General features: G+C 66.3%; 46 protein-coding genes. 16 read left to right on the plus strand and 30 right to left on the minus strand.

Annotated elements, in window-relative coordinates:
- The 5 genes from scpB to surE form a co-directional block, all read right to left on the minus strand.
- On the minus strand, positions 1 to 724 hold a 724-nt coding region (scpB, locus tag B3349_RS08695; RefSeq protein ID WP_291588264.1), incomplete at its 3' end, for an SMC-Scp complex subunit ScpB.
- A gap of 81 nt (positions 725 to 805) precedes the next feature.
- The gene (locus B3349_RS08700) at positions 806 to 1,804 is read right to left on the minus strand and encodes an RluA family pseudouridine synthase (RefSeq protein WP_414646868.1); all 999 of its coding nucleotides are present in this window, start codon (positions 1,802 to 1,804) and stop codon (positions 806 to 808) included.
- Positions 1,805 to 1,897: 93 nt separating this feature from the next.
- Positions 1,898 to 2,743 (minus strand): peptidoglycan DD-metalloendopeptidase family protein, encoded by an 846-nt coding sequence (locus B3349_RS08705; protein ID WP_291588265.1) that lies wholly within the window; start codon positions 2,741 to 2,743, stop codon positions 1,898 to 1,900.
- A 13-nt stretch (positions 2,744 to 2,756) separates the two neighbouring features.
- Positions 2,757 to 3,545 (minus strand): protein-L-isoaspartate(D-aspartate) O-methyltransferase, encoded by a 789-nt coding sequence (locus B3349_RS08710; protein ID WP_291588266.1) that lies wholly within the window; start codon positions 3,543 to 3,545, stop codon positions 2,757 to 2,759.
- A complete protein-coding gene (surE, locus tag B3349_RS08715) occupies positions 3,542 to 4,324 on the minus strand; it encodes a 5'/3'-nucleotidase SurE (protein WP_291588267.1) in 783 nt (260 codons plus the stop codon). The genes B3349_RS08710 and surE overlap by 4 nt, the downstream gene beginning before the upstream one ends.
- 168 nt (positions 4,325 to 4,492) lie before the next feature.
- Between surE and B3349_RS08720 the strand changes: the two genes are divergently transcribed.
- From B3349_RS08720 to B3349_RS08730, 3 genes are all read left to right on the plus strand, one after another.
- On the plus strand, positions 4,493 to 6,040 hold the full coding sequence (locus tag B3349_RS08720) for a sensor domain-containing diguanylate cyclase (RefSeq protein ID WP_291588268.1): 1,548 nt from the start codon (positions 4,493 to 4,495) through the stop codon (positions 6,038 to 6,040).
- An 83-nt stretch (positions 6,041 to 6,123) separates the two neighbouring features.
- Complete coding sequence (locus B3349_RS08725) at positions 6,124 to 7,965, plus strand: gamma-glutamyltransferase family protein (protein WP_414646869.1); 1,842 nt, start codon at positions 6,124 to 6,126, stop codon at positions 7,963 to 7,965.
- A 143-nt stretch (positions 7,966 to 8,108) separates the two neighbouring features.
- Entirely contained in the window at positions 8,109 to 9,668 is a 1,560-nt protein-coding gene (locus tag B3349_RS08730) for a phospholipase D family protein (protein WP_291588269.1), read from the plus strand.
- Positions 9,669 to 9,724: 56 nt separating this feature from the next.
- Here B3349_RS08730 and B3349_RS08735 read toward each other — a convergent pair whose 3' ends face one another.
- Positions 9,725 to 10,285 carry a carboxymuconolactone decarboxylase family protein gene (locus B3349_RS08735; protein WP_291588270.1) on the minus strand — a complete coding sequence of 187 codons (561 nt, stop codon included), beginning with the start codon at positions 10,283 to 10,285 and terminating at the stop codon, positions 9,725 to 9,727.
- Between the two features lie 264 nt (positions 10,286 to 10,549).
- Between B3349_RS08735 and B3349_RS08740 the strand changes: the two genes are divergently transcribed.
- Together B3349_RS08740 and relB are read left to right on the plus strand one after the other, a co-directional pair.
- Positions 10,550 to 11,830, plus strand: coding sequence for a DEAD/DEAH box helicase (locus B3349_RS08740; protein ID WP_291588271.1), 1,281 nt, complete (start codon positions 10,550 to 10,552; stop codon positions 11,828 to 11,830).
- A 152-nt stretch (positions 11,831 to 11,982) separates the two neighbouring features.
- The gene (gene relB, locus B3349_RS08745; protein WP_291588272.1) at positions 11,983 to 12,357 is read left to right on the plus strand and encodes a type II toxin-antitoxin system RelB family anti-toxin; all 375 of its coding nucleotides are present in this window, start codon (positions 11,983 to 11,985) and stop codon (positions 12,355 to 12,357) included.
- Between the two features lie 73 nt (positions 12,358 to 12,430).
- On the opposite strand, the gene B3349_RS08750 is transcribed toward relB, so the two are convergent.
- The 5 genes from B3349_RS08750 to B3349_RS08770 form a co-directional block, all read right to left on the minus strand.
- Complete coding sequence (locus B3349_RS08750; RefSeq protein WP_066534079.1) at positions 12,431 to 12,934, minus strand: hypothetical protein; 504 nt, start codon at positions 12,932 to 12,934, stop codon at positions 12,431 to 12,433.
- 100 nt (positions 12,935 to 13,034) lie between these two features.
- Positions 13,035 to 14,186, minus strand: coding sequence for a glycerate kinase (locus B3349_RS08755; RefSeq protein ID WP_291588273.1), 1,152 nt, complete (start codon positions 14,184 to 14,186; stop codon positions 13,035 to 13,037).
- A 147-nt stretch (positions 14,187 to 14,333) separates the two neighbouring features.
- The gene (locus B3349_RS08760; RefSeq protein ID WP_291588274.1) at positions 14,334 to 15,671 is read right to left on the minus strand and encodes a GntP family permease; all 1,338 of its coding nucleotides are present in this window, start codon (positions 15,669 to 15,671) and stop codon (positions 14,334 to 14,336) included.
- 374 nt (positions 15,672 to 16,045) lie between these two features.
- Entirely contained in the window at positions 16,046 to 17,044 is a 999-nt protein-coding gene (locus B3349_RS08765; protein ID WP_291588275.1) for a GlxA family transcriptional regulator, read from the minus strand.
- Between the two features lie 203 nt (positions 17,045 to 17,247).
- Complete coding sequence (locus tag B3349_RS08770) at positions 17,248 to 17,823, minus strand: hypothetical protein (protein WP_291588276.1); 576 nt, start codon at positions 17,821 to 17,823, stop codon at positions 17,248 to 17,250.
- Between the two features lie 297 nt (positions 17,824 to 18,120).
- Between B3349_RS08770 and B3349_RS08775 the strand changes: the two genes are divergently transcribed.
- From B3349_RS08775 to B3349_RS08805, 7 genes are all read left to right on the plus strand, one after another.
- Complete coding sequence (locus B3349_RS08775; protein WP_291588277.1) at positions 18,121 to 19,137, plus strand: taurine ABC transporter substrate-binding protein; 1,017 nt, start codon at positions 18,121 to 18,123, stop codon at positions 19,135 to 19,137.
- 12 nt (positions 19,138 to 19,149) lie between these two features.
- Positions 19,150 to 20,043 (plus strand): ABC transporter permease, encoded by an 894-nt coding sequence (locus B3349_RS08780; protein ID WP_291588278.1) that lies wholly within the window; start codon positions 19,150 to 19,152, stop codon positions 20,041 to 20,043.
- The gene (locus tag B3349_RS08785) at positions 20,040 to 20,915 is read left to right on the plus strand and encodes an ABC transporter ATP-binding protein (protein WP_291588279.1); all 876 of its coding nucleotides are present in this window, start codon (positions 20,040 to 20,042) and stop codon (positions 20,913 to 20,915) included. Before B3349_RS08780 ends, B3349_RS08785 begins: the two co-directional genes overlap by 4 nt.
- Entirely contained in the window at positions 20,912 to 21,622 is a 711-nt protein-coding gene (gene cuyB, locus B3349_RS08790; protein WP_291588280.1) for a cysteate racemase, read from the plus strand. Before B3349_RS08785 ends, cuyB begins: the two co-directional genes overlap by 4 nt.
- A 305-nt stretch (positions 21,623 to 21,927) precedes the next feature.
- Positions 21,928 to 23,043, plus strand: a complete 1,116-nt coding sequence (locus B3349_RS08795) for an S-(hydroxymethyl)glutathione dehydrogenase/class III alcohol dehydrogenase (RefSeq protein ID WP_066534098.1) — start codon at positions 21,928 to 21,930, stop codon at positions 23,041 to 23,043.
- Positions 23,044 to 23,366: 323 nt separating this feature from the next.
- Positions 23,367 to 24,218, plus strand: a complete 852-nt coding sequence (fghA, locus tag B3349_RS08800; RefSeq protein ID WP_291588281.1) for an S-formylglutathione hydrolase — start codon at positions 23,367 to 23,369, stop codon at positions 24,216 to 24,218.
- A gap of 231 nt (positions 24,219 to 24,449) precedes the next feature.
- Entirely contained in the window at positions 24,450 to 25,226 is a 777-nt protein-coding gene (locus B3349_RS08805) for an SDR family oxidoreductase (protein WP_066534102.1), read from the plus strand.
- A 159-nt stretch (positions 25,227 to 25,385) separates the two neighbouring features.
- Here the strand turns inward: B3349_RS08805 and B3349_RS08810 are convergent, their stop codons facing one another.
- From B3349_RS08810 to B3349_RS08820, 3 genes are all read right to left on the minus strand, one after another.
- Complete coding sequence (locus B3349_RS08810) at positions 25,386 to 27,116, minus strand: UvrD-helicase domain-containing protein (protein ID WP_291588282.1); 1,731 nt, start codon at positions 27,114 to 27,116, stop codon at positions 25,386 to 25,388.
- Positions 27,113 to 28,951: an ATP-dependent nuclease gene (locus tag B3349_RS08815; RefSeq protein ID WP_291588283.1), complete on the minus strand. Its 1,839-nt coding sequence runs from the start codon at positions 28,949 to 28,951 to the stop codon at positions 27,113 to 27,115. The genes B3349_RS08810 and B3349_RS08815 overlap by 4 nt, the downstream gene beginning before the upstream one ends.
- 221 nt (positions 28,952 to 29,172) lie before the next feature.
- The gene (locus B3349_RS08820) at positions 29,173 to 29,472 is read right to left on the minus strand and encodes a putative quinol monooxygenase (RefSeq protein WP_291588284.1); all 300 of its coding nucleotides are present in this window, start codon (positions 29,470 to 29,472) and stop codon (positions 29,173 to 29,175) included.
- 571 nt (positions 29,473 to 30,043) lie between these two features.
- Here B3349_RS08820 and B3349_RS08825 point away from each other — a divergent pair.
- Positions 30,044 to 31,078: a tripartite tricarboxylate transporter substrate binding protein gene (locus B3349_RS08825; RefSeq protein ID WP_291588285.1), complete on the plus strand. Its 1,035-nt coding sequence runs from the start codon at positions 30,044 to 30,046 to the stop codon at positions 31,076 to 31,078.
- A 215-nt stretch (positions 31,079 to 31,293) separates the two neighbouring features.
- Here B3349_RS08825 and phnX read toward each other — a convergent pair whose 3' ends face one another.
- From phnX to phnD, 5 genes are all read right to left on the minus strand, one after another.
- Positions 31,294 to 32,181, minus strand: a complete 888-nt coding sequence (gene phnX / locus B3349_RS08830) for a phosphonoacetaldehyde hydrolase (protein ID WP_291588286.1) — start codon at positions 32,179 to 32,181, stop codon at positions 31,294 to 31,296.
- Positions 32,182 to 32,348: 167 nt separating this feature from the next.
- Positions 32,349 to 33,440 carry an iron-containing alcohol dehydrogenase PsrA gene (gene psrA, locus B3349_RS08835; protein ID WP_291588287.1) on the minus strand — a complete coding sequence of 364 codons (1,092 nt, stop codon included), beginning with the start codon at positions 33,438 to 33,440 and terminating at the stop codon, positions 32,349 to 32,351.
- A gap of 189 nt (positions 33,441 to 33,629) precedes the next feature.
- Positions 33,630 to 34,469 carry a phosphonate ABC transporter, permease protein PhnE gene (gene phnE, locus B3349_RS08840; RefSeq protein ID WP_291588288.1) on the minus strand — a complete coding sequence of 280 codons (840 nt, stop codon included), beginning with the start codon at positions 34,467 to 34,469 and terminating at the stop codon, positions 33,630 to 33,632.
- Positions 34,469 to 35,302, minus strand: a complete 834-nt coding sequence (gene phnC, locus B3349_RS08845; protein WP_291588289.1) for a phosphonate ABC transporter ATP-binding protein — start codon at positions 35,300 to 35,302, stop codon at positions 34,469 to 34,471. Before phnC ends, phnE begins: the two co-directional genes overlap by 1 nt.
- Positions 35,299 to 36,180, minus strand: coding sequence for a phosphonate ABC transporter substrate-binding protein (gene phnD, locus B3349_RS08850; RefSeq protein WP_291588290.1), 882 nt, complete (start codon positions 36,178 to 36,180; stop codon positions 35,299 to 35,301). The genes phnC and phnD overlap by 4 nt, the downstream gene beginning before the upstream one ends.
- Positions 36,181 to 36,352: 172 nt before the next feature.
- Between phnD and B3349_RS08855 the strand changes: the two genes are divergently transcribed.
- Positions 36,353 to 37,204, plus strand: a complete 852-nt coding sequence (locus B3349_RS08855; protein ID WP_291588291.1) for a LysR substrate-binding domain-containing protein — start codon at positions 36,353 to 36,355, stop codon at positions 37,202 to 37,204.
- Between the two features lie 140 nt (positions 37,205 to 37,344).
- Here B3349_RS08855 and B3349_RS08860 read toward each other — a convergent pair whose 3' ends face one another.
- A complete protein-coding gene (locus tag B3349_RS08860) occupies positions 37,345 to 39,051 on the minus strand; it encodes a phosphoethanolamine transferase (protein ID WP_291588292.1) in 1,707 nt (568 codons plus the stop codon).
- 306 nt (positions 39,052 to 39,357) lie between these two features.
- Positions 39,358 to 40,515, minus strand: a complete 1,158-nt coding sequence (locus B3349_RS08865) for a PA0069 family radical SAM protein (protein ID WP_291588293.1) — start codon at positions 40,513 to 40,515, stop codon at positions 39,358 to 39,360.
- A gap of 378 nt (positions 40,516 to 40,893) precedes the next feature.
- On the opposite strand from B3349_RS08865, the gene rnk reads away from it, so the two are divergent.
- Together rnk and B3349_RS08875 are read left to right on the plus strand one after the other, a co-directional pair.
- Positions 40,894 to 41,304 (plus strand): nucleoside diphosphate kinase regulator, encoded by a 411-nt coding sequence (gene rnk, locus B3349_RS08870; protein ID WP_291588294.1) that lies wholly within the window; start codon positions 40,894 to 40,896, stop codon positions 41,302 to 41,304.
- 129 nt (positions 41,305 to 41,433) lie between these two features.
- Positions 41,434 to 42,030: a GbsR/MarR family transcriptional regulator gene (locus tag B3349_RS08875; protein WP_291588295.1), complete on the plus strand. Its 597-nt coding sequence runs from the start codon at positions 41,434 to 41,436 to the stop codon at positions 42,028 to 42,030.
- Between the two features lie 142 nt (positions 42,031 to 42,172).
- Here the strand turns inward: B3349_RS08875 and B3349_RS08880 are convergent, their stop codons facing one another.
- The 9 genes from B3349_RS08880 to B3349_RS08920 all read right to left on the minus strand — a co-directional run bounded on the left by B3349_RS08880 (position 42,173) and on the right by B3349_RS08920 (position 53,881).
- Complete coding sequence (locus B3349_RS08880; RefSeq protein WP_291588296.1) at positions 42,173 to 43,078, minus strand: DUF3014 domain-containing protein; 906 nt, start codon at positions 43,076 to 43,078, stop codon at positions 42,173 to 42,175.
- Positions 43,079 to 43,364: 286 nt separating this feature from the next.
- On the minus strand, positions 43,365 to 43,502 hold the full coding sequence (gene cydX / locus B3349_RS08885; RefSeq protein WP_066534155.1) for a cytochrome bd-I oxidase subunit CydX: 138 nt from the start codon (positions 43,500 to 43,502) through the stop codon (positions 43,365 to 43,367).
- Positions 43,503 to 43,522: 20 nt separating this feature from the next.
- Positions 43,523 to 44,674 (minus strand): cytochrome d ubiquinol oxidase subunit II, encoded by a 1,152-nt coding sequence (gene cydB, locus B3349_RS08890; protein ID WP_291588297.1) that lies wholly within the window; start codon positions 44,672 to 44,674, stop codon positions 43,523 to 43,525.
- Positions 44,675 to 44,697: 23 nt separating this feature from the next.
- Complete coding sequence (locus B3349_RS08895; RefSeq protein ID WP_291588298.1) at positions 44,698 to 46,284, minus strand: cytochrome ubiquinol oxidase subunit I; 1,587 nt, start codon at positions 46,282 to 46,284, stop codon at positions 44,698 to 44,700.
- 18 nt (positions 46,285 to 46,302) lie between these two features.
- On the minus strand, positions 46,303 to 48,042 hold the full coding sequence (gene cydC, locus B3349_RS08900; RefSeq protein ID WP_291588299.1) for a thiol reductant ABC exporter subunit CydC: 1,740 nt from the start codon (positions 48,040 to 48,042) through the stop codon (positions 46,303 to 46,305).
- Positions 48,039 to 49,784, minus strand: coding sequence for a thiol reductant ABC exporter subunit CydD (gene cydD, locus B3349_RS08905; protein ID WP_291588300.1), 1,746 nt, complete (start codon positions 49,782 to 49,784; stop codon positions 48,039 to 48,041). The genes cydC and cydD overlap by 4 nt, the downstream gene beginning before the upstream one ends.
- A 348-nt stretch (positions 49,785 to 50,132) precedes the next feature.
- Positions 50,133 to 50,807 (minus strand): hypothetical protein, encoded by a 675-nt coding sequence (locus B3349_RS08910; protein WP_291588301.1) that lies wholly within the window; start codon positions 50,805 to 50,807, stop codon positions 50,133 to 50,135.
- A 226-nt stretch (positions 50,808 to 51,033) separates the two neighbouring features.
- Positions 51,034 to 51,996 (minus strand): NAD(P)H-dependent flavin oxidoreductase, encoded by a 963-nt coding sequence (locus B3349_RS08915; protein ID WP_291588302.1) that lies wholly within the window; start codon positions 51,994 to 51,996, stop codon positions 51,034 to 51,036.
- Positions 51,997 to 52,090: 94 nt separating this feature from the next.
- Positions 52,091 to 53,881 carry an acyl-CoA dehydrogenase gene (locus tag B3349_RS08920; RefSeq protein ID WP_291588303.1) on the minus strand — a complete coding sequence of 597 codons (1,791 nt, stop codon included), beginning with the start codon at positions 53,879 to 53,881 and terminating at the stop codon, positions 52,091 to 52,093.
- Between the last annotated feature and the right edge of the window lie 258 nt (positions 53,882 to 54,139).

The raw sequence follows: 54,139 nt of genomic DNA on the forward strand, positions 1-54,139 counted from the left end.
CCCCACTCTTCCGATCTTCCGGCTGCTCCGGCTGCTCCGGCTGCTCCGGCTGCTCCGGCTGCTCCGGCTGCTCCGGCTGCTCCGGCTGCTCCGGCTGCTCCGCCTGCTCCGGCTGCTCCGGCTGCTCTACGGCAGCATCCTGCGTTTCGGGCGCTGCCGGCAGGTTTTCGCCATCGGCGCCGTCGAGCTGGGCAAACAGATTGGCCTGCACCTCGGACGACTCCAGCATCGGCAACTGGTCCAGCGCCTGCAGCCCCAGATCGTCCAGGAACTGGCGCGTGGTGGCAAACAGTGCCGGACGGCCCACGGTTTCCCGGTGGCCGATCTCTTCGATCCAGCCACGGTCTTCCAGCTGCTTGATGATCAGGCTGTTGACCGTCACGCCGCGGATGTCCTCGATATCACCGCGCGTCACCGGCTGGCGGTAGGCGATGATGGCCAGGGTTTCCAATGTGGCGCGGGAGTATCGGGGAGGCTTTTCCGGGTGCAGACGGTCCAGGTAGACGCGCATTTCCGGCTTGCTTTGAAAGCGCCAGCCCGAAGCCACCTGCACCAGCTCCACGCCGCGCTGTGTCCAGTCGCGTTGCAAAGCCAGGAGCAAATCCTTCAGCGTGTCGGTACCCAAAGTGCCATCGAACAGAGCGCGCAGCTCTTTGAGCGTCACCGGCTGGTGCGCACAGATCAAGGCAGTTTCGAGGACCCGTTTCGCATCTACCGTATTCATGAGCGGAGATTCCGGGGGAAGTCAGAGTGCGCCTTCACAGGCGTGCCATACAGCGTACGCAGGCAGGGCACCCGCGCAGTGTCAATGGGGGGGATTGTAGCGCAGCCCCAAAAAGTCGATGGCCGCCATGAAATCGGCCGGCGGCGTGCTGCGCACCAGCACCTCCTGCCCCGTGATCGGATGCACAAAGCCCAGGCGGTAGGCATGCAGCGCCTGGCGCTCCATCCCCGCCAGGGCCGTGCCGCCGTACAGGGCATCCGCCAGCAGGGGGTGGCCCAGCCAGGCCATGTGCACGCGGATCTGGTGGGTGCGCCCGGTGTGGAGCTTGCAATGCACCAGGCAGGCCTGCTCGGCGGAGTCCACCCCGGTGATGTCGGTCTGCGCCGGCTTGCCGGCCTGGCTGCCCAGGTCGACCACGGCCATGCGCAGACGGTTGCGCGGGTCCCGGCCGATGGCCTGCCGGACTTCGCGCATGCCGCCGCGCCATGCGCCGTGCGCCAGCGCCACGTACTGGCGCGAGACATCGCGGCGCGCGATCATGGCCACCAGCGCATCCATCACCTGGCGGCTCTTGGCCACCACCATCAGGCCGCTGGTGTCCTTGTCCAGGCGGTGCACGATGCCGGCGCGCGGCACCTGGGCCGCGCCCGCATGCCAGGCCAGCAGGCCGTTGAGCAAGGTGCCGCTCCAGTTGCCTGGCGCCGGGTGCACCACCAGGCCCGACGGTTTGTTGACGATCAGCAGGTGCTCATCCTCATAGGCCACATCCAGCGCCATGGTTTCCGCACGGAAGGACTGGCTTTGCGCCGTCGGCCGCATTTCCACCTGCAGCCGGTCGCCCCAGCGCACCTTGGCGGAAGCCTTGGTGACCACCGCGCCCTGGACCTGCACGGCCCCCTGGCTCAGCAGCTGCTGCAGGTAGCTGCGCGAGAATTCGGGCACCAGCTCTGCCAGCACCTTGTCCAGCCGCAGGCCATGCAAGGCGGTGGGCACCTCCACGGCGCGCAGCTCCGCCTGCTCCTGGACCTGCGCCCAGTCGTCCGCTTCCACGCTGTCGATGGCCTCCGTTGACTCCGTCACACCCGCATCCTTGTCTGTGTTGTCTGTTGTTGCATAAAAAAAGCCAGCGCCGGCAGACACGCTGGCACTGGCTGCGGCGGATCGCCCGGGCGATCAGCGTGCGGGCAGATAGCGCGAAGGATCGACCGGCTTGCCCTGGCGGCGCACTTCAAAGTGCAGCTTCACGCGGTCGGCGTCGGTGCTGCCCATTTCGGCGATCTTCTGACCTTTCTTCACATTCTGGTCTTCCTTGACCAGCAGCTTCTGGTTGTGGGCGTAGGCCGTCAGATAGGTGTCGTTGTGCTTGAGGATGATCAGGTTACCGTAGCCACGCAGGCCGGCGCCGGCATAGACCACGCGGCCGTCCGCAGCAGCAGCGACCGGATCGCCGGCCTTGCCAGCGATGTCCAGCCCCTTGTTGCGGGACTCGTCAAAGCCTGCCAGCACCGTGCCGGAAGCCGGCCAGATGAAGCCCTGGCTGGTATCAGCCGCAGGTGCCGGCGTCTTGGCCGGCGCAGGTTCCACCGGTGCGGGCGTGCTGGTGGCTGGTGCAGAGCCGGCATCGCTGCCGCCCACCACCACCGGCGCCACGGCGCGGCCACCCGAGCTGCTGGAAGCCACCGACACATTGGGCGGCACCACGCGCACCACCTGACCGACTTCGATCAGGTTGGCGTTTTCCAGATTGCTCCAGCGGGCAATGTCCTTCCAGCTCTGGCCGTGTTCCAGGCCGATGCGGATCAAGGTGTCACCGGGCTTGACGGTGTAGTAGCCGGGCTTGCCGGCGTTCTCCGCACCCGGCAGGGTGGACGGATCGACCGCAGGCGCCGAAGACGAAGAAGCGGGGCGCGAGGCGCCGCGGTCTTCCACGGGAGCCTTGTTCACTTGTGCGCAACCCGCCAGGATCCCCCCGGCCACCACCAACGCACTCCAAGTGCCAAGACTTCGCGTAAACAACATATGCAATTCCCTTTCAGGCAATCCCCGATTTTAGAGGGACAAAATTCACTGCTTCCAGAACTGTTTCATTGAAACCGTAAGGAGTTTTGTCAATCACCAGCAGGATCTGCTGGCCATTGCTCTGGACCATGGGGGCCACCAGGCGCCCTCCCACGGCCAATTGATCGCACCAGGCGGCCGGCACCGCGTCGCCGCCAGCGGCCGCAATGATGCCCGCATACGGGGCTCCTTGCGCGTAGCCCACCATGCCGTCCCCAAAAATCAGGTGCACATTGGTGAGTCGCAAAGGACGCAAATTGTTCCGCGCCTTTTCGTGCAGGCCACGCAGGCGCTCGATGGAGTAGACCTCCCGGGCCACACGCCCCAGCACCGCGGCCTGGTAGCCGCAGCCGGTGCCGATCTCCAGCACCCGGCCCAGGCCGCCGCGCGCGCCTTCCGCGCCCAGCAGCAGCTCGATCATGCGGGCCACCACGCTGGGCTTGGAGATGGTCTGCGCCAGGCCGATGGGCAGGCTGGTGTCTTCGTAGGCCTGGTTGACCAGGGCGGTATCGACAAACAGATGCCGCTCCACGCTGCCCATGGCCTGCAGCACCGCTGCCGAGCTGATGCCGGAAGCCGCCAGACGCTGCACCATGCGGCCGCGCACGGCCGCCGAATCCAGGCCCACGCCCCGGGGCGCCGGCATGGGCGTGGTGGAGCGCGGCGCGGCATTGCCGGCCGGACGGACCACCGGGCGCACGGCGTTCTGCGCGCTGGGCGGGCCCAGGCGGGCAGGAAAGCTGGGCCGCTTGGGCTGGTTCATGCATCCTCCTTGCGGGCCACCACGGCCTCCAAACGTGCGGCAGTCTGTGCCCAATACACCAGGTGATCGTGGTCCGTCAGGTCCACTTTCAGCGGCGTCATCGCCACATGCCCATGGGCTGTGGCATGGAAATCAGTGCCCTCGGATTCGTCCAGCGCCGCACCGGCGCTGCCGATCCAGTACATGGTCTCGCCGCGCGGGCTGACCTGGGTGATGACCGGCTCGGCCGAATGCCTGCGTCCCAGCCGGCAGACCTTGACGGCGCCCAGCTGCTGCGCCGGCAGGTTGGGAATGTTCACATTCAGCAGCCAGGGCTTGGTGCCCAGCAGCTTCTGCTGTGCCAGCTGCGCCACCATGTCGCGGGCCTTGCCGGCAGCGGCATCCAGCTCCACCCAGTCGCGCTCCACCTGGGAGAAGGCGATGGACGGCACGCCGAACAGATAGCCTTCCATGGCCGCGCCCACGGTGCCTGAATACACGGTGTCGTCGCCCATATTGGCGCCGTTGTTGATGCCGGACACCACCAGATCGGGCCGGTAGCCTAGCAGACCGGTCAGCGCGATGTGCACGCAATCGGCCGGGGTGCCATTCACATAGCGAAAGCCGTTCGGCGCTTCGCGCACGTACAGCGGGGAATGCAGGGTCAGCGCATTGGATTTGGCGCTGTTGTTGTGCTCTGGCGCCACCACCTCCACATCGGCGATGGTCTTGAGTGCGTTGTACAAGGCGACGATGCCCGGCGCTTGATAGCCGTCATCGTTGGAAATAAGAATCTTCATGCTGTGCAAACGGGTTGCCCGGATTGTAGGGTGCTCACTCTTGCCCCCAAATACTTGCGGCGTTGTGCGGACATGCGACACCGTTTGCGCACGATGTCCCGGCCTGGTGCTGTGTTCTGTCACACTTTTGCCCGTCCCCCTCCTCTTTCCTCCCAAAGGTCTCCCCCCGTGGCTGAACGCTCTGTTCCAGATATCGCCCGTGAAGCTTTCCGGCTGCTGGCCACCCGCAAGCTCCCGCCTACACCCGAAAACTACCAGACCGTCTACGAAGAGGTGGCCGGCCACCTGCCCCGCCCGCCCTTTCCCAGCAAGGCGCTGCGCCAGATATTCAGCGTGCTGCCGGCACAAAGCGCGGTGCAGCAGCGCATCGCCCTGCATTTCAACCAGGCCATCAACGACCAGAACTGGCACGGCATCCAGCAGGCCATTCTGGCCTATGCGCACATGGACGACGTGCTGGCCGCCCACCAGTCCATGGGCACCGTACCGACGGCGCCGGCGCAGCAGATGCTGGAAGTGCTGCCGCCGGAGCTGGCCGAGCAGCTGGCCCGGGTGCTGGAGCACATTCTGCCCATGCTGTCCGAAGACGAAGACCGGCGCATGCACGAGCTGACCGACCAGCTGGTGCATTTCCTGCGCATCTCGCCGCCTGCGCTGCAGGATCTGCTGCACATGCTGCAGAACTATGCCTACCGCCTGTCCTTTGCCACCGAAGACCAGGCCCAGCGCCGCCGCGCCATCCAGGGCCTGCTGCGTACCATGGTCACGCACACGGCCGAGCTGAACCAGCAGGACAGCACCTTGCAGACCCTCAGCACCACCTTGCTGCAGGCGCTGGACCAGCCCTGGACGCTGCCCCACCTGGACCAGCTGCAGCAGCAGCTCCAGACCCTGCTGCTGCGCCAGCTGGACCTGCACAGCCGGGCCGGCGAGGCCCAGGCCCACATCAAGGACCTGCTGGGCGAATCCCTGCAGCGCCTGGCCGCGCTGTCGCACAGCAACACCGTGCAGACGCGCCAGATCGAGGAATGCGCCGGCCAGCTGGAGCAGGCCCAGGGCCTGGCCGACATGGCGCCGGTGCTGGAGCAGTTGGTGGCCGCCACGCGCTCGATTGCCACCGAGAACAAGATCGCCCACGCCGCCCTGCAGGATCTGCAGGAGCGCAGCACCCAGGAGCAGCAGTCCATCGAGGCCCTGCAAAAAGCGCTGGACACGGCCGAGGAACTGGCCCGCCACGACCCGCTGACCCGCGCACTGAACGCCAAGGGCCTGGAAGAAGGGCTGGACCGCGAAATGGCCCGCGCCACCCGCTACCGCACGCCCCTGAGCCTGGCATCGATGACGCTGGAAGGCATGCACGCCCTGGGGCTGGAACATGGCCCGGCCCTGGTGGAGCAGGCCCAGTGCCACCTGGCCATGGTGGCGCGCTCGGTGCTGCGGCCCCAGGATCTGCTGGCCCGCGACCAGGCCAACCACTTCTTTGTGGTGCTTTCCGGCGCCCATGCCGACGATGCCCTGCAGGCCCTGATCCGCCTGCAGCAGGAGCTGGAACGCCGCCCGTTGCTGAGCGAGGATGAAAAAATCAGCTTGCGCATCAGCGCCGGTGTGGTGCAGGCTTGGCCTTCGGAACCGCGCCTGGACCTGATGAACCGCGCCGATCAGAGCCTGCAGCATGCCCAGATGACGGGATCGGGCGGGCGCCTGGCACGCGGCTGATCCGGTCCTGTCCTGCACTGCGGGGTGGGCCCGCGCGGTCACACTCACACCTGTTGCACAGCCACATCAACAAGGAGAACCGCATGCCCATGCCCCGACGCGCCGTCCCCTGGGTGCTGACAGCCGCCACCGCCGCTGCAGCCGCCCTGCTGTCCGCCTGCTCCAGTCCTTCCCTGCACTACACCGCGCCCGCGCTGGAGCCCGAAGGCAGCTCCGGCTGGACCGACAAGCCCGGCTGGGCCACCGAAAAGTTTGCCGTGGCCGCCGCTAACCCGCTGGCTACCGATGCCGGCTACCAGGTGCTCAAGGCCGGCGGCAGTGCCGTCGACGCAGCAATTGCGGTGCAGCTGGTACTGGGTCTGGTCGAGCCGCAGTCCAGCGGCATCGGTGGCGGCGCCTTCCTGCTGCACGCCGCCGGCACCAAGGTCGAGGCCTATGACGGCCGCGAAACCGCCCCCGCCGCGGCCACCGAAACCCTGTTCCTCAAGCCCGACGGCACGCCCATGGCCTTTCACGACGCCGTGGTGGGCGGGCGCTCGGTGGGCACACCCGGCGCCATCCGCATGCTGGAGCTGGCCCACCAGGAGCACGGCAAGCTGCCCTGGGCCAGCCTGTTCACGCCGGCCATCCAGCTGGCGGACCAGGGGTTCAAGGTGAGCCCCCGCCTGCACACCATGCTGTCGAACGAGAAGTTCCTGAGCGCCGACCCCGAAGCCCGCGCCTATTTCTTCGGCGCCGACGGCAAGCCCCTGCCCGTGGGCCATGTGCTGCGCAACCCGGCCTACGCCCAGGTACTGCGCGCCCTGGCCCGCGATGGCAGCAAGGCCCTGCACGAAGGCGAAGTGGCCCAGGCCATTGTGCAGAAGGTGCGCAGCCACGCCACCAACCCCGGCCTGCTGAGCACGCAGGACCTGGCCGGCTACCGCCCCCGCAAGCGGGAGGCCCTGTGCCACGACTGGGACCTGCCGGCCACCCCCGCCAGCGCCGCCGCGCGCAGCTACCGGATCTGCGGCTTTCCGCCCCCGGGCTCCGGCGGCATTGCCGTGGGGCAGATCCTGGGCATCCTGGCGCAAACGCCCGCCGCCGCCATGCCGCTGGACGCACAAGGGCTGCCCACCGCCAACTGGCTGCACTTCTACACCGAGGCCGCGCGCCTGGCCTTTGCCGACCGGGGCCTGTACGTGGCCGACCCGGACTTTGTGCAGGCTCCCGGCGGCAACTGGCAGAACCTGCTGGACAGCCAGTACCTGGCCGAACGCGCCAAGCTGATCGGGGCGCAGAGCATGAAGGTGGCCCAGCCCGGCAACCCGGTCTCGGTACGCAGCAGCTACGCGCCCATGGCACACCAGATCGAATACGGCACCAGCCACATCAGCATCGTCGACGCCCAGGGCAATGCCCTGGCCATGACCACCACCATCGAAGACCAGTTCGGCAGCCGCCAGATGGTCAAGGGATTTTTGCTGAACAACGAGCTGACCGACTTCAGCATGGCCCCCCGCACGGCCGACGGCCAGCCGATTGCCAACCGGGTGCAGCCCGGCAAGCGCCCGCGCTCGTCCATGGCGCCCACGCTGGTGTTCGACAAGGCCACCGGCCAGCTGCTGATGAGCGCCGGCAGCCCCGGCGGGGCACAGATCATCCACTACACGGCCAAGACGCTGTGGGGGGTGTTCGGCTGGGGGCTGACGCCGCAGCAGGCCATCAACCTGCCCAATTTCAGCAGCCTCAACGGCCCCAGCCTGCTGGAGGAAAAACGCTTCCCCGAGGCCACGGTCAACGCCCTGCGCCAGCGCGGCGCCGAAGTGAAGGAGCAGCAGCTGACCAGCGGCCTGCAGGCCATCACCCGGGGCGAAGCCCATGGCAAGACCTTCTGGTTCGGCGGGGCCGATCCGCGCCGCGAAGGCGTGGTGATGGGCGACTGAGCCTGCCCTTCACCGGCCTTGCCCCCGCCCTGCGAGGCGCCCAAACCGGGTGCACCACAGGGCTGGCTGCCAAATCCCGGGGCATCTGCTAGTGTTGTAGTGTTGCGTCCATCCACCTTCACTGACTGCCGCTTGACCGTGCCATGCGCCTTGCACCGATATTCGCCCTCCTGAGCCTGGTGCTGAGCCTGGCAGGCTGCAGCCTGCCTTCGCTGGAAGGCCGTACCGACAGCCAGGCCGTGGCGGCCGATACCACCGGCCAGTCCCGCCTGGGCCTGGCCGTGCAGCAGCTGCGCAGCAGCGGCCACGATGCGGCACTCACCGGCATCTATGCGCTGGCCGATCCGCGCGAAGCCTTTGCCGCGCGCGCCCTGCTGGCCCGGGCCGCAGACAAGACCCTGGATGTGCAGTACTACATCTGGCGCGGCGACAAGACCGGCCAGCTACTGCTGCGCGAGCTGCTCACCGCCGCCGACCGGGGCGTGCGCGTGCGCCTGCTGCTGGACGACGGCGGCACGGCCGGGCTGGACGCCGAGCTGGCCGCGCTGGACAGCCACCCGCTGATCGAGGTGCGCCTGTTCAACCCCTTTGTGCTGCGCACCGGCAAGTACCTGGGCTATGTGACCCATTTCCCGCACACCAACCGGCGCATGCACAACAAGTCCTTCACCGCCGACAACCAGGCCACCATCATCGGCGGCCGCAATGTGGGCAACGAGTACTTCGGCGCCACCGACGGCGTGCTGTTCTCCGACCTGGATGTGCTGGCCATCGGCCCGGCCGTGCCCGAGGTGTCGAACGACTTCGACCGCTACTGGAACAGTGCCTCGGCCTACCCCATCGCCTTGCTGGTGCGCCCGGATGCCGACACCACCCCGGATGCGCTGCGCCACCAGTACCAGCAACTGGCCGCCTCCCCTGCGTCGGAGGACTTTGCCCGCGCAGTGGAGATGACGCCCTTCATCCAGCAGCTGCTGCAGGCCCAGTTGCCGCTGGAATGGGCGCCGGTGCACCTGGTCAGCGACGACCCGGCCAAGGTGCTGGGCACTGCCGCGCAGGAGGGCCTGATGCTGCCCCAGTTGCTGCAGCGCACCGGCATGCCCACCCAGCGGCTGGATCTGGTTTCGCCCTATTTCGTGCCCACCCGGGCCGGCACCGAGGCCCTGGCCCAGCTCCAGCGCAGCGGCGTGCAGGTGCGGGTGCTGACCAATGCGCTGGAAGCCACGGACGTGGCCGTGGTCCATTCCGGCTATGCCAAATACCGCAAGCCGCTGCTGCAGGCCGGGATCGAGCTGTTCGAGATGCGCAGCAACAACCCCCAGCCGGTGGGGCTGGAAGACCAGTTCAAGCTGGGCTCGCTGGGCAGCTCGGGCACCAGCCTGCATGCCAAGACCTTTGCCATCGATGGAAAGAAAGCCTTTGTCGGCTCCTTCAACTTCGACCCGCGTTCGGCCATGCTGAACACCGAGCTGGGCTTTGTCATCGACAGCCCGGCGCTGGCGCACCAGATCAGCGACGCTTTCGACACCCAGGTGCCGCTGCGCGCCTACCGGGTCAGCCTGGATGGGCAGGGCCAGTTGCAGTGGCAGGCCCAGAACAACGACGGCGGGGTGGACACCTACACCCAGGAGCCCTACTCCAGTTGGTGGCTGCGCCTGCTGCTGCGGGTGCTGGGCTGGCTGCCGATCGAGTGGCTGCTGTAATCAGCGCCCCTGCAGAGCGCCCTGCAAGACCTCCCTTCCTGCCGGAGCACCCGGCTTCACGCCGCCGGGCGCTGCCAGGCATAGGGTTCCAGTTCGGGATTCAGCGGCGTGTGGGCCAGATTGTTGGCAAAGTTGGACAGCGTGGCCAGGCTGATGCCCAGCACCACCTCCAGCGCCTGCTGGTCGCTGAAGCCGGCGGCACGCAGGGCCTGCAGCTCGGCATCGGGCACGTCGCCGCGCGTGGCGATCACGCTGCGGGCAAAGCGCGCCAGGGCCTCCAGCCGGGCGTCGGGCAGGGTCTGGCCGGCGCGCAGCGCCTCCACCACGGCCGGGTCCAGCTTGCCTTTGCCCAGCGCAGCCGGGGTGTGCGCCGCCACACAGAAATGGCAGCCATGGGTGGTGCCGGCCACCAACTGCACCACCTCGCGCTCACCGGGGCTCAGGCTGGTGCGCATGTTCAGGCCGGAGACCGTCATATAGGTTTCCAGTGCCGCCGGCGCCTGGGCCAGCATGCCGACAAAGTGCGGCAGAAAACCCATGGCCTTCTGCGATTTCTCCAGCAGCGGGCGGACGGATTCGGGGGCGGTATCGACAGTCAGAATGGGCAGACGCGCCATGGCAGATCTCCGGGAGGGGGTGGCAAAAGCACCAGCCTAGCGCCAAACCGCGCAGGCCGCAGCCACCCACGCCACTGCGCCAGATTTATCCATAGATATGGGGTGGCGGTGCCGTGCAGCACCCCGAGTGGCCCTGGGTCCAGCCCCTGCCCGACCCCGCCGCTGTCCCACGCCGGCACAGGGCTGAGCCGGGCGCCGCAAGCGCTGAACGGCCCGCCCGGCGACAATCCCCCTTCTTTCGTTTGCGGATTGCCTGCCTCCACCATGTCTTTTGCCTCCCTGGGCCTTGCCCCGTCCCTGGTCCACGCGGCCCAACGCCACGGCCTGCTGGCGCCCACCGCCATCCAGACCCAGGCCCTGCCTGCCATCCTGGACGGCCAGGACCTGCGCGCCTGTGCGCCCACCGGGTCAGGCAAGACGGCGGCCTATGTGCTGCCGCTGCTGCAGCGCTGGATGCTGGCCGACGCGCCCGCCGGCCCGCGCAGCACGCAGACCCTGGTGCTGGTGCCCACGCGCGAGCTGGCCAGCCAGGTGGCCGAGCTGGTCTACCACCTGGGCGAGGCCATGGGCCAGCGCCCCAAGGTGGCCGTGCTGACCGGCGGCGTGTCGATCAACCCGCAGCTGATGGCGCTGCGCGGCGGCGTGGACTGGGTGATTGCCACACCCGGCCGCCTGCTGGATGTGGTGGAAAACAGCCGCCTGCAACTGAACCATATTCACACCCTGGTGCTGGACGAGGCCGACCGCCTGATGGACCTGGGCTTTGCCGAGGAACTGGACCGCGTGCTGGCCCTGCTGCCGGCCACCGGCCAGCGCCAGACCTTGTTGCTGTCCGCCACCTTCCCGCCCGCCGTGGAGGCCATCGCGGCCCGCCTGCTGCAGGACGCGGCCACGCGCGTGGAGATTGCCTCCACCCACCAGCAGGACGCCACCATCGTGCAGCGCGCGCTGCATGTGGACGCGGCCCGCCGCACGCCGCTGCTGCGCGATCTGCTGCAGGAATTCCAGTGGCCGCGCGCGCTGGTGTTTGTGGCCAGCCGCTACAGCGCCGAGCATGTGGCGTTCAAGCTCAAGGCCCATGGGATTGCGGCCCGCGCCTTCCACGGCGAACTCAGCCAGGGCGCGCGCCAGGCGGCACTGGCCGATTTCAAGTCCGGCCTGCTGCAGGTGCTGGTCACCACCGACCTGGCCGCGCGCGGCATCCATGTGGATGCGCTGCCCGTGGTCATCAACTACGACCTGCCGCGTTCGCCCACCGACTACACCCACCGCATCGGCCGCACCGGCCGTGCAGGCCTGAGCGGTCTGGCCATCAGCCTGGTCAGCCCCGCCACCGCCGCCCACTGGCAGCTGATTGCCAAGCGCAACGCACTGGAAGTGGCGCTGGAAGACCTGCCCGCCTACCCGGTGACCGAACTGCCCCCGGCCCGCGCCCCGCACGAAGACGGCGACAACGGCGGCGTCAAAGGCAAGCGCATGAGCAAGAAGGACAAGCTGCGCGCAGCAGCGGCGGCTGCAGGCAACGGCGGCACCACGCCGCGCTGATGGCGCTGCATCGGCAGCGGCCGCTGCGGGCGCGGGCGGCATGCCCGCATGGCCCAGTGCGCTGCAAGGCCATGCCTGCGCTTTGATAATTTCGGTGTTGATAGCACGCCGCGCTTGTGCAGCGTGCGCTGCCACCGCTTTTGATCCACGGCATGCCCCGCCAGAACACCCGTCCCACCGATTTTCCGCCCGCCGTGCTGCAGCAGATTGCGCTGCTGTCCGAACGCATCGTGGCCGCCCGCAAGGCCCTGGGCGAGACCCAGGCGCAGTGGGCCGCGCGGCTGGGTATTTCCCAGCCCACCATGGCACGGCTGGAACGCGGGGATGCATCGGTGTCGGCCGCCACCTATATCCTGTGCCTGAGCCAGCTCAACCCCCAGCTGGACCTGACCGTGCTGCTGCCCCGCAGCGCCGCACCGGCAGCGCCCGTACCGGCCCCAGCGGCAAAGGCAGCCGCGCCCGCGACGGACTCCGGGGTGGATGACTTTGTGTCGCTGCTGGCCTCCTGGACACCGGCCAGCGTATAGCGTCTAGCCGCATGGGCTGACAGCACGGCATCGCGCCATCGTCATACCCACCGCCCGCGCCAGCAGCCGGGGCTCATTCGCGCATCTTGCGGTCTTCGCCCTTGGCTTCCTGCATGGCTTCGGGCTCCAGTTCCTCGGCCGAGCGGTTCAGGTGGATGAACACGCCCCACCCCGCCAGCAAGGCCCCCACCGCCACGATCAGGGCAGACGAATACAGCAGGCTGGCCGGGTCTTCCTGGGCCTTGAACGTGGCCACCAGCCCCTCGATGGCCAGCGCCACCACCAGCACCACCAGAAAGCGGGACAGAAACCGGCGCACCCGCGTGGGGCCGCTGATGTGGGCATCGCGCACCACTTCCTCTTCCACCACGGTCTGTGCAATCTGCAGCGCCACCACGCCCGAAGCCAGAATGCCCAGCGCCTGCACCATGTGCAGCGTGGCGTCGGCATCCAGCCCTCCGGACCACACGCTCCAGGCGGTGCGGGCGGCGATCCAGACCAAGGTCAGCGCTGCCAGCGCAAACAGCAGGGCAATGACGGCATGCACGGCCGTGAACAGACTGTGGACCAGTTTCATGGGCGACACTCCTCGGACTGTCGGCCATGCTTTCACAGGCTGCGCGGCGGGCGCGTAGGACAGCACCCGGATAGCCACCCTGGCGCCCGGCTGTACGGCGTCAGACCCCGGCGCGCAGGCCCTGGCCCATGGCCAGCACGGCTGCGATATTGCGCGCCGCGCTGCGCACATTGTGTTCGGCCTCGGCCAGCGCATCGTCAAGGGTGCAGATGCGGCTGAGCACGCTGAAGATGGCGTCGATGCCGTGGTCGTGCACCACATGGGCATTGGTGCCCAGGCCGCCGGCAATGCCGACCACCGGCTTGCCGAACTGCTTGGCCACCGTGGCCACGCCAAACGGGGTCTTACCGAAGATGGTCTGCTGGTCGATGCGGCCTTCGCCGGTGACCACCAGGTCGGCATCCTTGACCGCAGCTTCCAGGCCCACGGCCTTGGCAATGATTTCGCAGCCCGGGCGCAGCTGGCCTTTCAGAAAGGCCAGCATGGCCGCGCCCATGCCGCCGGCGGCACCGGCGCCGGCCACGGCGTCCACATCCGCGCCCAAATCACGCAGGATGGTGCGGGCGAAGTGCTGCAGGTTGGCGTCCAGCTGCTGCACCATCTCGGGCGTGGCGCCTTTTTGCGGGCCGAAGATGGCGGAGGCGCCGCGCGGGCCGGTCAGCGGGTTGTCCACATCGCAGGCAACCTCAATGGTGCATTCGGCCAGGCGCGCGTCCAGGCCGGAGGCGTCGATGCGGTCCAGCTGCGCCAGCGGCGCGCCGCCGCGGGCCAGCGGCTCGCCTTGGGCATCCAGCAGCTGCACGCCCAGGGCCTGCAGCATGCCGGCGCCGCCGTCGTTGGTGGCGCTGCCGCCAATGCCCAGAATCAGGTGGCGCGCACCGGCATCCAGCGCGGCGGTGATCAGCTCGCCCGTGCCGTAGCTGGTGGTCACGCGCGGGTCGCGCTGGGCCGGCGGCACCAGGGCCAGGCCGCTGGCGGCGGCCATCTCGATCATGGCGGTGCGGCCGTCGCCCGTCAGGCCATAGAAGCCGGTGACCCGCTCGCCCAGCGGCGCCGTGACTTCCACCTCGATGCGGCGGCCCTGCGTGGCCTCGACCATGGCCTGCACCGTGCCCTCGCCGCCATCGGCCATGGGCACCTTGACGTACTGGGCATCGGGGAAAATTTCCTGGAAGCCCCGTTCGATCTGCGTGGCCACTTCCAGGGCGGACAGGCTTTCCTTGTACGAATCGGGGGCGATGACGATTTTCATGGTCTGGGCTTTCGCAAACGGCTGCGGCCTCGAACCGCTGGCACTGCCAGCCCGCACGGGGTGCGCAGTGACAGCCAGGATCGAAGCCGCAGGCCACGGGTCCTGCGCCGGCGGCGCACGACAATGTTCGCGATTGTAGAGGGCGCTTTACAGCATGAAGGCGCTGGCTGCCCAGATGCAGGCAAAGGTCACCACGCCCATCACCAGGGTGGACGAGGAGAACACGCGCAGCGACTGCTGCATCTCGATGTTGGAGAACTTGGTCACCACCCAGAAGTAGGAATCGTTGGCATGCGAGGCGATCATCGAGCCCGCGCCGATGGCCAGCACTGCGAACACGCGGCCCATTTCCGAATCCAGGCCGAAGGTCTGCAGGCTGGGGCTGATGATGGCGGCCGTGGTCAGAGCGGCCACGGTGGAAGAACCCTGGGCCGTCTTGAGCAGCGCCGCGATGATGAAGGGCACCAGCAGGCCGACCGAGGCACCGCCCAGCACCTGGCCCAGCGCATTGCCCACGCCGGTTTCCTTGATGATGGCGCCGAACATGCCGCCAGCGGCGGTGATGATCAGGATCGGGCCGGCCTTGACGATGGCCTCTTCCAGCACCTTGGTGAAGTCGCCCTTCTGGCCGCCATGGCGGCTGAGCAGCCAGATGCCGCACAGCATGCCCACCAGCAGCGCCATCACCGGGTTGCCCAGGAAGTGGAACACGGTGGCGCCGCCATCTTTCATGCCCAGCGTGGTCAGCAGGGTGGAGATGGAGATCAGCACCAGCGGCAGCACCACGGGCAGCAGCGCATGCGAGAACTTGGGCAGATTGTCCTGCGACAGGTCTTCGGCGCCGTCTTCGGCCTCGGCGGGTGCGTAGTTCTGGCCCTTGTCCATCAGACCGGCCCAGTAGTAGGAGGCCAGCAGACCGGGAATGGCAAACAGCACCGACGCCAGCACCAGCATGCCCAGGTTGGCATTCAGCGCGGTAGCGGCCGCCAGCGCACCGGGGTGGGTGGGCACCAGGCAGTGCACCACGAACAGCGACGAGCCCATGATGGCGGCGATCAACGGCATCGAGGTCCTGGAACTGGCGCTGACGCTGCGCGCAATGCCGCTCAGGATGATGTAGCCGGTGTCGCAGAAGATGGTCAGGCCGGGGATGAAGCCGGTCCAGGCCATGGCGGCCTTGGCATTGCCCTTGCCCGCCAGCTTCAGGATGTGGCTGGCAATGCTCAGCGCACCGCCGCTTTTTTGCATGCACACCGCAATCGCCGCACCGAAGATGATGATGAAGGAGATGCCCCCCAGCGTGTTGCCGAAGCTGCTCTTGAGGGTGTCGATCACCTTGCCCAGCGGCATGCCGGAGCCCAGCGCCAGCGCCAGCGATACGGCGAACAGCGATCCGAAGACGCTGAACTTCACCTTGGAGGTGAGGTAGATGATGGCCACAATACTGAGGACCACCAAAATGGATGAGAGTGCGATGCTGCTCATGGTTGGTGCGGGCAAGAAATGGGGGAAAAGGGGCGAAACGCTGCACTGGCAAGCCGGCGCTCCGGGAGAGGGGCTGCGTACGGCCCCGCTGACAGCATTGCCACGCCGGACCCACAAAGCTGCCCAGGCGACAAAGATGGGCGGGATTATAAAAGTCTGCTCCGCCGCCAAGGCGGCGAACCCTTGATACCCGGCCCCCACCCCCAGCCGGGGCAATGCTGCGATCTGCCAGGACAGTACCCCCCCATTTCGTCCGCATGGCGGGCTGCCCCACGGTGTGCCATGGTCTCAGTCTCACCAACGGCAGCGCGCAAGGGCTGCCCCGCCCTTATCTGAAGAGGCCAGGAAGAGGCAGGCGCCAAAGGACGCAGCGTTCAGCCCCCGAACCGCTCCCGGTACACCACGGGCGTGATGCCCAGGCGCCGCACAAACAGGTGGCGCAGCGCCTGCTCGGACCCCAGGCCCACCTTGGCCGCCACGGTCTTCAGCGGCAGCGCGCCCAGGTTTTCCAGCAACTGCTTGGCGCGCTCCAGCCGGGCGTTTTCCACAAAGCTGCTGGGACTGCATCCGGTTTCCTGCTGGAACACGCGGCGGAAGTTGCGTTCGCTCATGGCCGCCTTGTCGGCCAGCAGCGCCAGCGGCATGGGCTGTTCCAGATGGGCCAGCACCCATTGCTGGGCCGCCTGCACGCCGCCGTGCTGCGTGGCCTGCGCCGCCAGCGACACGCTGAACTGCGACTGCCCGCCCGGGCGCTTGAGGTACATCACCAGATCGCGCGCCACATCCAGCGCCAGCGCGTGGCCAAAGTCCTGCTCCACCACGGCCAGCGCCAGATCGATCCCGGCCGTCACCCCGGCCGAGGTCCAGTAGCTGCCGTCCCGCACATAGATGGCGTCGGCATCCACGGCAATGTGCGGATAGCGCTGGGCCAGCAGCCCCGCCACGCTCCAGTGCGTGGCCGCACGCCGACCGTTCAGCACGCCCGCCGCCGCCAGGAAGAAGCTACCGCTGCACAGCGCAATCATGCGCCCCACCTGCGGCGCCACGCGCGCCACCCAGTCCACCAGTTCCGGCGAGGCCGCCAGCACCTGTTCGATATGGCGCGAGCCCACCAGCAGCACCGTGCAACCCGTGCCGTCGGCTTCCACCTGGGTCAGGGTGTGCGTGGCCTGCAGGCCCATCAACGTGTCGGAAGGCACAGGCCCGGCCTGCGCCGCCACCACGCGCACGGCATAGCCATCGGGCAGGCCCTTCTGGCGCAGGTGCACATTGGCGTAGTCGAACACCGACATCGGTCCTATGGCCTCCAGGGCCTTGAAGCCGGGGTAGACAACCAGATCGACGCGGTGGGCGCCTGCGTGGCGGTGTTCCATATCCAAAATAAGAGCAGTCTGTGCAAGTACAACAAGTGCTGCAGGCCGTTCATCCCAGCGCTGCAGCGCGCTGCGACCGACTATACGCAAGCAGCGCCCCGGGCGGATGGGGCCCTACGGGCAGCCACCGTGGCCGGCGGGGCTTCTGGTGGACCCAGCCTGTCTAGCCTACCCAGCCGAATCCGGCATCTGCAACCCAAGCGCTACAGCAGGTCCGACTTGCGGCACAGGGGCGCCTCGGTCAGCGGCACCATGACGTCGCTCACATTGGCCGGGGCCTCTGGCGTCAGGCGGGTGACGACCGACAGGCATTTGTTCTGGCTGTTGATGAAGCTGGCCTCGTAGTCCGTGTCCGCCTGCAAGGTGACCGTCTTGTTGACACTGCACTGGTAGCGCTTGCCACCAGAGATATGGCCGTTGCTGATATAGACCAGGGTCAGAGGCTGGTTGGCAGGCACATAGAACTCGGCCACCACCGTGGGGATTTCCTTGGGCACCACATGCAGCGGTGCATCCGGCATTCCCAGGGAGCGGTTGTTCTGGTCTGCGAAGCCTTTGAGACTGGCCACCATCACCCCCGCGTCGGGCAGGCGCCAGTCCACACAGCTGCTGCGGGGCACGGCACGCACCATGCCGTCGGACACCACGCGCACGCGGGCACGCTCCCCGCCATCAGGCTCTTTGTATGTAGTGGAAAAGGATTTGACGGTCTGGATATTGCCGCAGCCAGCCAACAGCACGGCTCCCACGGCAAGAGCCGAAGCTTGCAGAAAACGCATATACACAGTCGGGGTGATGGAAGAAAAACGGGACTCCATTCTGCGGCACCAGCACCAGCACCCGCCATGGCCCAGGCTGTGCTGCGCGTGGTCACCGGGCCGGCTGCGGGCAATGGTGGCAGTGATGGCCGTGGTAGCGATGGCGGCTGTGGGCGCTGCAGCCACCTCAGAACCACGCCACCGCGCCAGCACCGGCCATGGGTGAAATCCAACTATGGATATGCGCAAAACACGCTTAATTCCAAATGCTTATCAAGATAAATTTCTTCATAAGCATTTCAAATTAAGGACCTCCCCATGCCCCGCTTTTCCGTGACCCGTGTTGCCGCAGCCGCCGTGCTGGGCCTGTCCGCGCTGTCGTCGTTTGCCCAGGCCGTTCCTTCCGAGGTGCGGCTGGCCTGGGCCGGCGGCCCGCGCGTGTGGATTCTGGGCAAGATCGACGGCTCGTTCGACAAGGCCTTCGGCACCAAGACCAAGTGGGTGCAGTTCGCCTCGGGCGCCGATGTGCTGAGCCTGTTTGCCGCCAAGGAAATCGACATTGCCCGCTTTGGCTCCAGCCCGGCCGCAGCCGGCATTGCGCGCAAGCTGCCGATCGAGGTGATCGGCACGCCCGAAATCATTGCCACCGCAGAGCGCCTGATTGCCCGCGACGGCATCACCGACCTCAAGGCCCTGGAAGGCAAGACCGTGGCCTACCCCGCCAACTCCACCGCGCAGTACGCCTTCGAGCAGGCCGTCAAGCTGGCCAAGGTGGACCGCAGCAAGATCAAGGCGCTGTCGCTCAAGCCCGCCGAAATCGTGGCCGCCTGGAAGCGCGGCGACATCGACGCCGCCTATGTCTGGGGCCCCTTCACCCAGCAGCTGGAAGCCAGCGGCGGCAAGCAGATCTATGTCACCAAGGACCTGCAGAAACAGCAGGTACTGGTGTTCAACAACTTCGTGGTGCGCAAGGAATTTGCCGAGAAAAATCCCGAGCTGGTGACCAAATTCCTGCGCGTGGTGCAGGACAAGGTGGACCAGTACAAGAAGGACGAGGAAGGTTCGGTGCAGGCGATTGCCAAGCACCTGGACATTCCCGCCGACAGCGTGCGCAGCACCCTGGGTGGGCTGGAATACCCGTCGCTGCAGGAGCAGCTGACGCCGGCCTTCATCGGGGATGAGAAGACCAAGTCCGGCTCGCTGATCACCAAGGCCTACAAGGACTCGGCCGAGTTCCTGGCCGGCATCGGCGAGCTGCGCAAGCAGGAGGTGCCGGTCAGCTACGGTCCCTATATCAACACCAGCTATCTGCAGCGCGCTGCGGCCGCCAAGTAAGCAGGCTGCGCCATGTCCGTGTCTTCGCAAACGCCGCTGCCGCTGTACCTGCCGCCCACGGCGGCCCAGGCCCCATCGCCGCAGCCCATACAAGCCGTACGGACCGCCCAGCCTGCGCGCGCCCGCTGGGCGCCCTCGGCAGGCCGGCTGGCGGTGGTCAGCATCGCCAGCGTGCTGGCCGTGCTGCTGCTGTGGCAGGCCAGCGGCAGCCTGGGCTGGGTGGATCCGCTGATGCTGCCGCCCCCCACCGAACTGTGGCACACCCTGGTGGAACTGAGCCAGGAAGGCTACCGCCAGACGCCGCTGTGGCAGCACCTGTTGACCAGCACGCTGCGCGCCGTGGCGGCCTTTGTCGTGGCCATCCTGGTCGGCGTGCCGCTGGGCCTGTCCATGGGCCTGTCGGCCACGCTGTCCGCCACGCTCAACCCCTTTGTGCAATTTCTGCGGCCCCTGCCCAAGATTGCGCTGGTGCCGCTGGTCATCGTCTGGTTCGGCATTGGCGAAGGGGCCAAGTTCTTTCTGATCTTCATCGCCACGGTGCTGAGCATCGTCGTGGGTGCCACTGCGGCGGTGGCCCACATCAGCCAGGCGCGGCTGCGCGCGGCGCAGACGCTGGGCGCCAGCCGCCGCCAGCTGTTCAGCCATGTGGTGCTGCCGCACGCCCTGCCCGAGCTGTTCACCACCGTGCGCCTGGCCATCGGCATTGGCTGGACCTCGCTGATTGCCGCCGAAATGGTGGCGGCCAACTCCGGCCTGGGCTGGATGGTCATCAACGCCGGCAGCTATCTGCGCACCGATGTGGTGATGCTGGGCATTCTGTTGCTGGGGCTGGTCGGCTATCTGTTTGACGTGGGCCTGGTGCTGCTGCAGCGCCGTTATGCCCCCTGGGCCGGGAAAGACGCATGAGCGCGCATCTCCACACCACCACGCGGTCATCCGGTAGTCACCATGACCGCGACCACCACCATGGTCATAGTCAGAACCACAGTCGCATCCAGATCCAGGGCGTGCACAAGCACTTTGCCCAGCCGGGCAAGGGCGACAGCCAGCAGGTGCTCAGCGATGTTTCGCTAGAGCTGCAGCATGGCGAATTCGTCTGCCTGCTGGGCGCTTCGGGCTGCGGCAAGTCCACGCTGCTGAATCTGGTGGCCGGTTTCGAGCAACCTGACGGCGGGCGTCTGCTGTGCGACGGCCGCCCCATCACCGGCCCCGGGCCGGAACGCGGCATGGTGTTCCAGCAGCCCACGCTGTTCCCCTGGCTGACGGTGCGCCAGAACGTGGCCTTTGGCCCGCGCATGGCCGGCCTGCGGGCCGCCGACTATGCGGCCCGTGCCGACGAGTTTCTGCGCCTGGTCGGCCTGGCCGACTTTGCCGACCACCACCCCTGGCAGCTCTCCGGCGGCATGCGCCAGCGTGCCGCCCTGGCCCGCGCCTGGCTGCCGGAGCCGGAAATCCTGCTGATGGACGAGCCCTTTGGCGCGCTGGATGCCCAGACCCGGCTGGCCATGCAGGAGCTGCTGACCGGCATCTGGCAGCACAAGCGCACCACCATCCTCTTTGTGACCCACGATGTGGACGAGGCGCTGTTCCTGGCCGACCGCGTGGTCCTGCTGTCCTCGCGCCCCGGCCGGATCCGCCAGGAGCTGCAGGTCCCGTTCGAGCGGCCGCGCAGCTTTGAAGACCTGGTGGCCGACCCGCGCTTTGGCGCGCTGAAACGCGACATCCTGCATGTGCTGCGTGAAGAGGCAGCCAAGTCGCTGCAGGGCGTGGCCGCATGAGCGCACCGCGCCTGGTGGGCGTGCTGGGCGGCATGGGGCCGCTGGCCACACTGGACTTTCTGCAGCGCCTGCTGGAGATCAGCGGCGCGCAGCGCGACCAGGAGCATGTGCCCACCGTGACCTGGAATGTGCCGCAGATTCCGGACCGGCAGCGGGCCCTGGCCGGTGGCGGCGAGGACCCGCTGCCCGCCATGCTGCAAGGGATTGCCCGGCTGAATGCCGCTGGCGCCACCTGCATTGCCATTCCCTGCAACACGGCCCATGCCTGGTATGGCCCCTTGAGCGCACACAGCGCCGCGCCCATCCTGCACATCGTCGACGCCACGGTGCAGGCCCTGCAGGCTGCACAACAGTCATCGCAGGTCCGCATCGGCGTGATCGCCACGCGGGGCGCGCTGAGCCAGCGCCTGTACCAGTCGCGGCTGGAAGCGCTGGGTCTGGACTACCTGACGCCCACAGAACAGGAGCTGGACACGCTGTTCACCCCGGGCTGCTACGCCATCAAGGCCAATGACATTGCCACGGGCGGCCGGCTGCTGGCGCAGACTGCCGAGGCGCTGCTGGCACGCGGCGCCACGCAACTGGTCATGGCCTGCACCGAGGTGCCCATCGGCCTGCGCCACGCCGCGCCGGAACTGCTGGCGCTGAGCGTGGACCCGGCCACCGCGCTGGCCCAGGCCTGCCTGCGCCACTGGCGGCAGGGCTGAGCCGGGGCAGGCCACCGCAAGCCTCCACTGCCGCACCCGCCAGGGCGGCCAAAACGGCAACCACGGCGCCAATGCCGATGGCTGCAGCAGCGACCATCACCGCCATATCACTGCCATATGCGGACATAAAGCCTGCGCCACCGGCCATACGGCCCGCCGGGGGCTGGGCTTTGCCTGCGAATGCCCTACAGTCGGGGCTTCGCCAGTGCACTGCGCCCGGCGCCCGGCCATCCCCCTGCTGTGCAGGCGGCGCCGCGCCCGCCCTGTGGCACTGCCCTGCTCCCCCTTCTGGAAAGACCTGTCCCATGAAATCCCGCGCCGCTGTTGCCTTCAAAGCCGGAGAACCCCTGCAAATCGTCGAGATCGACGTGGCCCCACCCCAGAAGGGCGAAGTGCTGGTCAAGATCACCCACACCGGTGTCTGCCACACCGACGCCTTCACCCTGAGCGGTGACGACCCCGAAGGCATCTTCCCCGCCGTGCTGGGCCATGAAGGCGCCGGCATTGTGGTGGAAGTGGGCGAAGGCGTGACCAGCGTGAAGCCCGGCGACCATGTGATCCCGCTGTACACCGCCGAATGCGGCGAATGCCTGTTCTGCAAGAGCGGCAAGACCAATCTGTGCGTGGCCGTGCGCGCCACCCAGGGCAAGGGCGTGATGCCCGACGGCACCACCCGCTTCAGCTACAACGGCGAACCCATCTACCACTACATGGGTTGCTCCACCTTCAGCGAATACACGGTGGTGGCCGCCGTGTCGCTGGCCAAGATCAGCCCCGACGCCAACCCCGAACAGGTCTGCCTGCTGGGCTGCGGCGTGACCACCGGCCTGGGCGCCGTCAAGAACACCGCCAAGGTGCAGGAAGGCGACACCGTGGCCGTGTTCGGCCTGGGCGGTATCGGTCTGGCGGTGATCCAGGGTGCCAAGCTGGCCAAGGCCGGCCGCATCATTGCCGTGGACACCAACCCCGGCAAGTTCGATCTGGCCAAGACCTTTGGCGCCACCGACTGCATCAACCCCAAGGACTTCGACAAGCCGATCCAGCAAGTGATTGTGGAGATGACCGGCTGGGGCGTGGACCACAGCTTCGAGTGCATCGGCAACACCCAGGTCATGCGTGCCGCGCTGGAATGCGCCCACCGCGGCTGGGGCCAGTCCGTGATCATCGGCGTGGCCGGTGCGGGCCAGGAAATCTCCACCCGCCCCTTCCAGCTGGTGACCGGCCGCAAGTGGCTGGGCACGGCTTTCGGCGGCGTAAAGGGCCGCAGCGAGCTGCCCGGCATGGTGGAAGACGCCATGGCCGGCAAGATCCAGCTGGAGCCGTTTGTCACCCACACCATGGGCCTGGCCAAGATCAACGAAGCGTTTGACCTCATGCACGAAGGCAAGTCGATCCGCTCGGTGGTCAATTACGCGGAATAAGGCCGTACACCGCTACGCTGCCACGCAGCCCTGGTGCGCCCGGCATGCTTTCATCGGGAAGGCATCACTGGCGCACCCGGCTGCGGCCTTTCCCTGTAGCCGGGCTTGCGGGACACAGGCAACCGGGGCGCACGCGGAGGATGGTGTGGCCTGTGTGCGCCAAGATGCACACACCGCACTACCCGCGCAATCCGCACACCACCGTAGTGCGATCCGGCTCCGCCATCCCCATCCCGCCCACCGTCTGCACGCAGACGCCACGCATCCCACACGCCGCTGCAGCGCCCCCAGCGCTTGCGCGGCCACCGTTCAAGGAGTCACCCATGGAACTCAAATCCGCCCACGCCTGCTTTGGCGGCGCGCAGCGCTACTACCAGCACGATTCGCGCGAGATCGGCCTGCCGATGAAGTTCTCGGTCTACCTGCCCCCCAAGGCCGTGGCGGGCGAGAAAGTGCCCGCCGTGCTGTATCTGGCCGGCCTGACCTGCACCGAAGAAACCTTCATGACCAAGGCCGGCGCCCAGCGCCTGGCGGCCGATCTGAACATTGCCCTGATTGCGCCCGACACCAGCCCGCGCGGCGCCAACGTGCCCGGCGAATCCGACAGCTGGGACTTTGGCGTGGGTGCCGGTTTCTACCTGGACGCCCAGCAAGCCCCCTGGGAACAGAACTGGCGCATGGAAAGCTACCTCATTGAAGAGCTGCTGCCGCTGCTGGCCCGCCACCTGCCCATTGACACCCAGCGCCTGGGCATCTTCGGCCACAGCATGGGCGGCCACGGCGCGCTGACCCTGGCACTGCGCCACCCTGGTGTGTTCAAAAGCCTGTCGGCCTTTGCGCCCATTGCCAACCCGGTCAACTGCCCCTGGGGCCAGAAAGCCTTTACCGGCTACCTGGGCAACAACCAGGCTGCCTGGGCCCAGCACGACGCCACGCGCCTGATGGAAAGCCAGGGCAAGCCGCCCTACCCGGCCGGCATCCTGGTGGACCAGGGCCTGGCCGACAAGTTTCTGATCGAGAAGCAGCTGCTGCCCGAAGCACTGGAAGCCGCCTGCGCCCAACTGGGCCAGCCGCTCACGCTGCGCCGCCATGCAGGCTATGACCACGGCTACTACTTCATCCAGACCTTTATCGACGACCACCTGCGCCACCACGCGCAGCAGTTGCAGGCCTGAACGAGCAGGCCCCTTGCGGCCCGCGCCGCACTGCCACCAACCGCCTGCGGGCGGCTTTTTTGCGCCCGCTCTGCCGCTGCGCTGTGCCGACCGCCGCAGCCCTGCGGCATGTCACGAGCTGCATGCCGTGTGCCGCCAATGCGACGCCACCACGGCCCGCCACCGCCCAGCGCGACGCTCCGCTTTCTACAATCGACCGCAACACCACCCTCATTCCGTCAGGAGAACCGCATGCCCACCCTCAGCCCCACCCGCAAAGTTGCCGTTGTCACAGGCGCCGGTTCCGGCATCGGCAAAGCCACCGCCCTGGCCCTGGTGGGTGACGGCTGGCATGTGGCACTGGCCGGGCGCCGCCTGGCCATGCTGGAAGAAGTGCGCCAGGCCGCGCAAGACCAGTACGAAGCCGCCGACCGCGTGCTGTGCGTGCCCACCGATGTGACCGACGCCGCCGCCGTGCAGCAGCTGTTTGCCCAGACCGTGGCGCAATGGGGCCGCGTGGACCTGCTGTTCAACAACGCCGGGCGCGGCAACCCGCCGGGTTCGTTCCTGGACTGGTCGGCCGCCGACTGGCAGGACGTTGTCAACACCAACCTCAACGGCATGTTCTATTGCCTGCAGCAGGCCTTCCGCGTGATGCGCGACCAGTCCCCCCAGGGCGGGCGCATCATCAACAACGGCAGCATTTCCGCCCACGCACCACGCCCCAACTCTGCCGCCTACACCGCCACCAAGCATGCCGTGATGGGCCTGACCAAGACCGCCTCCCTGGACGGCCGCGCCTGGAACATTGCCGTGGGCCAGATCGATGTGGGCAACGCCGTCACCGAACTGGCCGAGCGCATGGCCAAGGGCGTGCCCCAGGCCAACGGCACGATTGCGGTGGAGCCCATGATCGACACCCACACCGTGGCCCGCTCCGTGCTGTACATGGCCAATCTGCCGCTGGAAGCCAATGTGCTGTTTCACACGGTGATGGCGACGAAGATGCCGTTTGTGGGGCGGGGGTGAATGGATGTAAGCATGCCGAACTTGCAAAGGAGCAGCGCTTGGCCTGAAGCTGGTGCACTCGTCCCTGACGACTACTTTAGGCTAGTTGCTTCCGCTCAAGGGGGCCTAGTTGAATAACGGCCACTCAGCGGCATGCAACTAGGAAGCCGTCACACGTCATCAGCGAACCTCCTGAAACCCTTTCGCCTCAAACAGGGGCCGCAGATCTTTCAGCGCATTGTTCGGAACGGCTATCCATAGGAGATCTCTGGCACGAGTCGATGCGACGTACCCGATGCGCCCGACTTCAGTGCCTACACCTGCGAGCAGCTCCTCAGCATGGTCCTTGAGGGTCATGTAGAGGATGGCATCCAGGCTTTCTCCTTTTGCTTGGTGCACCGTGTCGACTCGCAGTGAGGCAGCCTTGTCATCGGCCAAATCCTCGGCATTCAACAGAGCAGCATTTGGCAGGTTGGTCTTCTTCAACTTGAGACCGATGTTCGCTGCAGGCGTTAGTCCAAACTCGGTCCGAAGCTTCTCAAGCAAGTTCTTGATATTGGCCACTAACTGCGGATGCCATTGCGTGTCAGCGGTCAAGGAGGCAGATGGCAACCCGGCTTTCGGATCCCGCGTGAAGGCCCAAATCTCGCGCCGCAGCGCACGTGCCCTCGGCAACTTGGCCGGTGGGGTTCCCGATTGAGTGACGTAGTTCACGAGGCCATGCGGAGGCTTGTCCAGCAATGCAGCCACGCCTATGGCCACGCGCTGAAAAGCACTTCTGAAGTCCTGTTTATGATCGCGTAACACCGCGGCCGCCGCAAAAACCTTCACCGAGCCTTGCCCGGCAGGAGGCGCGTCGCCACGTACATCCTCGACCAAGCTGCGACCACGGCAAAGCACTGCTGAACGTCTAGCATCGGCACCCGCGATCGTTAGCGCCCCCTGAAAAGCAGTGACCAGTTGAGCATGCTGACCACGCGTGTACCCCGTGAAGAAAGCACCATGCAGTGTGGCAGGTGCGGCACGCTCGGCCACGTCATCGCGCCCGCACAGCCCATTAGCGAGACTGACGATCTGGGGAACAGACCGAAAATTGCGCGTCAAGGAATACGGCAGTACGCCTTGACGCTGGTGGTACTCACTCAGGAACTTGCCGTCTGCGCCCGCGAAGTCGTAGATTCCCTGGTTAGGGTCGCCTATGAGCGTCACGCACGCGCCGGCATCGATCAGCAACTGCAGGATGGCTTGGTGTACCGAGCCGATGTCCTGAGCCTCATCGATCAAGATATGCGGGTAACGGCGGACCACTACAGTCAGAAGCTCCGGGCGTTCCTTCAATACCCGGTATACCCAGTAACGTCCAAGATCATGGGTATACGCCCCGGTCTTGCCAAGGCGTCCAATTACCTCACGAGCCGCGGAGTGGGCCACAAGCTCAAGTTTGTCATTACGCTTGTAGTAGAAGAACTCTTTACCATTCCTGAAAGCGACCTGCAACTCCGTGATAGGCATTGGATACGTTGCTGTCTTGAACGTGAAGCTTCCAAGGAACGCCTCGCCTCCGGTCACGAGATAAGCTGCCTGGGGTGCCCCCATCGTGCGATGTCCGTGAGGGCGAAGGATGATATTGGTAATGAACCCATCCAACGTGTCAATCTCAACACGGTCCCGACCAACGCCAGCCGGAATGTCACACGCTAGTATGTCGTAGGCCTTTCGGAATGTGTCGACCGCCACGTTGGAGAACGATAGCAACGCGATGCGCCCGCGCGCGTTACCGAGGTTTCGACGCATCTGGACAAGACGCTGCACCGCCGTCTTAGTCTTGCCGCTTCCTGCACATGCAATGACGCACAGAGGCGCTATGGGAGCATCGACGACTGCTTGTTGCTCTTGTGTCAGCGTGCTCATGCCTTGCCGGCTACCTGGCAGGCGTGCTTGATCGCGTCCTGGATGTAGGCTGGCACGGTGAAGGGCTGCTCGGGATCCGCAATGACCTGCGCTAGCGCCTGGGCGAAGCTGCCCTTTTGCACGTTGTTTCTTGGGCGTTCGAACATGCCGCAGAACAGCGCCTTCGCCTTGTCCGCATCGCCCGCTGCCGCGTTAACGCTCACGGTCAGGGTGGCGGCGATCTTTGGATGAAGCTCTGTTAGCGCCGTTAGCATCGCCCCTCTATTGGCAGGCTCAAGGGCTAGGTCGTATTCGAAGGTCTTGAGGCCATGGAACACCTTCACATGTACATCCTCGCAAGCCTTCATCTTGGCGGTGTTCGCGGATATGGTAATAACATCGCCAGGCGCCGGGTACACAGGCTCTGCATCGTCATCCTCCTCTTCTGGCAGATCTCCAGCACCGATAGCTACAGCACCCTCCAGTGCTGCAACGCCACCCTGATCAGCCCCACCATCCCCCTTCTTTGCTGGCTTGGGTGCGACAGGATCGGCATCAGTCAAGACAGCGACCGGGATCTTCAGCGCCTTGTCACCGAACAGCGGGAGGAACGAGTCGAAGTTCAACCCTTCCACGCTAATCAAGCTCACGCCATGCTGACGCAAATCACATCCGATACGCTTTGCCAGCGCGTCAACCATCATCAACTCGGCTGCGCCCTCTACAAAGATGACGCGGCGAGCGAAAAAAAGCTCCGCGCGTGTGATGTCTAAGTAGCGTTCGAGCTTCTCACGCTTGCCCTTTTTAAACGCGATTTTGCGCGGAAAGAATGTTGCGACGGATCCGCCAATATCGACCAAGCACACCAAACTATCCAAGTTAGCGATGCTAGCGAAGTTCGGCGAATGGCTTGTCACGAATAGCTGGACCGGCTTTTCACCATCGATGGCCTTTATTGATTCGAGGTATTGCAGTAGCACCGCTTGCAACTGCGGATGCAGATGAGCCTCTGGTTCCTCAACGATCAGTCCGCGATAGCAGGAGTCAGGGTTTTTCGTGAGCTCACTCAGTACCACCGCCATAAATATCAGGTTGTTGAAGCCCAAGCCGTTCTGCTCGATCTCGAAGTCATCAACCAGTAACGATAGTCTTGACTTCAGGTTTTTGAAGTCGCTCGCGCTCAGGCCTACATCAATCAGCTGCGCCAACTGTGGCCCTAGCATCGATTGGTAGCGAGTGTTGATCGCTTCGTGCGTGTCGAGAATCGGCAGATGCTTCTTTAGTTCCCCATCCAGTCCCTGGAGCGCCTTGTTGATACCTTCGATTCCGGTCTCAGTTGCAAGAAGTTGCAGCAGCCTCGCCAGCTGACTGGTACGCCCCGGCTTCAACCCCTGCGATGCGTCCCGAAGCGGTTGCAAATAGACGCCGCGCAAGTTTTCCATCATGTCAGCCGTAAGGCTGACGTCTTCATGCTCTCCGCACCAGCGCTTCGCGCGGAGCCTACCGGCTTTGTCCGGCTCGGAATAGCGAATCGTGATGCGCGCCTCCAGATTGCCCTCGCCGTCGGGCACCAGGGCCGCGAGGAAGTCTGCCTCGTCGTCGATATCCAGGCCGCTGAAGACATACTCGAAAACAATATCGCCAGCCGGGGCACCGTTAGGCGGCCGGTGCACATCTTCCTCACCGACGCGGGGATATGGCTCGTCGTAGCCAGCCAACAGGGCTCTCAATGCATTGACGACCGCCGTCTTGCCAACGTTGTTCCCTCCGACTATGACGTTCAGACCGGGCTGGAATGTCAGCTCCGCATGGGCGAGCTTGCGGAAGTTCTTAATAACCAGTTTGGCCAAGTGCATCTTTTCCCTCTCCCTAACCGGCAAGTCTTTGTCTTCATATTGAGCACTGACGCCGGCTATATAAACACCCATCGTTAACTACGCCGAGGAATTGCTCTGACCGCAATATGGCTCACACCGCGAGTTTTTTGCCTATCTGCAAGCGACCGCCACCGCTGCACAGCAGAAGTTGTCCATCGCAATAAAACCGACAGCAACGGTTCGAAAAATAGATGAGTGGGTCAGGTATCCCTCGGCTCACTCACCTCATACACCTTCAAATTCCGCTCTCCAATCCCCAACCCTTCCCAGCTGGCCCGCCATGTCTGAATATGCGCCGACGCAAAATGCGCATCCAGTACGGCCTGGTCGGTCCAGCGTTCCTTCACATGGATCAGACCGGGCACAAACAGGTCTTCGGCATAGACATATTCCAGGCAGCCCGCCTCAGCACGCGATGCTTGCACCATGGCCCCCATCACGGGTTTGGCGCGTTCCAGGTTTTCGGGCGGCAGGCGCACGGTGCCCACAATCAACAGCATGGCAATCTCCAAAGGCAGTGACCATTGCGGTCCACGCAGCGTGGTACTTGGCGGTCACTATTTAGCGCCGTCCATCCTAGACCAGCATGCGTAACACAAACTTACAACCGACTGTGCGCCTGCCGCATGCATTGCAAAACCTATGGATATTTGGCTTGCTCTACTGGCGCATAGTCAGGGCTGCTTATGGCCAACGGGCATGGCATGTGCCGGTTTCTGATGATCGTGTGCTGCAACAGAAACACAGGCATATGCATCCACAAAAAGGCTCAGGAAAACACGCATACGGTTTTCCCTAGACCGCAGCGGGTGCTGCAGCGCCGCAATCTGCGCCAGGCCTTGCGGGCGCTGAATGCTGCACGCAAAAGCTGATGCGTCCCTGTTTGGTGCGGACGGTCTGCATGGGCAGCGCTGTCCAAAAAATGACAGCAGCGGCGGAGGCGCCCACAGAGCATGGTGCCATCGGTGGATTGCCTCTCCCGCTCACTCATTCTTGCTGCGCATCCACTGAGATTCCGGCCTGCTGCCGCAAAACACAGGCCCTGGTTTCATTCACCTCTGGAGTCTTGCCATGCGCCGTTTGCACACTGTATTGAGCTCTGCCTTGTTCCCCGGTTTGTCCAGCACCGCGCGCTGGCGCCGTGGCTGCGCGCCGGTGGCAATGGCCGCACTGCTTTCGGCCAGCCAAGCCTGGGCCAATACAGAGGGGTACCCGGCCAAGGAAATCAATTTCGTCATCAACTTTGGGGCCGGCGGCAATACCGATGTGACGGCGCGCACCATTGGCAAGGCGATGGAAGAGGTGTTGAAGAAGCCGGTGATTCCCGTGAACAAGGGCGGCGCCCAGGGCACGCTGGGCGTGGGTTATCTGGCCAAGCAAAAGCCCGACGGCTATACGCTGGGCCTGGCCAGCTACACCAGCATGACCTTGTCGCCGCAGATCATGAAGCTGGATTACAAGCTGGATGATTTTGAGTACATCGCCGGGGTGGCGCGTTACCGCTATGGCATGGTGGTGCGGGCCGATTCACCGTACAAGAATATTGCCGACCTGGTTGCGGCATCCAAAACCGGCAAGGGGGTGTTCTATTCGTCCCCCGCGTTTCCCAACAGCACGCCGTTCATGGAGCTGGCCAAGCAGACCGGCGGCAAGTTTGAAGAGATCACCTACAAGTCCGGCCCGGAAACCATTGGTGCGGTGCTGGGCGGGCAGGTGGATGCCAGCGTGCTGAACCCGTCCGATGTGCTGCCGCATATCCAGGCGGGCAAGCTGCGCATGATTGCCAGTGCCAGCCCCATGCGCTGGGTGGAGCTGCCGGAGGTGCCCACCATCCAAGAGCAGGGGCACAACATCACGGCCGATTCGTGGATGGGCATGGCCTTTCCCAAGGGCACACCCAAGGCGCTGCGCGACCGGATGGAGCAGACGGTGCTGGCCATCATGAAGACACCGGCAATTGCGGAAGCCTTTGCCCGCATTGGCATTGACCCGGTGGCGTTGAGCGGGGCCGAGTACCGGCAGAAGCTGGTGGAGGCGATTCCGCAGATGCGGGAGGCGGCCAAGTCGGCCAACCTGCCCATCGTCAATCCGAACTACCCGAATTGATTTACCCGACCCACAGCCCGGACCTGCCGATCCCGTTTGACGATCCAGGCAAAGGGCCGGAGGGGGGCGACGGCGCCCCCCACACCAGCGCCCTGGGCGTGGAAGGTGCTGGAGGTGTGAGCGGCACACCGCCACTCCCCTGCCCCACCAGCAGCCCATTCAGGGCTCCTGGATTCGGGTGCACGCAGCGGGTGCCGCACGCCGTCGGCCCGCCTTCAGGCCGGGGTCTTGCCTGCGCGCATGGCGGCGGCAATCTGGGCCAGCACGGCCGGTAGATCGGCCACGCTGCGCACCACATAGTGGGCGCCGGCGGCTTTCAGCTTGGCTTCGGCCACGGCCACGCGGGCATCCACTTCGTCCTGCGAAGCCTGGGCGTATTCCTGCACGCTGTAGCCCACTTCGTTGCCCGACAGGCTCAGGCCCACGGTCCACATGCCGGCACGCAGGCCTTCGTCGATGCCGGGCACGGTGTCGTCCACCTTCACGCAGGCGCGCACATCGCCAATGCCCAGGGCCAGCACATTGGCCAGCGCCATGAAAGGGCCGGGGCGGCCGCCAGCAGGCAGCTCGTCGCCGGCGACCACATGGTCGGGGGCAATGCCGGCGGCAGCGGCCTGGGGCAGCAACTGGTTCAGCACTTCGCGCGGGTAGCCCGAGCAGGAGCCCACTTTCAGGCCCCGGGCGCGCAGCCAGGGCAGCAGTTGCACCGCGCCGTCGATGGGTGCCGAAAACTCGCCCACCTTGGCGATCTGCATGGGCATGAAGCGGGCATAGATGGCGTCTACATCCTCATTGCCGGGCGCACGGCCGAAGGCGGTCTGCCACTGGGCGGCAATGCTGGAATCCTGCAGCAGCTGGTGGATGTGGTCCCATTTGCTCAGGCCCATGGGGCCGCGCGCCTGGGCCAAGGTGATGGTGATGCCGAAGGTGGCAAAGGCTTCCACAAAGATCTGCGTGGGGGCCAGGGACCCAAAGTCCACCAGGGTGCCGGCCCAGTCAAAGATGACGGCCTGCAGCGGCGCCAAGTCGGCGGCGGAGCCGGCTGCTGCCGCGGCGCAGCTTGCGTTGAAGGTGGCGGACGGGGTCAATGTGGTGGCGTTCATGGCGAAGCTCCTGAAAAACAAAGAGGAAGGCAAACAGGGAGAAGGCTGCACGACCGCCTGCCGCTCCCGCATGCACGGTGGTGCGGGCGGGACAGTACGCGGCCAGCGGCAAGGTGGAGGTGGGGGACATGGTGGTCAGCGCAGCACGGAAAAGGTCAGGGACAGGGTCAGGCCAGCGGGCGGATGAAGTTGCGCCCGCGCGGGCCGCTGGCGGCTTTGTGCACCATGGCTTGCCAGGCGGCGGGCGCCACGCCGTAGTGGGCGGGATCGGTGGCCACGCCCAGCTGGTGCAAAAAGGCACGCAGCCGTTCGCTGGCCAGCGCCGGGGTCATGGCATCAAAGATGGACAGCAATGCGGCGTCGGCCACCGGGTCGGCACCCAGGGCCATGTCCAGCACCAAGGGCAGGCTGAAAGAGCAGGCAATGCCGTGCGGCACGCCGTGCTGCAAGGTGATGTCGTAGGACAGCGAATGCGCCAGCGCCGTCTTGGTGTTGGAAAACGCCAGCCCGGCCAGCAGCGCGGCCTGGGCCATGTCAGCGCGCAGCTGCAGGTTGCCCAGGTCCCGCATCAGCGCCGGCAAGGTGGCCAGGGTGCAGCGGGCCGATTGCACGGCCAGCGCCATGGACACGGGGTTGCGGTGCACGTTCCAGATGGATTCCAGCGCGTGCGACAGCGCATCCAGACCCGCCGCCAGGGTAGCGCCTGTGGGCAGGCTGGCCATCAGCTCGGCGTCGATGAGGGCGGCTTCGGGCCAGGTGCAGTGCTGGTGCAGCGAATGCTTGCGGCTGCCGGCCTGGTCCCAGATGGTGGCCCAGGGGGTGACTTCGCTGCCGGTACCGGCCGTGGTGGGGATGGCGATCAGCGCCTTGTGGGCGGCAGAGGTGGGCAGCTGACCGCCCTGCTCCAGCACGGCCAGCAGTTCGGCAAAGCAGCCGCCGGGCGTGGCGCAGAGCAGCGCCTTGGCGGAGTCGATGGCGCTGCCGCCGCCCAGTGCCACGATGACCGGCACATCGGCATGTTGGCACTGCACCTGTTCGTACAGCGGGGCCAGCCAGTGCACATCGGGGTTGGGCTGGATGGTGTCGATCACGCCGCGCAGCTGGGCGCCGATCAGGCTGCGCACGCGCTGCACCAGACCCAGGCTGTCAGCCTCCGGAAAAGTGACCAGCAGGCAGCTGCGGCCCGCCAGCAGCGTGGGCAGCTGGTTGAGGCTGCCGTTGCCGGCAGTGACGCGCACGGGGTTGTGATAAGTCCACACGGGAGATGACCTTTGCAAAATTCAGGGTGAGACCGGCCTGCCGCACTGGCGGGCCAGTGCAGACAGAGGGGGTTGAGGAGGTGTTCGGCGGCGGCGTTGTGGCGGCGTTGCCGTGCTACGGCGCCACAACGCACGGTGTGTGCCCAGGCCGTGGTGGCCGTGCCGGTCATGCGGCACCAGGGCACAAGGTCAGTGGCGGGGGCCTTGCTGGATGCGGTTGCGCAACCAGTTGGAGACCATGTCGGCGGCGATCACCATCACCGTGATGACGATGATGCAGGTGGCGGTTTCCTGGTAGCGGAACAGCTTGAGGCTGCTGACCAGCTCGAAGCCCAGGCCGCCTGCGCCCACCATGCCCAGCACGGTGGCCGAGCGCAGGTTCACTTCAAAGCGGTACAGCACCACGGCGATCCAGGCTGTGATGACCTGGGGCACCACGCCAAAGGCAATCACCTGCAGCTGGCTGGCGCCGGCGCTGCGCAGGGCTTGCAGCGGGCCGTCGTCGATTTCTTCAATCGCCTCGGCAAAGAACTTTGCCAGCATGCCCATGCCGTGCAGCGCCAGGGCCAGCACGCCGGGGAAAGGGCCCAGGCCCACGGCCGAGACAAACACCAGGGCCAGAATCAGTTCGTTGATGCTGCGCACCACGTTCAGGAACTGGCGGGTGGTGCGGCGCAGCCAGTGCCAGCTGTGCAGATTGCTGGCGGCCACAAAGGACAGCGGCAGTGCCAGGATGACGCTGAGCAAGGTGCCCCAGATCGCAATCTGGATGGTCTCCAGCGCCGGTGCCCACAGGCGCGGCAGGATGTCCATGTCCGGCGGCACGGAGCGCGCCAGAAAATCGCCGATCTGCGGCATGCCGTTGGCCAGTTCGCCCCAGCTCATCTGCGCGCCGCCGGCGCTCCAGTGCAGCACCCAGCCTATGGCCAGTGCCAGCGCGGCGTAGCCCAGCCAGCCGCCGGTGCTTTCAGGGCGGCCAGCCGTCCACTGCCAGCTGTCGCGTTGGGTCTTCAGGGTCGGGCTGTGCATCAGATGGCTCCTGCGCTGGTGGCCAGTTGCGCGTTGCCGGCGTGCCACGGGCCTGTGGGTACATGCACGCTGTGGCTGGCGCTGGTGGCAGCATCCGCCGCTTGCGCATCAGTGCTGTAGATGGCGTTGAGGGCGGCGTCATCCAGCTGCGCCGGTGTGCCGTCAAACACCATGCGGCCCTGGGACAGGCCGACGATGCGGTCGCCAAACTCCTTGGCGTAGTCCACCTGGTGCAGATTGCAGACCACGGCAATGCCCATTTCACGGGTGGCATCGCGCAGGTACTGCAGCACGCGGCGTGCGGTCTTGGGGTCCAGGCTGGCCACGGGTTCGTCGGCCAGAATCACCTGCGGCTGCTGGGCCAGGGCGCGGGCAATGCCCACGCGCTGCATCTGGCCGCCGGACAGTGCTTCGGTGCGCTCCAGCGCCTTGTGGACCAGGCCCACGCGTTCCAGGCACTGGTCTGCCAGTGCAATGTCGCTGTGCTTGAAGAACTGCAGCACCGAGGCCAAGGTGCCCACCTGACCCAGGCGGCCGGTCAGCACGTTCTTGCGCACCGACAGGCGCTGCACCAGATTGTGGTGCTGGAAGACCATGGCCACGTGGCGGGCCAGTTCGCGCCGGGAATGGGTCTGCATCAGGTCGATGCCGCCCACCTGCAGGGTGCCGGTGTCGGGCTGGTTCAGGCCGTTCATGCAGCGCAGCAGGGTAGATTTGCCGGCGCCCGACAGGCCCAGCATGACCACGAATTCGCCGGCCTTCACATCCATGTCGATGCCGTGCAGCACATGGTTGCTGCCGTAGCTTTTGCGCAGGTTGCGGATGGTGATCATTTCATTTTTCCCAGGTCCAGATTCAGGGCCTTGGCGGTGGTGCGCACCACGTCATAGGCCTGGTCGTTGGTGGACGAGAAGCCGTTCAGCTCGCCCCGGTCGCCCCAAGGCAGGCCTTTGATCTCGGCCATGGCGGCGGCCACTTTCTGCTTGGTGGCGGCGTCCAGGTTCTTGCGCCAGGCCATGGGCGATTCGGGGATGGCCTGGGAGCGCCACACCACCTGGAAGTCTTCGGCCTTGACCAGGCCCTTGGTGACGGCGTTGGAGAAGATGGGATCGGCCACGGCTGCAGCGTCGACCTTGCCATTGGCCACGGCCATGATGCTGGCGTCGTGCGAGCCCGAGAAGATCACGCGGGAGAAGTATTTGTCGGTATCGACGCCCTCGCCTTTCAGGCCGGCCTTGGGGAACAGGTGACCGGATGCGGAGCTGGGGTCCACAAAGGCAAAGGTCTTGCCCTGCAGCTGGGGCACGCTGGTCAGGCCCTTGTCCTTCTTGGTGATGATGATGCTGTGGTACGAGCTTTGGCCGGTCTTCTTGGTCACCGGTATCGCAAAGGCTTCGGCGTTGGCCATCTGGCTGGCCAGCACGTACGAGAAGGGGCCGAAGTAGGCCACATCGATCTTGCCCGAGCGCATGGCTTCGATCACGCCGTTGTAGTCGTTGGCCACAAAGGGCTTGACCTTCATGCCGGTCTTGGCGGCCAGCTGGTCCATGACTTGCTGGCTGGCGCGCATCATGGCCAGCGCGTCTTCGGAAGGGATCAGGCCCACACGCAGTTCGGTGGGCTGGGCCATGGCGCTGCCGCCCATGCCGGCGGCGGCCAGGGCCAGGGTTGCGGTGGCGCCTTGCAGCCAGGCTTTACGGGTCATCAACATGGGAGAGTCCTTTGCATTTCAGCATTCGCACTTGCGGGATGCCGTGCGATGGATGGAATGCTAGGGACGACATATGACTGTCATGTGAAGGTTTCAGAATCGGTTTGCACAGTTTCCATAGGTCACACCTTGAGATGATTCTTCACCCCTGTTTCCGCCGGAGCGCGGCCCCATGAGCAACGCCCGCTACCGCACCTTTGTGGCCGTGGCACACCACGGCAGCCTGAGCGCCGCCGCACGCGCATTGGGCGTGAGCCAGCCCACGGTCTCTACCCAGATTGCCGCGCTGGAGCGGCAAAGCCAGGTGGAGCTGTTCCACCGCCAGGGCTACCGCATGGCGCTGACCACGGCCGGCAGCAAGCTGCTGTCGCTGGCGCAGCGGCTGCTGGCGCTGGAGTCGGAGGCCGCGTTCTTTCTGCGCGATTCGGGCAAGCTGCACCAGGGCGAGCTGAAGCTGGGTGCGGTGGGCCCTTTCCACGTGATCGAGATGGTGGCGGCCTACCGGGCGCGCTACCCCGGCATGCAGCTGTCGATCCGCATGGGCAATTCACAGCAGGTGCTGCACGACCTGGCGCACTACAGCACCGATGTGGCGGTGCTGGCCGGCCTGTACGAACGCCCCGAGCTGCTGGCGCGCGAATATGCGCGCCACGCCATCATTTTGTTTGCCCATGTGGAGCACCCGCTGGCGCGGCACGACGAGGTGGACATCACGGCGCTGCACGGCCAGCCGCTGCTGCTGCGCGAGCCCGGCTCCACCACCCGTGCGGCCATGGAGCAGGCCTTGCGCGCCGCCGGGGTGCAGCCGCAACTGGGGCTGGAAATCGGCAGCCGCGAAGCCATCCGCGAGGCCGTGGCACGCGGCCTGGGCATTGGTGCGGTGTCGGAAGCGGAGTTCATTCCCGACACGCGCTTCAAGCCCGTCCGCATTGCAGGCACCCCGGCCTGCACCACCACCTATCTGTACTGCATGCAGGAGCGCAGCGACAGCGTGCTGGTGCGGTCGTTCTGGGATGCGGTGTAAGCCGTGGGCCGGCTGCGGCGCCCAGGGTGCGCATGGTGTGCGTGGTGTTCGTGGTGCGGGTGAGGCCAGCCGTGCGCTGCGTACGGTATGCCGCGTACAACGCATGAAATATGACACGTGACGCATGACGTGCCGCGCATTCAATCGGTGAACGAGGGGAGCTGGGTGCCCAGCTGGGGCAACTGGGGCGCCTGCCAGCGGTAGTCCGCATGCAGCACGTTGTGCTGCACCTGCTGGCCATGCCACTGCACCCCCAGCAGGTCCGCCAGCGTCCAGGCCGCCCAGTCCGCACGGAATGGCCGCTGGGCCCAGTCCGTCGGGATGGGCGCCGCCGCGTGTGACTGCCAGACGATGGCCGGGATGCGGTAACCCGCCGCCGTGCCGGGGCTGTGGCCCACATGGTTGCCCACATGGCCGACTTCCTGCCCATGGTCGGACAGGTACATCCAGCCCGTATAGGCCTGTGGCCGGTCCGCTTCGCGCGACAGGCGCAGCAGCTCGGACACCACCGAGTCGTGGTAGAGCACGGCCGCGTCGTAATTCTGGCGCAGCTCCCGCACCCAGACCGGGCGGCCCTGCCGGGCCATGGCCGCATCGACCGCGTCATCGGCATCATCAAAGGGGTTGTGCCCTTTGGGAAAACGCAGGCTGTAGTGCGGGTGCGCGCCCTGCATGTGGACCACGATGAACTTGCGCTGATCCGGCGCCTGCAGGGCGGTGTGGAATTCGTCCAGCAACTCCCCGTCCAGCGACATGCTGGAGCGCCCGGGTTCGCGGTTGATCATCTGCAGCACATCGGCGTGGCGGGCATGCTGCTGTTCGATGGCGACATCGTCGTGGTTGCTGATCCACCAGACCTTGTAGCCGGCCACCCGCGCCAGGGCCAGCAGGTGCTGGGCGTCGTCGGCCTCGGGCATGCCGAAGGAAAACAGGTTGCCGATTGCGGGCAAGGTGGCGGCATCCACCGACCAGGCGTTGCGCAGCACCTGCATCTGCGCGCCCAGCTGCCGCTGGTGCTGCTGCAGGCCGGGCGTGGTCTTGCGCCCATAGCCGTAGAGCGAGAAGTTGTCGCGGTTGATGCTGTCCGTCAGCACCAGCACCACCGTGGAAGGCCCTTCACGCAGCACCACGGGCGCAGCGGCCTGGGCGCGCTCCAGCGCCTCATTGCGCACCGCGTCCAGGTTGGCCCAGCCCTTGCGCAGTTTCTCCGTGCTTTCCACCCAGTGGGGCCAGAACAGCACCGGGTGCAGGCGGCGCCACGGCTTGTTGGCATAGGCCGCTGCTGACAGCAGCAGCAGGATGCCGATCAGCACCAGCACCGCGCAGTCCATCAGCGAGCGCTTTCGGCCCGGGCCGGGCGCAGGCACCGCCTCCAGCTTGCCGGACACCAGCCAGATCCACGCGGCCACGGCCGCCAGCACCAGGCCGAACAGCGCCAAGCCACGCCAGGACTGGGCCGCGTATTCCAGGCTTTCGCGCAGATTGGTATTGGCCATGGCACTGAGCACCAGCGTGGAATCCGGTGCGGCCTGGTAGCTGCTGAGCAGGTAGGTGCGTGCCACGCCATCCAGCACGAACACCAGGATGCCCAAGGTGACCAGCCAACGCCGGACCATGATGCCCACAGGTGTGCGCAAGGGCATGCGCAACCACAGCAGCAGGGGCAGCAGCAAGGTCAGCAGCTGCGCGACACGCCGCCCCTCATAGCCCAGCACGATGAAACACAGACCGGGTGCGCCCAGTGCGGCCACGGTCAGCCAGCGTGCACGCCAACCAGAGCGGGTGGCGGCAGGGGGTGCAGCAGGGGGTGTGGTGCGGGATTCAGCGTCGGGGGATAGATCGGCCATCTCAGCGAAGAACTGCTTGGAGGTGCTTGGAGCTGCCTGGAATTACCTGCGGTGCACCGCTGCAGGCACCGTTATCGACAAGTACCGCTACAGCGTGCGTGGGCAGGAGGCAGGCGTTGCGTGGGGAACGCGGCGCCCGCTGCCAGGCCAAGATGCCTGTGCAGAAACCGGTGCCCCCATGGGATTCGCGCGCGTTGCTATGTTTTTTTGTCTATTTTGTTCGCTGTGCGAATACGCCGACTGGCATCCTAGCGGCGGGCGCCGCCGCACAGCGGGTTCACCTGTTTTTTGTACGGTCATCCGCACTCAAAACAGGCTTTGCTGGCCGCCCAGCAGGCTGGGGTGGTACTGGCTGCAGTCCAGCTGCACGCGCTCGCGGTTCAGGCCCAGCTTGCGGCAGGCCAGGGCAAAGCGCTGGGACAGCATGTCGGCCCAGGCCCCCGTGCCCTTCATGCGCTGGCCGAACTGGCTCTGGTAGACCTTGCCGTCGGCCCGGCCCTCTTTGCTGATGCCATGCAGATCGCGCACCCGCTCCAGCACGCGCTGGGCGCGGTCCGGGTAGTGCAGGCGCAGCCATTCCTCGAACAGCGGCGCCAGCTCCCACGGCAGGCGCAATACGGCATAGAAGGCCTGGCGTGCACCAGCGGCCTGCGCGGCGGCCAGCACCTGTTCCAGATCGTCGTTCAGGAACGGGATCTGCGGCGCCAGGCTTACCCCCACGGGCACGCCGGCTTCCGCCAGGGCGCGCACCGTGCGCAGGCGCCGGTGCGGTGCCGCAGCGCGGGGTTCCAGCCTGCGGGCCAGATCGGGTTGCAGCGTGGTCAGGGTGACATAGACCGCCACCAGGTTCTGCCGGGCCAGCGGCACCAGCAGGTCCAGGTCGCGTTCGATGCCACTGCCCTTGGTGACGATGGAAAACGGGTGGCGCGCGGCGGCCAGCACTTCGATGGTGCGGCGGGTCAAGCCCACGTCGCGCTCGATGGGCTGGTAGCAGTCGGTGACCGAGCCCAGCATGACCGGCGCGGCCACATGGCGGGGGCGGGACAGCTCGGCCCGCAACACCTCGGGCAGGTTGGCCTTGGCGACGAGCCGGGTCTCGAAGTCCAGCCCCGGCGAATAGCCCAGATAGCTGTGCGTGGGCCGGGCGTAGCAGTAGATGCAGCCATGCTCGCAGCCCCGGTACGGATTCAGGCCCAGGTGGAACGGCAGGTCGGGAGAATCATGCCGGCTGAGGGCGGATTTGCACTGCTCCCATTCCAGCTGCGTGCGCGAGGCCGGTGCCTCTTCGCCGTCCTCCCCTTCTGCACTTGTGGTGCGCGCCGTCCCATCGGCCCAGCCATCGTCAAACGCTTCGCGGGCATCGCGCGCAAAGCGGTGGGCGATCCAGCTGGCCGCACCCCGGCCCTTGTGCAGTTGCACGGGCTGGGCAGGCAGGTCGGAATGCGGATCGGGATGGGACGGCATGAGATAACTGTATATAAATACAGCTATACACGCAATGCGGATGCCGGAACCTTGACGCAGGCAGGGGCTTGTTCCGCTGCAGGCCCGCCAGGCCTGGCACCGCAGGGGCGGTGCCGCAGCGGCTCCAGGCACATACTGGCGGCCACCGCTAGCTCCTTTTTTGAAAGTTGCAAGCCGCAGCGGCAATTCGCACCGGCGGCGTGCGGGATGCTTGGCAGGGGCGCGGCAAAGCGCCACAATACGTCCAATGCACCAAGTTGGTGCTTTTTCACTGCCTTGGCCCGGACAACCCCGTTGCCCGGGCTTTTGTCCGTGTGGGCTTTTGTTTTTTGAGCCTGGCGGACCGACTTTTACCCCCATCCCGCAAGGAGCACCGCCATGGAGCGCAAGCCCACCATCACTCTGTCGACCTTGGACCTGGAGCGCATCGAAGCCCTGCTGGAGAAGATGCCGGGCGAGTTTCCGGGCCGCGCCGTGCTGGAGGCCGAACTCGACCGTGCCGATGTGCTGGAGCCGGCCGAGATGCCCGCCACCGTGGTGACCATGAATTCCACCGTGCGCTTCACCTTGCTGGAAAGCGGCAAGAGCAACACCCTGACCCTGGTCTATCCCAAGGACATGGATGGCAGCGCAGACAAGGTGTCGGTGTTCGCCCCCGTGGGCATTGCCCTGCTGGGCCTGAGCGTGGGGGATGCATTCCAGATGCCCAGCCCCACAGGCCAGAAGGTGACGGTGCGGGTGGACGGCATCGACTTCCAGCCCGAGAACGCGGGCGAACTGCACCGTTGAGAACGCCCGTGCCGGGCGGGTTCCGCCCCGGCAACTGACCGTTCGGCGCGGCCACCCCCTGGCCCGGCCTGCATTGCGGACAATTTCAGGAAGTGCTGAAATTCTTAAATTCACAGGCACAATTCCTTTATGAGTCAGATTCAACCCCTTCCTTCCCTGAACCGGCAGTTCGTCTCCCACTTTGGCGAGATGGGCAGCCGCTGGGGCATCAACCGCACGGTGGGTCAGATCTACGCGCTGCTGTTTCTGTCGCCGCGCGCGCTGAATGCGGAAGAGATTGCGGAGACGCTGGAGTTTTCGCGCTCCAACGTCAGCATGGGGTTGAAGGAACTGCAGTCGTGGCGCCTGGTGAACCTGCGCCACCAGCCCGGCGACCGCCGCGAATACTTTGAAGCACCGCAGGATGTGTGGGAGATCTTCCGCCGCCTGGCCGAGGAGCGCCGCCGCCGCGAGATCGAGCCCACGCAGTCCATGCTGCGCTCGGCCCTGCTGGAAGAAGCCCAGTCCGACGACGAACGCCATGCGCAAAAGCGCATGCAGGAGATGTACGAACTGATCGAAAAGCTGATGACCTGGTTCGACGATGTGCAGCGCCTGCAGCCCGAGACCGCCATGCAACTGATGGGCATGGGCGCCGCCGTGACGCGGGTGCTGGAGATCAAGGACAAGCTCACCGGCCGTGCCAAGCCCAAGGAACCCAAGGGCGGCAAGGCCCCGCAGGATTGAGTGCCTGCAGGCGCACGGCGGTGCCCCTGCGGTGGGACACCCGACCGGCTACCGCACCGCTGCACTGAACAAAAAATGGCCTGCAATTGCAGGCCATTTTTGCGTGTGCAGCACACCGTGCGCACCCACAACGATCCTTTGCTCAACGCCGGGTGATCTGCGCCCGCAGCGCCCGCAACTGGGCCTTGATGCGCTGGGTGTGTTCCACGCCCATGCGCAGCAGGATCTTCTGCCCTGCCGACAGCGCTTGCAGATCCGCATCGGCAAACTCGTAGCGCAGCCAGGGCTGCTGGGACGCCAGCTGGCCTTGCACCTGCACCAGTTTCAGGGCCAGCGGCCCGGGAGGTTCGGGGGTCTGCAGCAGGTGGTCGATCACCGCCACCAGACGGTCGTTGAAGCGTTGGCCGGGATAGCCCAGCGCTTCATAGGCCTGCTGCAGCACCGGGTAGACACGGCGGTACAAGGCGCCACCCTGCTCCACATCCAGACCCACGACAAAGCGCACCACGGCCTCATAACGCGCGGCGTTGGCGGGGGCGATCTCCATGCGGCCGTCGTCGGTCTGCGTCACCACCATGCGCCCGCCCACCGGGTGCAGCGGCCACAGCCGGGACGCCGCCTGGCTGCGTGCCAGGTTGTCCACCGTGGCCACAATGCGGCGGGCCAGAGCGTCGGTGGCGACAAAGCGCAGCGTGCGTTCACGCCCCAGCCAGTCGGTAACGGCCTGGGCCAGACCGTCACCATCGCCACCGGCCAGCGGCGGGCGGCCCTGGGCATCGGCGGCTGGCTCGATCGGGTGGGATTCGGCAGCGGCCGGTTCCGCCGCAGGCGCTGCCGGAGCCGGTTCCGTGACGGCAGGCGCCGGGGCCGCGGGGGCAGGTGCCGCGACAGGTGGTGCTTCGGGAGCCGCTGGCGCCCTGCCCCAATAGTGCCAACCGGCATAGCCCGCTCCCAGCAACACCACGGCCACCAGCGCCCATCGGCCGGTGGTGCCCAGGCCCTGCTTGCGGTGGTGTTGGCGGGAAATCGGTTCGCTGCGCGCTTCCATCACGGCTCCTCCTTGCTGTGCGATAGAGATGGGAATCTTGACCGGACTACCCTAGCAGCAATCGGTGGCTGTGCACTGCATGCACACGCTTTGTTGCATGACCAGATGTCAACGGCCGTACAAAGCCGGTGGGCAGCGCCTCGGCGCTGCTGCCCTTGCCCCAAAGCACAAGGCCTGGCGCCATCACAGCACCAGGCCTTGTCGGCACACCCTAGCGGGCGACCAAAGCGCGCACTGCGCACCGCCGGCACCTCCCGCAGTGCGCGGGTGGCATGCCTGCGGCCCCTTATTCGGGCAGCTTGCTGGTGCGCTCCAGGATGCGGCGGCGGGTGGCCTCGTCATCCATCAGCTCGTACCACATGGCATTGAGCACAGCAAAAGCAGCGGCCAGCGGCAGGCCCAGAATCCACGCGAAATACCACATATCGAATTCCTTTCTACCGGTTAGTAAGAGTGGCCTTTGCCGGTGGCAATCGCAGCGATATCGACCTTGCCGCGCAACACCGCGTACACCCAGCTGGTGTAGGCCAGGATCAGGGGCAGGAAGATCAGCACGCACACCAGCATGATGAACAGCACCACGTGGCTGGAGGAGGAATCCCACACGGTCAGGCTGAAGCGCGGATCGACGGTGGACGGCAGGATCATGGGGAACATGGCGGCGCCCACGGTCAGGATGATGCCGGCAATCGCCAGGCCGCTGCCCAGCAGGCTCAGCCATTCACGGCGGCTGCGCAGGCCCAGGGCCACGATCAGCGGCATGACCAGACCGATGCCGGGCACCAGCCACAACGCGGGGTAGGACTGGAAGTTGTGCATCCAGGCGCCCACGGCCACGGCAGCGGTCTTGTTCATCGGGTTGGAGGGGCCGACATGGCTGATCTCGCTGGTGATGACATAGCCGTTGATGCTGCCCAGCCACACGCCAGCAGCGGCGAACAGCACGGTGGTCAGCAGCGCAAACAGCACGCCATACCTGGCTGCGCGCCGGGCGACTTCGCCCTCGGTCTTGAACACCAGCCAGGACGCACCGTGCATCAGCAGCATGGACAGCGACACCAGACCGCACAGCAGCGCGAACGGGGTCAGCAGGCCGAAGAAGCTGCCGTCGTAGTAGATGCGCATGTCGTCACCCAGGCGGAAGGGCACGCCCAGGATCACATTGCCCACGGCCACACCGAACAGCAGTGCGGGCACCAGGCCGGTGATGCACAGCACCCAGTCCCAGCCGTTGCGCCAGCCAGCGCTTTCGCGCTTGCTGCGGAACTTGAAGGCCACGGGGCGCAGGATCAGCGGCACCAGCACGGCGAACATGGCCAGGTAAAAGCCCGAGAAGGACACCGCGTACAGCTGCGGCCAGGCGGCAAAGATGGCACCGCCGCCCAGAATCAGCCACACCTGGTTGCCTTCCCACACGGGGCCGACCGCGTTGATGGCGGTGCGGCGCTCCACATCGGTCCTGGCCGTGGCGCGCAGCAGCCCCATGCTGCCCAGATCGAACCCGTCGGTCACGGCAAAGCCCACCAGCAGCACGCCCAGCAGCAGCCACCAGATGACGCGCAGCACGTCATACGAAATCAGTTCATGCAAGATCATTTGCGTGTACTCCTTGCTTGCATTCAGCGGGCGCGGGCCAGCTTTTGGATCATGGGTTCGTAGAAGCTCAGGTGCGGCTCGCTCTCATGCTCCGGCCCCTTCTGGATGGCGCGCACCATGAGTTTGAGCTCGATCACCAGCAGCACGGTGTAGATCAGCACAAAGCCTGCAATGGTCAGCAGCAACGTGCCGGCGCCCAGGTGGGAGACCGCCATGGCCGTGGGCAGCACGCCTTCGATGATCCAGGGTTGGCGGCCCAGCTCGGCCACCACCCAGCCGCATTCGGCGGCAATCCACGGCAGCGGGATGGACAGCACGGCCACCTTGAGCAGCCAGGGGTAGGCATCCAGCTTGTGGCGCACGGACAGCCAGAAGAAGGTGCCGGTCAGCACGATGAAGAACATGCCCAGGGCCACCATGACGCGGAAGCTCCAGAACAGCGGGCCCACCGGGGGAATGGTGTCGTTCGCCGCCTTCTGGATCTGCTCGGCGCTGGCCTGGCGCGGGTCGTCTACATAGCGCTTGAGCAGCAGCGCGTAGCCCAGGTAGACACCCTTTTCCTCGAAGCGCGCGCGCGCCTCGGCGGGGACTTCGGCGTCCGACTTGGCGCTGCGGATGGTCTGCAACGCGTCATAGGCGTCGATGCCGCTGCGGATATAGCCTTCGGCGTTGCTCACCAGCTGGTTGATGCCGGGGATTTCGGTATTGAGCGAGCGCGTGCCGATCAGGCCCATGACCCAAGGGATGTGCACGGCGAAATGGGTCTCGCGCGCTTCACGGTCCGGGAAGCCGATGGCGGTGAAGGCCGCCGGTGCGGGCTCGGTTTCCCACATGGCTTCGATCGAGGCCAGCTTCATCTTCTGGTGTTCGGACGACAGGTAGCCGGACTCATCTCCCAGCACCACCACCGACAGCGAGGCGGCCAGACCGAACGAGGCGGCCACCGTCATCGAGCGCTTGGCCAGGTGCAGGTGGCGGCCCTTGAGCACATACCAGGCCGACACGCCCAGCACAAACAGCGAGGCCATCACATAGCCGGCCGAGACCGTGTGCACGAACTTGGCCTGTGCCACCGGGTTGGTCAGCACCGCAAAGAAGTCGGTCACTTCCATGCGCATGGTCTGCGGATTGAAGGCGGCGCCCACGGGGTTCTGCATCCAGCCGTTGGCCACCAGGATCCACAGCGCCGAGAAGTTGGTGCCGATGGCCATCAGGCAGGTCACGATCAGGTGCTTGACCTTGCTCAACCGGTCCCAGCCGAAGAAGAACAGACCCACGAAGGTGGCTTCCAGGAAGAAGGCCATGAGGCCTTCAATGGCCAGCGGGGCGCCGAAAATGTCGCCCACGTAGTGGCTGTAGTAGCTCCAGTTCATGCCGAACTGGAATTCCATCACCACGCCCGTGGCCACGCCCATGGCGAAGTTGATGCCGAACAGCACGCCCCAGAACTTGGTCATGTCGCGCCAGATGGTGCGGCCGGTCATCACAAACACCGTCTCCATGATGGCGATGAGAATCGACAGGCCCAGTGTCAGCGGCACGAACAGAAAGTGGTAGAGCGCCGTTATCGCGAACTGCAGCCGCGATAAGTCGACGATGTCGAGGTCCATGGGGAATTCCTTTCTCTCTTAAAAACCCTTGGCCATTGCATGCGCTGCAGGGGTGGCGGCGTCATCGCGCAGCCGTGCCAGCAGCTTGTCAAAATCCGCTGTGCCGCGCCGGGCGTCGCCCAGCAAGCGACCGCCATCCACCCAGAGCAGACGATCGGCGCTTTCCGCCTCTCTGCGCAAGTGAGTAGCCACAATCACGGTGTGCCCTTTCATCTGCCGCCGCAGGCAAGCCAGCACGTCCCGCGCGGTGGCAGCATCCAATCCTTCGGAGGGCTCGTCCAGCAGCCAGCACGGGGCCGGATGCAGCAGCAGCCGCGCCAGCGCCAGGCGGCGCGCCTGCCCGCCTGACAGGCCCAGCCCGCCCTCGCCCAGCCGGCTCTCCAGCCCCTGGGGCATGGCGCGCACATCACTGGCCAGGCCCGCGTCTTCCAGCGCCTGCCACAGCCGTTCGTCGCTGGCGCCGGGGCAGGCCAGCAGCAGGTTGTCCCGCAGGCTGTCCTGGAACAGTTCGGTGCGCTGGGTCAACCAGGTGCTGGGCTGCGCGGCCACATGGCCTTGCGTGGCGGGCAGCTCGCCCGCAATCACCGACAGCAGCGTGCTTTTGCCGGCGCCGCTGGCGCCCACCACCGCCACCTGGGTGCCGGCCGGGATCTGCAGGCTCACGACCTCCAGGGCCCAGCGCGGACTGCCCTGGTGCCGGGCGCTGACCTGCTCCAGCACGGCAGCCGCACCGGGCTGCGGCAAGTGCACGGCGGTATCGGCCACCGCCTGGGCCGGCACCACCTGGGGCGCAAGCCGTTGGATGGACAGCCAGGTACGGCCTGCCTCCACGGCGCCCCGGCGCAGTGCCGCAAACGGCTCCATCGCGGCCAGGGCCACCAGCAAGGCCAGGGCGGCACCGGGGGCGCCGATCACGCCACGCTCGGCCAGCCAGCCCACGGCCAGCAGCACGCCCACCACCGTCAATGTGCTGACCACGCCATAGGCGGCGGTGGCATGCGCCTCCAGCCGGTTGAGCTGGCGGTCCGCCTGGGCCACGCAGGCCTCGGTCGCCGCCAGGCGCGCGCACTGGGCCGGAAGGCGCCCCGCCATCAGCAGATCGGTCTGCCCGGCCACCAGGTCCACGGCCTGGGACCGCAGCCGTTCCAGCGCTGCCGCGCGGCGCAATGCGGGCCGGCGGGCGCGCCACGCCAGCACCACGGCCATGCCGGTGCCGACCAGCAGCAGCCACAGCCCCAGCAGCAGGCCCAGCGGCCAGTGCATGGCGCCCAGCACCACGGCCGCCAGCAGCGCCGCACCACAGGCGGACACCAGGGGCACGGCCAGGCGCAGGTACAGGCTGTCCAGCGCATCCACATCGCCGGTCAGGCGCTGCAGCCAGCGCGCCGGGCGCAGACGCAGCTGTGAGGCGGCACCTGCCGGTGCCCAGCTGCGGAACAGGCGCTCGCGCAGCGCGGCCAGCACTGCCAGCGTGGCATCGTGGGTGACCAGGCGCTCGCCATAGCGGGCGGCGGTGCGTCCCAGGGCCAGCAGCCGGATGCCCGCGCTGGGCATGAACACGTCAAACACCAGGGCCGTGGCCGGCACCAGCCCGGCCAGCCCCGTGGCGGCAATGAACCAGCCGGACAGGCCCAGCAGGGCCATGCCCATCAGCACCGTCAGGCAGGCCAGCGCCATGCCGCCCAACCACAGGCGGCGCGGTGCCATGGCAGCCAGCGCTGCCAGCATGGCGCCCAGGGAGGGACGTGTGCGCTTCATGCCGCACCCTCCTGCGCCTGAACGGATGCTGGCGCTGGGACTTGTTCCGGGGTTTGGGTTTGAATTTGCGTTTGCAGCTGCACCACCCGGTCCATGCGGGCGGCCAGCAGCGGATCGTGGGTGGCCACCACCAGGGTGCGGCCCTGAGCCAGCTGCAGCAGCGCGTGCGTGACCTGCGCGGCCGTGGCGGGATCGAGGTGGGCCGTGGGTTCGTCCACCAGCAGCACGCCGGCATGGGGGGCGGCCACGGCCAGGCGCGCCAGGGCCAGGCGCACGGCTTCGCCGCCCGACAGGCCCTGCCCGCCTTCGCCCAGGCTGCTGCTGGGCCGTGCCTGCAGCACCGTGTCCAGGCCGGCCTGCTGCAAGGCCGGGGCAATGTCTGCCCCTGCCACATCGGGGCGGTCCAGGCTGATATTGCGCGCCACCGAACCAGCGAACACATGCGGGTGCTGGCCCATCCAGGCCATGCGGCGGCGCAGCGCCGGTGCCGAAGCATCGGCCATGGGCAGGCCATCGACCAGCACCTGCCCTTGGTCTATGGGCAACAGGCCGGCGATCTGGGCCAGCAGCAGCGATTTGCCGCTGCCGCTGGCACCCCACAGGGCCACATGCTCGCCCGGCTGGATGTCTGCATCCACCGGCACTAGCGGCGTGGCGGCCGCCGACAGGGGCAGTTTCAGTGCCTGCAGGGTCACGCGGGCCGGGGCGGCATCCACCGGGGAGGGTGCTTCCGCCAGCGCGCCCGGCAGAGGCTGGGCACTGCGGGCCATGTGCTGCAGGGTCTGCAGCGCGGCGGTGCCGGCGGCGCGGTCATGCCAGACGGCGGAGAGTTCGCGCAGCGGATCAAAGAAAGCCGGTGCCAGCAGCAGCACGAACAGGGCTTCGCCCAGGCTCAGCCGCCCATGCCAGGTGCCGAACTCCAGATAACCCAGCAGGTGAAAGCCCACATACACGGCGACCATGGCCACGCCCAGCGCGGAAAACAGCTCCAGCACGGCAGAGGACAGAAAGGCGATGCGCAGCACGCGCATGGTGCGCTGGCGCAGCGATTCAGCATGGGCGCGCAGGCGCTGTGCGGTGGCATCCACCGCGCCCAGGGCACGCAGCGTGGTCAGGCCCCGCAGGCGGTCCAGCAAAAAGGCGTTCATCTGGCCCAGCTGCACCATGTGCGCCTCGCTGGCGGCCTGGGCACGCCAGCCCACGATGGCCATGAACACGGGGATCAGCGGCGCGGCCACCAGCAGGATCAGGGCCGCCACCCAGGACTGCCAGGCCACGGCCAGCAGCAGCACCAGTGGCACCACGGTCGTGCGCCACATGGCCGTCTGGTAACGCGACAGCCAGGGCACGATGGCTTCGGCCTGTTCGGCCACCGCGCTGGCGGCCTGCCCGGACGGCACGCGCTGCGTGTCCAGCGGCGAGCTGCCGGCCAGTTGCTGCACCACCTGGGCACGCAGCGTTTGCAGCTGGGTGCGGGCGGCATCAAAGCTCAGCCGCATGCCACGGCCGTCGCAGACCGCCTTGGCCACCCCCAGCACCAGCAGGCCCAGTGCCAGACGCCCGACTTCAGCAGACCGCCCTTCGGCAATCCACTGCACGGCGGCTGCCAGCAATGCCGCCTGGGGCAGCCACAGCAGCGACGCCAGCACCGACCACGCGGTGCCGCGGTCGGCACGCAGGCGTGAAGCCTGGGGTGTGCCTGCTGGTGCGCCTGCCGTTTGATCGAAGTCAGTCGATTTCATGTGTTTCTGAATTTTCAGTATTTACTGAAATTTATGCAGATGCTAGGGTTTCTGCAAAACAACTTCCACGCTGGCTCAGGTAGTCGAGTGAAACACTGCGGCGTTGATTTCCATCAATTCACCCGGACAGCAACAGGGTTAACGCCGGTTTCATGTGGCTGTCACCCTGCGCTGCATGCAGGCAAAGAAAAAGCGCCCCGAGGGGCGCTTGTGTGCGGGTGCCGCTGGCACCGGCGGGGGACGGGCGATGGCACACCGCCGCCCCACCGGGGTCGAGGGTCACGGTAGCGGTCTGCACCGCATCGGTGGCGGGGCCACCGGCAGGGGTGCAGGTCCGCCGAATGCTGATCAGTACTGCAGCGGCGTGACGTCGATGGTTTCACGCGGGAAGTTGTTCTGCCACACCAGCGGCTTTTTTTTCTTCTCGGTGGCCAGCGGGAACTCGGCTTCCCAGACCTGGGTCAGCGGCGCGGCTTCGAAACCCTTGGCCAGGGTCTGCACGTTTTCACGGTACTGGGCCAGGTCCCACTTGGCAGCGCCTGCGCGCTGCAGGAAGGCCACGACCTTTTCCGGCGGGTTGGGCGCCAGGCACTTGAACGGCACGTTGACGGCCAGCATCTCGGCATGCACGCCTTCGGTGACCTTCTGGGGCTGGCCCATGGTGCAGGTGATGCGCTTTTGCGAATCGCGCACGTTGGCGAACAGTTGCACGGCGGCCGGCTCCAGGGCCTTCTTGTCGGCGTCGTTCAGCTTCACGTTTTCCAGGAAGGTGGCCGCCATTTCCTTGGCGTAGTCGCGGTCGACTTCCAGCATTTCCTTCACATTGATGAAATCGCCTTGACCGGGAAAGGTCCGCGCCGGGCGCAGGTAGGCGTTGAGGGCTTCCATGGACTTGGCATCGATGTGCACGATGGACTTCAGGAACATGTCGGTCACGGCCTGGGGCGTGGGTTCAGCGGCCTGTACGGAAGTGGCCAGCGCCAGCGATGCCAGCGCCACGGCGCCGAGGGATTTCAGTTGCATAGAGAAAAAACAGGAAACCGCGCTCCACGGAGCGCGCAAAAAAAAGACAAACCCCTGCGGTACAGCACCCTCTTGGCAGAGGGCAATGGCACACAGGGGCTTGGCGGCTGCGCACGGCAGACCTGGGCCTACCGGGGCAAACGAATTGTAACTATCAGCGCAAGCGCGTCCAGTCTCGCACCAGACTGGTGCACAGGGACGCAGGCGCAGGGCTCAGGCGCAGGGCTCAGGCCGCGGCCAGTTGCAGGCGCTGGCGGGCGGCAGCGTATTCGCGCTTGAGGCGCGCCACCAGTTCGGCCGTGGGCACCACCTGGTCGATGGCGCCGATGCCCTGGCCGCAGCCCCAGATGTCTTTCCAGGCCTTGGTGCGGCCCGAGCCGAAGTTCATGGCGCTGGGGTCGGACACCGGCAGGTTGTCGGGGTCCAGGCCGGCCGCGCGGATGGACGGGGCCAGGTAGTTGCCGTGCACGCCGGTGAACAGGTTGCTGTAGACCACATCGTCCGAATTGCCGGCCACGATGGCCTGCTTGTAGTCATCAGCGGCGCGTGCTTCCTCGGTCGCGATGAAGGCCGAACCCATGTAGGCGAAGTCTGCACCCATGGCCTGGGCGGCCAGCACGGCATCGCCGGTGGCGATGGAGCCGGACAGTGCCACCGGGCCGTCGAACCACTGGCGGATTTCCTGGATCAGGGCAAACGGGCTTTTCACCCCGGCGTGGCCGCCGGCACCAGCTGCCACGGCGATCAGGCCATCGGCGCCCTTCTCGATGGCCTTGCGGGCGAACTTGTTGTTGATGATGTCGTGCAGCACCACGCCGCCCCAGCCGTGCACGGCCTGGTTCACGTCTTCGCGCGCGCCCAGGCTGGTGATGACGATGGGCACCTTGTACTTGGCGCAGACCTGCATGTCGTGCTCCAGGCGGTCATTGCTCTTGTGCACGATCTGGTTGATGGCGAACGGAGCCGAAAGCTGTTCGGGATGGGCCTTGTCCCAGGCGGCCAGGGTTTCGGTGATTTCCGCCAGCCAGTCTTCCAGCTGTTCCGCAGGGCGCGCGTTGAGTGCCGGCATGGAGCCGACGATGCCGGCCTTGCACTGCTCGATCACCAGCTTGGGGTTGCTGATGATGAACAACGGCGATCCGATGACGGGCAGCGCCAGTTTTTGCAGCGCCGCAGGAATCTTGGACATGACGATGTCTCCTCTAAAAGTTCTAATATGACAAAAAAAGGCTGGAGTGCCTGCCACACAAGCGACTCCAGCTCACTTTTTTGATAACTCCGATTTAGAAAGCTTCGTGCGGCAGCGCCATCACCGCATCGGCGCCGTGCAGCACGGACTCGGCCTGGCCCGGCACCTTGGTCAGGATGTGGTCGCCATAGAAGCGCGCCGTGGCCACCTTGGCCTGCATGAACTGCACATCCTCGCCCTGGGCGGCCTTGTCCTGGGCCACCAGCAGCGCACGGCCCATCTGCCAGCCGGCCACCAGGTTGCCGGTCAGCATCAGGTAGGGGACGCTTCCGGCGAACACGGCGTTGGGGCTGGCCTTGGTCTGGCCGGCCACGAACTCCACCACCTGCACATAGGCTTCGCGCGCGGTCTGCAGGCGCTGGGCCAGGGCCAGGGCATCGGCCGTGCCGCTGGCGCGCAGCGCGGCTTCGGTCTTGGCGATCTGGTCGGCAATGGCCTTGGCCGAGGTGCCGCCATCGCGTGCGGTCTTGCGGCCCACCAGGTCGTTGGCCTGGATGGCGGTCGTGCCTTCGTAGATGGTCAGGATCTTGGCGTCACGGTAGTACTGCGCGGCGCCGGTTTCTTCGATGAAGCCCATGCCGCCATGCACCTGCACGCCCAGGCTGGTCACCTCCAGGCTCATCTCCGTGCTGTAGCCCTTGACCAGCGGCACCATGAATTCATAGAAGGTGGCGTTGGCCTGGCGCACTTCGGCGTCCGGGTGGTGGTGGGCGGCATCGTAGGCCGCGGCGGCCGCCGAGGCCATGGCGCGGCAGCCTTCGGTGTAGGCGCGCATGGTCATCAGCATGCGGCGCACATCGGGGTGGTGGATGATGGTGGCGCTGGCCTTGACCGAACCGTCCACGGGGCGGCTTTGCACGCGGTCCTTGGCGTAGGCCACGGCGTGCTGGTAGGCGCGCTCGGCCACGGCAATGCCCTGCATGCCGACGGCGTAGCGCGCCGCGTTCATCATGATGAACATGTATTCCAGACCGCGGTTTTCCTCGCCCACCAGGTAGCCGATGGCGCCGCCGTGGTCGCCGAACTGCAGCACGGCCGTGGGCGAAGCCTTGATGCCCATCTTGTGCTCGATGGACACGCAGTGCGCGTCGTTGCGCGCGCCCAGCGAACCGTCGGCATTGACCAGGAACTTGGGCACCACGAACAGGCTGATGCCCTTCACGCCTTCGGGCGCACCGGCCACGCGGGCCAGCACCAGATGGACGATGTTCTCGGCCATGTCGTGCTCACCGTAGGTGATGAAAATCTTGGTGCCGAACACCTTGTACGTGCCATCGGGCTGGGGCTCGGCCTTGGTGCGCACCAGGGCCAGATCGGAGCCAGCCTGGGGTTCGGTCAGGTTCATGGTGCCGGTCCACTGACCGGAGATCAGCTTTTCCAGGTAGGTGGTCTTGAGCGCATCGCTGCCGGCCGTGAGCAGCGCTTCGATGGCGCCATCGGTCAGCAGCGGGCACAGCGCAAAGCTCAGGTTGGCGCTGTTGAGCATTTCGATGCAGGCCGCGCCAATGGTCTTGGGCAGGCCCTGGCCGCCGAAGTCCGTGGGGTGCTGCAGGCCCTGCCAGCCGCCTTCGGCGTACTGCTTGAAGGCATCGGCAAAACCGGGGGTGGTGGTGACCTTGCCGTCTTTCCACGCAGAGGGGTTCACATCGCCCGGCACATTCAGCGGTGCCACCACGCCTTCGCACAGCTTGGCGCACTCTTCCAGCACGGCCTGTGCGGTCTCCAGACCGGCATCTTCGAAGCCGGGGATCTGCGCCACAAGCTCGATACCAGCCAGATGTTCCATGGCAAACAGCATGTCTTTGACGGGGGCTGTGTAACTCATCTTGTCACCTTCTCTTTGGGTTTGATTGAGGGATGGGTTCGGCGCGTGCGCGCGGGCTGCGCTGTGCAGCCGCTGTGGCGCCAGGGTCCATGGGCATGGCACCACGCGGCGGTGGCATGCCCATGCATCCTGTGCTGATGCCCGCTGCAGGAGCTGCAGACGGCAGACGGAAAAAGAGGGGCACGCAGCCCCTCTTTCGTGTGGTGGTGGCTCAGAGCGCCTTCACCAGTTCCGGTACGGCCTGGAACAGGTCGGCTT

The organism is Comamonas sp. UBA7528, assembly GCF_002479375.1.
In the GTDB taxonomy this organism is placed as follows: Bacteria; Pseudomonadota; Gammaproteobacteria; order Burkholderiales; family Burkholderiaceae_C; genus Comamonas.

What these genes read in the sequence shown, in the direction of transcription:
- B3349_RS08705 (WP_291588265.1), bottom strand. Translation starts at nt 2,743, where the DNA reads ATGTTGTTTACGCGAAGTCTTGGCACTTGGAGTGCGTTGGTGGTGGCC.
- B3349_RS08710 (WP_291588266.1), bottom strand. Translation starts at nt 3,545, where the DNA reads ATGAACCAGCCCAAGCGGCCCAGCTTTCCTGCCCGCCTGGGCCCGCCC.
- surE (WP_291588267.1), bottom strand. Translation starts at nt 4,324, where the DNA reads ATGAAGATTCTTATTTCCAACGATGACGGCTATCAAGCGCCGGGCATC.
- B3349_RS08725 (WP_414646869.1), top strand. Translation starts at nt 6,124, where the DNA reads ATGCCCATGCCCCGACGCGCCGTCCCCTGGGTGCTGACAGCCGCCACC.
- B3349_RS08730 (WP_291588269.1), top strand. Translation starts at nt 8,109, where the DNA reads ATGCGCCTTGCACCGATATTCGCCCTCCTGAGCCTGGTGCTGAGCCTG.
- B3349_RS08735 (WP_291588270.1), bottom strand. Translation starts at nt 10,285, where the DNA reads ATGGCGCGTCTGCCCATTCTGACTGTCGATACCGCCCCCGAATCCGTC.
- B3349_RS08740 (WP_291588271.1), top strand. Translation starts at nt 10,550, where the DNA reads ATGTCTTTTGCCTCCCTGGGCCTTGCCCCGTCCCTGGTCCACGCGGCC.
- relB (WP_291588272.1), top strand. Translation starts at nt 11,983, where the DNA reads ATGCCCCGCCAGAACACCCGTCCCACCGATTTTCCGCCCGCCGTGCTG.
- B3349_RS08750 (WP_066534079.1), bottom strand. Translation starts at nt 12,934, where the DNA reads ATGAAACTGGTCCACAGTCTGTTCACGGCCGTGCATGCCGTCATTGCC.
- B3349_RS08755 (WP_291588273.1), bottom strand. Translation starts at nt 14,186, where the DNA reads ATGAAAATCGTCATCGCCCCCGATTCGTACAAGGAAAGCCTGTCCGCC.
- B3349_RS08760 (WP_291588274.1), bottom strand. Translation starts at nt 15,671, where the DNA reads ATGAGCAGCATCGCACTCTCATCCATTTTGGTGGTCCTCAGTATTGTG.
- B3349_RS08765 (WP_291588275.1), bottom strand. Translation starts at nt 17,044, where the DNA reads ATGGAACACCGCCACGCAGGCGCCCACCGCGTCGATCTGGTTGTCTAC.
- B3349_RS08770 (WP_291588276.1), bottom strand. Translation starts at nt 17,823, where the DNA reads ATGCGTTTTCTGCAAGCTTCGGCTCTTGCCGTGGGAGCCGTGCTGTTG.
- B3349_RS08775 (WP_291588277.1), top strand. Translation starts at nt 18,121, where the DNA reads ATGCCCCGCTTTTCCGTGACCCGTGTTGCCGCAGCCGCCGTGCTGGGC.
- B3349_RS08780 (WP_291588278.1), top strand. Translation starts at nt 19,150, where the DNA reads ATGTCCGTGTCTTCGCAAACGCCGCTGCCGCTGTACCTGCCGCCCACG.
- B3349_RS08785 (WP_291588279.1), top strand. Translation starts at nt 20,040, where the DNA reads ATGAGCGCGCATCTCCACACCACCACGCGGTCATCCGGTAGTCACCAT.
- cuyB (WP_291588280.1), top strand. Translation starts at nt 20,912, where the DNA reads ATGAGCGCACCGCGCCTGGTGGGCGTGCTGGGCGGCATGGGGCCGCTG.
- B3349_RS08795 (WP_066534098.1), top strand. Translation starts at nt 21,928, where the DNA reads ATGAAATCCCGCGCCGCTGTTGCCTTCAAAGCCGGAGAACCCCTGCAA.
- fghA (WP_291588281.1), top strand. Translation starts at nt 23,367, where the DNA reads ATGGAACTCAAATCCGCCCACGCCTGCTTTGGCGGCGCGCAGCGCTAC.
- B3349_RS08805 (WP_066534102.1), top strand. Translation starts at nt 24,450, where the DNA reads ATGCCCACCCTCAGCCCCACCCGCAAAGTTGCCGTTGTCACAGGCGCC.
- B3349_RS08810 (WP_291588282.1), bottom strand. Translation starts at nt 27,116, where the DNA reads ATGAGCACGCTGACACAAGAGCAACAAGCAGTCGTCGATGCTCCCATA.
- B3349_RS08815 (WP_291588283.1), bottom strand. Translation starts at nt 28,951, where the DNA reads ATGCACTTGGCCAAACTGGTTATTAAGAACTTCCGCAAGCTCGCCCAT.
- B3349_RS08820 (WP_291588284.1), bottom strand. Translation starts at nt 29,472, where the DNA reads ATGCTGTTGATTGTGGGCACCGTGCGCCTGCCGCCCGAAAACCTGGAA.
- B3349_RS08825 (WP_291588285.1), top strand. Translation starts at nt 30,044, where the DNA reads ATGCGCCGTTTGCACACTGTATTGAGCTCTGCCTTGTTCCCCGGTTTG.
- phnX (WP_291588286.1), bottom strand. Translation starts at nt 32,181, where the DNA reads ATGAACGCCACCACATTGACCCCGTCCGCCACCTTCAACGCAAGCTGC.
- phnE (WP_291588288.1), bottom strand. Translation starts at nt 34,469, where the DNA reads ATGCACAGCCCGACCCTGAAGACCCAACGCGACAGCTGGCAGTGGACG.
- phnC (WP_291588289.1), bottom strand. Translation starts at nt 35,302, where the DNA reads ATGATCACCATCCGCAACCTGCGCAAAAGCTACGGCAGCAACCATGTG.
- phnD (WP_291588290.1), bottom strand. Translation starts at nt 36,180, where the DNA reads ATGTTGATGACCCGTAAAGCCTGGCTGCAAGGCGCCACCGCAACCCTG.
- B3349_RS08855 (WP_291588291.1), top strand. Translation starts at nt 36,353, where the DNA reads ATGAGCAACGCCCGCTACCGCACCTTTGTGGCCGTGGCACACCACGGC.
- B3349_RS08860 (WP_291588292.1), bottom strand. Translation starts at nt 39,051, where the DNA reads ATGGCCGATCTATCCCCCGACGCTGAATCCCGCACCACACCCCCTGCT.
- B3349_RS08865 (WP_291588293.1), bottom strand. Translation starts at nt 40,515, where the DNA reads ATGCCGTCCCATCCCGATCCGCATTCCGACCTGCCTGCCCAGCCCGTG.
- rnk (WP_291588294.1), top strand. Translation starts at nt 40,894, where the DNA reads ATGGAGCGCAAGCCCACCATCACTCTGTCGACCTTGGACCTGGAGCGC.
- B3349_RS08875 (WP_291588295.1), top strand. Translation starts at nt 41,434, where the DNA reads ATGAGTCAGATTCAACCCCTTCCTTCCCTGAACCGGCAGTTCGTCTCC.
- B3349_RS08880 (WP_291588296.1), bottom strand. Translation starts at nt 43,078, where the DNA reads ATGGAAGCGCGCAGCGAACCGATTTCCCGCCAACACCACCGCAAGCAG.
- cydX (WP_066534155.1), bottom strand. Translation starts at nt 43,502, where the DNA reads ATGTGGTATTTCGCGTGGATTCTGGGCCTGCCGCTGGCCGCTGCTTTT.
- cydB (WP_291588297.1), bottom strand. Translation starts at nt 44,674, where the DNA reads ATGATCTTGCATGAACTGATTTCGTATGACGTGCTGCGCGTCATCTGG.
- B3349_RS08895 (WP_291588298.1), bottom strand. Translation starts at nt 46,284, where the DNA reads ATGGACCTCGACATCGTCGACTTATCGCGGCTGCAGTTCGCGATAACG.
- cydC (WP_291588299.1), bottom strand. Translation starts at nt 48,042, where the DNA reads ATGAAGCGCACACGTCCCTCCCTGGGCGCCATGCTGGCAGCGCTGGCT.
- cydD (WP_291588300.1), bottom strand. Translation starts at nt 49,784, where the DNA reads ATGAAATCGACTGACTTCGATCAAACGGCAGGCGCACCAGCAGGCACA.
- B3349_RS08910 (WP_291588301.1), bottom strand. Translation starts at nt 50,807, where the DNA reads ATGCAACTGAAATCCCTCGGCGCCGTGGCGCTGGCATCGCTGGCGCTG.
- B3349_RS08915 (WP_291588302.1), bottom strand. Translation starts at nt 51,996, where the DNA reads ATGTCCAAGATTCCTGCGGCGCTGCAAAAACTGGCGCTGCCCGTCATC.
- B3349_RS08920 (WP_291588303.1), bottom strand. Translation starts at nt 53,881, where the DNA reads ATGAGTTACACAGCCCCCGTCAAAGACATGCTGTTTGCCATGGAACAT.